The organism is Limnothrix sp. FACHB-406 (genome assembly GCF_014698235.1).
Lineage (GTDB): Bacteria > Cyanobacteriota > Cyanobacteriia > CACIAM-69d > CACIAM-69d > CACIAM-69d.
Genome location: NZ_JACJSP010000002.1, coordinates 1 through 57,671 on the forward strand (window position 1 = coordinate 1; position 57,671 = coordinate 57,671).

Genomic DNA, 57,671 nt, shown 5'->3' on the forward strand with positions numbered 1-57,671 from the left:
TTGTACAGCCACTCATCCAAGGAAGCAGCTTCCCAGATGGGGTAGAAGTGCAAACCGATGGCGTTCGACGAGGGGATCACAGCACCAGAGATGATGTTGTTCCCGTACAGCAACGAACCAGCCACGGGTTCGCGAATGCCGTCGATGTCAACCGGGGGAGCGCCGATGAAAGCGATAACGTAGCAGATGGTGGCAGCCAGCAGGGTGGGGATCATCAGGACACCGAACCAGCCCACGTACAGGCGGTTGTTGGTGCTGGTTACCCACTCGCAGAACTGATCCCACACGGAAGCGCCTTGGCGCTGTTGCAGGGTTGCAGTCATGGTTGGATGAATTGCTTTGTAGAAGAATGATTTGGCGGGTTTTGTTTCCCACGTGAATATAGATTAACTGCTGTGTTTAGTTTTGTAAAGAGGTTTTGACGATGATTTACACAAATTCCATTTTCCTTAACGTTTGAGGTCAAGGGCCATGGCCGATCGCACAGAGGCGGATTGCCGTACCCGTCAGCCTTTGGGGTCTCTGGTAACCTACAGCGCTGCCTACACGCTGGTTCCCACCTATGAATGTTTCAACCGCTGTCAGTACTGTAATTTTCGGGTGGAGCCGGGGGCCGATCGCTGGCTGGGCCTGGCAGAAGCAACAGTTAAGCTTCGATCACTCACCAATCCATTGCGGGATTGTTACAAACCACAATCGGGGCAATTCCCGATCGCCCCGACCAGCCCCCCCAGCTCCGGGCCGATTGAGATTCTGATTCTGAGTGGGGAGGTGCATCCCCGCAGTCCCCGACGATCGGCCTGGATTCGGCGCATTGAGTCCCTCTGTCGGTTGGCACTGCTGGAAGGGTTTTTGCCCCATGCCAATGTGGGGCCGCTCAATCGCGAAGAGATGGCTTATCTGAAAGCGGTGAATGTTTCGATGGGCTTAATGATTGAGCAGGTGAGTCCTGCCCTAGCCCAAACCGTCCATCGCCACGCCCCCAGCAAGGATCCATCCCGACGGTTGGCGCAACTGGCCCAAGCGGGAGAGTTACAGATTCCCTTCACCACGGGTCTATTAATTGGGATTGGCGAAACCGAGGCCGATCGCCTGGACAGCTTGCGAGCGATCGGGCAGATTCATCGCCAGTACGGCCACATTCAAGAAGTGATCGTGCAACCCCACAGCCCCGGTCGGGATCAAGTCTGGGAAGGGGAAGCCTGTTCGGCGGCCCTGTTGCTGGAAACGGTGGCGATCGCCCGGGAACTGTTGCCACCGGAAATTGCGATTCAAGTGCCGCCCAATCTATTGAAAACAGCGGAATTGCTGCAACGGGCGATCGAACTGGGGGCAAGCGACCTGGGGGGAATTTGCCCGATCGATGAGGTGAACCCCACCTATGAACACCCGAGCCTGGCCCAACTCACCGATTGGGTGGCCGCAGCGGGCGGGCAACTGCGCCCCCGGTTACCGATTTACCCCGCCTTTGACGACTGGTTAAGCGATCCAATGCGATCGCTCGTGCAAAGCTGGCGCGATTTCCTCGGTTCCTCTCCAGATTCGCGAGATTTCCCCGAGCGATTTGACCCGAAACCAGGGCCTACAATGCAGAAGTTAATCAGCCGGCCCTAAGTCCGGTGTTCACGCCCGTTCCCATCGTCTGGTCTTGCTGCTATGTGTGCTTTGGAAATTCGTCCCGTCAATACGCCGGCTGATTTGGAACAGTTTTTAGATGTGCCCGATCGGGTCTATCACCAGGATCCCTATTGGGTTGCCCCCCTACGCAGCAGCATCGCTCGGCAATTGTCACCGGAGAATTCATTCCGCACCTATGGCCAATTACAAGCTTTTGTGGCCTTGAATCCTGAACCGGTGGGGCGGATTGTGGCCACGGTGAATCAACGATTGGTGGAAAAGGAAGGGGAAGCGATCGGGCTGTTTGGCTATTTTGAAACCATCAATGATTTCAGTGTGGCCCAAGGGTTGTTTACGGCTGCTGAAACTTGGTTAAAAGCACAGGGCATGACCAAAGTTCGCGGCCCCATTGATCTGTCTACCCACAATAATTGCTTGATGCTGATTGATGGGTTTGATTCCCCACCCATGGTGATGATGCCCTACAACCCTTCTTACTATCCTGAATTGGTGGAGCAAGGAGGATTCAGCAAAGCAAAAGATGCCTATGCCTATGAATATCCGCTCGATCGCCCCTTACCCACTGAATTTGAAAAAGCCTATAAAATTGCCACCAAATCCGGCGTGAGCTTCCGCTCTATTGAAACCAAGGGTGAAGCCTTTGAGCGAGATGCCAGGATTTTATATCGTCTATTCACCGAAGCTTTTTCAGGAAATTGGAGTTCCACCCCACGCACCGAAGAAGAGTTTTTGGAAGAAGCGCGATCGCTCCAACAATTGGTTGATCCCGATGTGGTTTTGATTGCAGAAGTGGACGGCAAGGCGGTGGGATTTTTTATGGGCTTGCCAGACTACAACATCCCGCTCAAGGAAGTGAAAGGCAAGCTGAATTGGTGGGGAACGTTGAAGTTTCTTTGGTATCGGCGGCAAATCGATCGGGGACGGGTGGTTGCCATTTGTTCTTTGCCGGAATATCAACGCAAATTGGTTCCCTTGGCCTTGATTTATTTGGGGTTGCGAGCTTGTCAGCAAAAGGGCAAACCCTACCGCACCTCTGAGTTAGGTTGGGTTTACGAGGACAATTCCCGATCGCGCCGTTTGATCGAAGCGGCCGGCGGTAAAATCTACAAAACCTATCGCATTTATGAAAAGTTCCTATCTCTAGCCTAGGCAATCTCTGAGCAGTAACTTAGGGTACTTGCCAAGCACCAGTCATCATCGGGGCAAGGGGCTTAAGCCCCTTGTCGTCATCGATCAATGAGGCCTGCAGATATTGATCAGTAAGCCCCACAGGCATCGATCAATGAGGCCCGCAGGCATTGATCAGTAAGCCCCACAGGCATCGATCAATGAGGCCCCCAAGATAGCGGTTTTAGCTGTTCAGACATCCCTATTCAAGCTGGATTCAATCCGGGATTAAAACCCCTGAAAAACTTCACTCGCAATGCCCCAGAAAAGGCGCGATAATAGCATCATTGGCACTATTTCGCGCCTCTTCGCATGGCTGCCCAGTAAGTTCATGGGCCCTGAGCGATCGGCAATAGGCGATTCAGTTAATCGGCCATTTACTAGGCCCTTGATAGGCGATCGGTTTAGGCACTGCAACCATGGTTTTCTCCGCCCCCGCGCCGGATGCTGCACCCAGCAACGGCCCCGCCCAGCCCAGTTCTCACCAGGCAAGTCCTCAACTGTGGCTCTATGACACCACGTTGCGGGATGGGGCCCAGTCGGAAGGTCTCTCATTTTCCATTGAGGACAAGCTACGGATTGCCCGCAAGCTCGATCGCCTGCGAATTCCTTTCATTGAAGGGGGTTGGCCCGGGGCCAATCCCAAGGATGTGCAGTTTTTTTGGCAACTTCAGGAAGAACCGCTGGAATTTTCCGAGGTGGTGGCCTTTTGCTCAACCCGCCGACCGGGCATGAACGCCGAGGAAGATCCGCTCCTGAAGCCGATTTTGGCCGCTGGGACACGTTGGGTAGCCATTTTTGGGAAATCTTGGGACTTGCATGTGACCGAGGGCCTCAAAACCACCCTCGATGAAAACATCGCCATGATCCGCGACTCGATCGCCTTCCTAATCAGCCAAGGGCGACAGGTGATCTACGACGCGGAACATTGGTTTGACGGCTATTTGGCAAATCCCGACTACGCGATCGCCACCCTCAAGGCAGCCCACGAGGCCGGGGCCGCTTGGTTGGCCCTCTGTGACACCAATGGCGGCACACTGCCCCACGAGGTGGCTCGGATTGTGGCTGAGGTGCGGGAATGGCTGCCCGCGGCCCAATTGGGAATCCACACCCACAACGATTCCGGGACGGCGGTGGCCAACGCGATCGCCGCTGTCCAAGGGGGCGCAAGGATGGTGCAAGGCACGATCAATGGCTATGGCGAGCGCTGTGGCAATGCCAACCTCTGCACCCTGATTCCTAATTTGCAGTTGAAACTGGGGCTGAACTGCATTCCCGCCGCCCAGTTGGCGGAGTTGACGGCCACCAGTCGCTTTGTCAGTGAAGTGGCGAACTTGGCTCCGGACGATCGCGCGCCCTATGTGGGTTTGTCCGCCTTTGCCCACAAGGGCGGAATCCATGTCAGCGCCGTGGAACGCAATCCCCAAACCTATGAACATGTCTCGCCCGATCGGGTGGGAAACCAACGCCGAATCGTCATTTCCGATCAATCGGGTTTGAGCAACGTGTTGGCCAAGGCCCGCTCCTTTGGCTTAGATCTCGACAAACAAGACCCCGCCTGTCGGCAGATTTTACAAACCCTCAAAACCCTGGAAAATCAGGGCTATCAGTTCGAGGCCGCCGAAGCCAGTTTTGACCTGCTGATGCGAACGGCCCTCGGTCAGCGATCGAGCTTTTTTGTCCTGAAAGATTGCCGCGTTCACTACGACTTTGGTGAACCGAGCGATCGGGAATCCTTGGCCACCGTCAAGGTCACCGTGGGCGATCGCACCCTGTTGGAAGTGGCGGAAGGTAACGGCCCCGTGGCGGCCATGGATGCGGCCCTGCGGCGAGCGCTGGTGCAGTTTTATCCAGTGGTGGCTCAGTTCCACCTCACCGATTACAAGGTGCGAATTTTGGATGGCGGCGCGGGCACATCCGCCAAAACCAGAGTCCTGGTGGAATCCAGCGACGGCCACCAGCGTTGGACAACCGTAGGAGTCTCCGGCAACATTTTGGAAGCTTCCTATCAAGCCGTTGTGGAAGCGATCGAATATGGCCTGATTCTTCACGGTATTCAGACTTTGCAACCACTGCCCCTACCTTTGGAGGTCTAAAAAGTCACATCTTTGGCAACCCTATGCCACGGAGGTGTTGCGCCAAAGTGCCATTCTCGAAGCAGGATTTTAGGGCTAAGAAATAGAATTCCCGATCGCAAAAGCAAGGGTTCGATCATGAACCTTTGCTCATCTTTAGTGCCCCAGATTCCAGCAATCCTACGGATTTTCCCTGAACTTGCGCCCCCCTGAGACCACGTGGGGCCAACCGGAATCGGGGCTAATTTTCCGCCCTGGCCGCCCGCTGGGTCTGAGTCGCGGCCGCTCCCATGCCCACCCATCGGCTGGGCAATCTCCCTGGCAGTTTGCTCCCCAAGATATTTACCATTAATTCAAAAACGAGTTAACCCGAAAGAAAGTTATCTAAATTGGATCCCAGAGGAAAAAATTTAACAATAATTGAAGTTGCGACCCCTCTATTTGTGATAACTCTGAAGGAAAGATGGAAAAGGATCTTGAGGCAGTTCTGTGCTGAAATCAGCTTCGTCTGAAGGTGAGCAGGTGCGACGCGGCTTTCGGCAGCTCGTGGTGACCATTTTGTTGGTATCAGGGTTGCTTTACACGGGCGTGGCGAGTGTCCTGCTGAACACCATCACCAGCCTCGAACAAAGAACCATCGAAGAACATACCAACCGCTTTACTCGGTTACTTTACCGGCGATCGGCCCAGCTTTTGCCATCGGCCTGTGACTATGGCTATTGGGATGCAACCCATCAGTTTCTAAGGCAGCCCAATGAAGACTTTATTCGCAATAATTTTAGTCCAACCAATTATCAAAGTTTTGATTTAACCATCATGGGGGTGGTGGGTCGTGATGGCAAAATTCGCTATGCCCGAGAGCGACAAGTTTCGAATCAGTCCGGCAGCACCGCCAATGATCGCTACCATGAACCCTCCACAACCCTGACGTATTTTTTGCAATCCTTGCCGAAAGGATTTCAATCAAACCCAGACCAAAAGCGGCTGGCGGGTGTGGTAGCCATTGACAATGATTTATTAAGCATTGCCATTTGCAGCATTCCCAATCCTCAAAAACCAGATCAAGTGGATGGTTGGTTTGTGATGGGTCAGCGGCTGGATGCTCGGTTGCTTCAAGATTTAAGCCAATTGGTTCCGGGGGCTTTGGAAATTAAGGTCAGCCGCCATTCCAACAATTTGCCCCTCTATGGAGCCTTTGATTTTACGGGTCAAGCCAGACGAAATCAGCGCACCGAAGTAACTGATTCATCGCGCAATTTGGTGGGTTATCGCTACTTAGTGGATGTGTATGGCAAACCTAGTGCGATCGCCCGGGTCACCATTACGCGCACCCTACACCAACATAGTTTGTATGGACTCTTAAGCATTGGCGGCATTTTGGTGCTGCTCAGTTTGGGATTCATTAGCCTGGCTTGGCAGGCCCTGCAACAGGCTTTGCAGAACTTGGATGAGCGCGATCGAGCGGAGGCCGCCCTAATTGAATCGGCCACTCAAAATCTCGATCGGGAAACCTATCGCGCTCGCATCATGGAACTGGAGTTAATTCTTCAGGATTTGCGGGCTTCTCAGGCTCAGTTGATCCACAGCGCCAAGATGGAAAGCTTGGGCAAAATGGTGGCGGGCATTGCCCATGAAGTGAATAATCCCGTGAGCTTTATTCAGGGTAATTTGCGACACCTTAAAAAATATCAACAGGATCTTTGCGACCTAATACGGCTGTATCAAAAATATTATCCCGTTGCCTACGATGAAATTTTAGATCGTAGCCGAGAAGTGGATTTGGCTTTCATCTTAGAAGATAGCGATCGGGTCATTCAGTCCATCGATCGCGGAGCCGATCGGATCTATCGGATTGTGAATGCCCTACGCAATTTTTCGCGATTGGATGAATCGGATTTGAAATCGGTGGATCTCCATGCGGGCATTGACAGCACGATCGAACTCTTAGACCACGCCTTAGAAGAACGCTCATTCCGACCAGCGATTGCGATCGAGCGAGTCTATGGCGAATTACCCCTCGTTGAGTGTTATGCACGCCAGCTCAATCAAGTTTTTATGCATTTACTCATGAACTCGATCGACTCCCTCGACGAGACCATGAAAAAACACTATCAACGCATTCACGGAAAACCGGCAGACTCAGCCCCGAGCACCCCAACCACCGCTCCCGTCATTTTGGGGGCGGAGCCAGGAACCGAAATTGACCTTAGCAATTCAGAACCCATTGATGGAGGAAGTTATCGTTCACCGGTCTTGAAAACCTCCGCTGACCTACCCGCAAAGGCCCCCCGAAATTCCGGTCAACCAATGAGCCAATCAAAGCTGGAAAATGCGGGTATTGGCAACCTAAATTCTGAAAACGCTAGCACGAGCAATAATGCCAACAACACCAACAACAATCGCCGGAATCGAGGGGCTTCCTTTGCAGAGCAACTGAGATCCAAATTGCAAACCTTTGATGCTAATGGCTCAGGCTTTGAAGCGGCTAAAGCTCCATTACAACCCACCATCACAATTCGCACCAAAGTGGATTTAAACCGCTGGGTTTTGATTTCCATTGCTGACAATGGCTTAGGCATTGACAAACAAGTTCAATCGCGATTATTCGACCCCTTTTTCACAACCAAACCCGTTGGGCAAGGCGCTGGACTAGGGTTATTTATTAGCCATCAAATTATTACGCAGCATGGTGGACAACTTCGCTGCATCTCTGAGCCGGATCAAGGTAGTGAATTTATTATTTTGTTGCCCCTGAAGCAGATTCGCGAAACCAAACCCCAGGAGGAGTTGGCGATGAAGTTGCGATTTAACCAGCTTCAGCGGGGCTTGAGTCATAGTCATGATCGATCGCCCCATTTGGCTTCGGCTCCGGTAGTTTCTGGCACCGAGGAAGAAGCGTCCAAAGGTTAACCACGCCACGGGAACTCCGTCCCTATGTAGTCCGCCCCCGGGGGCAAGTTGGTACAAGGTGGCTCAATTCGGCCGAGCGTAATCGGCCTAGCACGATCGCTCTAGCGCAATCGTTGGGCGATCGGGTCAAAACACAAACGACCAGCCCCCCAGGCCACCACCAGCGCACCAACGGAGACAGCCAGCGCCGCCGCCACCATCACCAAGAGCTGCACCGACACAGCCATCAACGGATCCATGCCTGCCAGCAGGGCCCCACTCACCAGGCCTGGCAAAGTGAATAGTCCCGCGCTGGTGAAACCGTTCAAGGTGGGCACAAGGGCCGATCGCAGGGCGGCGCGACGATGGGGGGCGATCGCCTGTTGGGCCGTGGCCCCCAAACTCAATCGCTGTTCAATATCGTTGCGGTGCGATCGGGCCGCCATCATCACCTGTTCCCCCGCGATCGCCGCCCCATTGGCCGCCGCCCCCAACACCACAGCCCCCACGGGAACCCAAACCCGAGGCTCAAACCACTGCCCCGGCCGCAGCACCAACAGCACCACCGGCACACTGGCCAACAGTCCGGCCCCCAACAGCCCGCCCAACAGCCAGGGCAAGAGTTGGGGCCATCGTTGCCCCATCTGTTGGTGGGCGGAAACCACCGCCAGCCCCCACAATCCCCCCAGGGCGATCGCCAGGCTGCCCGGAGACGGAGCCGCCCAAACCAAGGCCAACAAACTGCCCACCGCCGTGAGTTGCAACAGGGCCCGCCCGATCGCCCGGCCCCAAGCCCGCGTCAGCCCCAAGCCTTGACTGGCACAGAGGCCCACTGTCCCCAACGCCAATCCTCCCAGCCACAACAAATCCACTGGTTCCATGAAAGAACCCAACTCAAAAAGACCTTAACGCCATCCTAAATCACGCATTAATTACGTATTTCTCCACAATTTCTCCACAATCCCTCCGCCATTACTACGTTGCCACCCTGTTGGGGCTGCGTAGTTGATCTGAAATTAATCTGAAATTAATCTGAAATTGATGTGCAATTAATACACCATCAATGCGTCATCAATGCGTCATCTAACGATCCTGATGCACCATTGCTACAAAATAAATCTGCAATTATCATGTCGTTAACCTAGGATTAATTGAGCCTCCAAGTTAGATTTTCTTGAATAATTGATCACAGTTATTGATTGCAATGATTAATTGTAATGTTTTATTTCATTTCAAAAAGTTTTGAACATTTCTTCTATTGAAAACTACATGAATAATTTTATGGATCTTGAGAACAATCTTGAAATTTAGTTGAAAAACCTCAAGAAAGTCACACTGACTACCCATTTCTTGAACAAGATTTTTGTCATGATTTCAGAATTTTTCATTCCTTAAGTGATCCGGATTGAATTTGGAAGAGCCAGATTTAATTACAGAATTAGAATCCAGAAACTTTTTAGATTAATTTCCTCGTAAATTGACTATCTTAGAATTACTCAAGTAGAGAACATTGATGCAAGATGGCTCCATCAGCCATTGGGCTTAGTGATCGTTGCTATTGCCCAAAGAGGCGACCACAGGGCATTTCTCATCTTTTTGGCGATTCTCTTTTGATGTTTTTGTCAATGCCCTTGGCCCTATTGAGTGTTGGCTACCAGGAAAGAAGGCATTTTTCGGCGGCTTTGGGTTGGGTGAGTGATTTCAAAATAATTCTCATTCCCTGGCCCCATTGAGAAAACCTCTAGTCAGGACGAGTTAGCGCACTGTTTCACTTTGACCCCGCATCTGCCGGAATCAAGTTCTGGATTAGTTGGCTGCCATTAAGCTTTCACTGCCGGGATGATCCCAGTCGTCAACGCCTCAAACAACGGTCAAATGTGTCATGACAATCTGAATAGTGTGGCTGAATTTGGTGATTGAGGTTGAACCGTTTATCCGTTACAGGCTGCCTGAATTTACGCAAATCTACGTCGAATTTGGGAGTTTCTGCCATCCCCTAGAACGCTGTCTGCCAGCGTACCGATCATGAGTGGCTCGTTTGCGCAATCACTGCAATGGACCTTGACGGCGGAGGGCTGTCAACAGGTGCGATCGCTGCTCTGGCAGTCAACGTTGGATTGTCTCCAGGAATTAGGGAATTTGCCGGAATCCGGGGCGATCGCCACAGAGGGGGACGCAACGATCGGGAAGCGACAGCAGCCCGCTTTTGCCCTGGTAACGGGGCCGGGGCTGGCTTGGTTGTTGACCATGGAGCGATCGAGCGAGGGCGAGACCCCAACCGGGATCGCAACGGAAGCGCCGGAATCATCGATGCGACGGGGGCGGGGCCGAGGCCACAAGGCCAATGGCCGCGGGCCGATCGAGGATCCAGCGGCCACCACTCACCAAACCCTACGCCAGGGTTTAGATCAAACCACGCTCCATCCGGGGATCTATCACCTGCGGCTGACGGACGATCGGCGGGCCATTCAGGCGCTAATGAAAGAACGGGGACTGTTGAAAGTGCCCCAGGGCTGGCATAAGGCCAATGCATCGCTGCAATCGGCGGTGTTGGTGCGGTGGCTGGCCACTTGGACGCAGACCCTGGCGGCTCCTTTGTTGACCCAGGCCCCGGCCCCTCGGCCCTCCCCAACCCGATTGGAGGGCGATCGCCACCTGATTGATTTGCTGGTGGGGATTGTTCAGGAACAGGAATTGCCCGTGGTGATTGACCGCGCCTTGCAAACTCTCTGCCAAGGCTTGCGGGTCGATCGAGCGTTGATCTACCAATTTCAGGCGCGGTTACAGTCCATTCGGCTCTGGCGACAGGCGGATCAGGCGGCGGGGCTGCCCTCCCCTTGGGACGATCCGAACTGGCAAATGACTCGCGATTGCGTGACCTACGAAGCGCGTTTGGACAACCAGGTGGGTTCGGTGCTCTATGAGGGGGCCGATCGCTGCTTTGTGGATGACTTTGAACCCCAATGGCGATCGCAAGAACAGGAAACTTGGATCGTCAACGATGGGGGGCGCGATCGGGCGGCGCGGGCCCAACTGGCCGTGCCAATTTTGGCTCCCATGCGCGGATCGGTGGGGTTATGGGGATTTTTGGTGCTCCATCAGTGCGATCGGGCCCGGCTTTGGACTCCCGAAGAAGTGAGCCTGGCCCAACAGATTGCCCAGGGCTTGGCCGTGGCCGTGCGGGCGGCTCACCTGGATGCCACCTTGCAGCAGCAGCAACAAACCCTCGGTCAGCAAATCAGCACCCAAACCAGGGTTTTGCAGGAAGCGCTGCTGGCCGCCAAATCGGCGGCCCGGGCCAAGAGTGAATTTTTAGCCACCATCAGCCACGAGCTGCGCACCCCCTTAACCTGCGTGATTGGCCTGTCGGCTACCCTGTTGCGCTGGTCTTTCGGGCAACTGAACCAAAAACAGCGTGACTATTTGCAAACCATCCACGACAGCGGCGAGCATTTGCTGAAGCTAATTGAAGACTTGCTGGAAATGTCGCAGGTGGAAGCCGGGCGCACCGTCTTGAACGTCAGCGATTTTTCAATTACCCAACTGGTGTACTCGGTGGTGAATGGCGAGCGGCCCCACGCCATTGAGCGCGGCATTGAACTGCTGTTGGAAGTGCAAATTTTGACCAAAGACGATCGCTTTTCGGCCGATTGTCATCGCGTGCGGCAAATTCTTAGCAATTTATTGGGCAATGCAATCAAGTTCACGCCCGAAGGTGGCCAAGCGATCGTCCGAGTTTGGCGCGAACAAGACCTGTTGATGTTGCAGGTAGAAGACACGGGCATCGGCATCCCTGAAGATTGGATCCCGCAACTCTTTGAGATGTTTCACCAGTTCGATCCGTCCTACGGGCGAGTCTATGACGGCTTGGGTTTGGGCTTGGCCCTGACCAAGCAGTTAGTGGATCTGCACAAGGGCTGGATTGAGGTGGATTCTTTGCCCGATCGGGGATCGACTTTCACGGTGGGAATTCCCTCCCAAGCCCCCGCCGCCGAGCAACCCACCGCTCCCAACGGAGAAGAACCGGTGGATTGGCGACCGTCGGGATCGGTGATTCTGATCGATGCCCAAGAGGAGCGGGCGATCGCCGTTTGTGAGCTGCTGATGGCGGCCGGCTACCAAGTGGTTTGGACTCCAGACGGGGCGATCGCCCTCTCCCAGCTAGACGTGTTGCAACCCCAGGTGGTGATCGTCAGTTTGCGGCTTCCGGGCATGGATGGCTGGGAAGTGGTGGCCGGATTGCGCCGCCAAGCGCCCCGAGTGCAAGTGCTGCTGTTGGGCGATCGCGCCGAGGCCTCACCGATTTTGGTCGATCATCCCAACCTGACAGTAGATGTGGTGCTGGGGGAAAAATTTGACCCGGAACGGCTTTTGCACGAGGTGAACACCCTGTCCCAAGCTGCCGCCCGCGCCATGCGCATGAACAGCCAAGCCACGGGCGTGATGACCCGTGCCCGATCGCCCCTCGCCGATCGCTCAAACGAGCGATAACCGACGATTGAGCGCGGCCCAACCGATCGGGGATTATCGTTGCTTCGGGATGGGTGGCGGTCAATCGACAAACCGTAGGGTATTTGGGAGAACGTTTTCGGGGTGACGGCTTGGTTGGCTTGTCTCCCACGCACCGCAGCCGCACCGCCATTGACGACCATTCCCACGAAGTCGTTGGGCCGCGATATTGCAGCGGTGCGTAGGGCATGAAGGAATTGTCGGGAATCAAGGGAGCGTTGCCTTACGCACCCTTGTATGAGTGGAAAAGCGCTCAGGATTCGTAGATGTCGCGGCGGTGGCCAATGCGATCGATTGTGATTACTCGAATGATGCGATCAACTTCATAAATAATGCGATAGTCGCCGACTCGGAGTTTATAGAAACCTGCGTAGGTTTGCGGAGAGGGGCAGGGGCTGAATTTGGGCAAAGTTATCAGCTAGCCATTGAATTTTGCTGACTACTCGTTTCTGAATTGTTTTGGGCAACTGTTCAAGGTCGATGACGGCTTGTGGGTCGTATTCAACCGAATAACTCATGGTTGGTCGAGTCCTAAACGGGCCATGACTTGTTCGGTGCTGAGGGGTGTTGTTTGACCCGATTGCCGCCGATCGCGCTGTTGCAAGAGTGCTTCGGCCAGGCCGGACTTGAGCGGTAAATTGGCTTCGGAGTCCGTGAGCATTTCTGCGAGGACTTCTTGGATGGTTTCCCGCAGCAAGCTTTTAAATAAATCCGTGAATTCTTCGATCGTTAAGTCTTTAATTTGCATGATTTTGCCTCCTCTAGGGCGATTGTAGCTGTTACCCCATGTCTAACAATTCCTTTGCTGAGATTGGTTGGGCTACAACATCATCTACGGGCGATCGAAATCGAAGAGGCGACGGAGCTAGCGCCGCCAGGCCCGCCACAGACGCACCCACCAAGATGAGCCGGATCGTTGTGGGCGGTGGTTAGGAGATGGCTCGCCGATTTGGGGAGCGCGGGGAATTTCGACGGAAATCACTTGCGTCAAGCCAGCCAGTAATTCTTCGCAGGTTGCGACTTCGTGATCGAGACCCAACTCGCGAAATAAATCCCGAGCAGATTCGTAGGCGGTTTTTGCTTCCCAGATTTTGCCAAGTTTGGCCCAGGCATCGCCCAAGCCCCACAGGGAGTTGGCTTCTCCTTGGCGATTACCGATCTCGCGTTTGATCGCTAGGGATTGCTTGTGAAAGTCGATCGCCCGCTGGTATTGCCCGAGGGAATAGTAGGCATTGCCCAGACCGCCCAGAGAGTTGGCCGTGAATTGACGATGTCCAACTTCGCGACAAATGACTAAAGCTTGCTCGTAAAAGTTAATCGCTCGCTGGTGCTGTCCGAGGGAATCGTAGGCATTGCCCAAATTGCATAGAGAGCCACCTTCTCCTGACCGATCACCGATCTCACGTTTGATGGTCAGGGATTGCTCGTGAAAGTCGATCGCCTGCTGGAATTGCCCGAGGGAATCGTAGGCATTGCCCAGACCGCACAGGGAGTTAGCTTCTCCTTGCCGATCGCCGATCTCGCGTTTGATGGCTAGGGATTGCTCGTGAAAGTCAATCGCCCGCTGGTATTGCCCGAGGGAATAGTAGGCATTGCCCAGGTTACCTAGGAAGGTGGCTTCTCCTTGGCGATCACCGATCTCGCGGACGATTGCCAGGGCTTGCTCTTGATAATCAATCGCTCGCTGGAATTGCCCGAGAGCACGGTAGGTATTGCCAATATTGGCCAGCGAGGCAGCTTCTCCTTGGCGATCACCGATCTTGCGAGCGATCACAAGGGATTGGTCGTAACAGTCGATTGCCTGTTGGAATTGACCCAGGGAATCGTAGGCATTGCCCAGACTGCCTAAGGAGTTGCCTTCTCCTCGCTGATCGCCAATCTCGCGGGCAATTGCCAGGGATTGGTCGTAACAGTCGATTGCCTGTTGGAATTGACCAAGGTAATAGTAGGCATTGCCCAGACCAACTAGGGAGTTGGCTTCTCCTCGCTGATCGCCGATCTCGCGGATAATTGCCAGGGATTGCTTGTAAACATTGAACGCCTGCTGGACTTGCCCGAGGGAATCGTAGGCATTGCCCAGATTGCCCAGGGAATTGGCTTCTCCTTGGCGATCACCCGTCAGCCTTGCCAGTTCGCCCTCATGATGCCAATCTTCGATGTAGTTGTTGATATCGGCTTTGGTTTGCCATTTACCCAAGCCCACATACCGCTGATCGTGATAGGCGATCGCGAATCGGTGGGCCTCAATCAAGTCCGGTTGTTGGCGCTGCACAAATTGCTGGACGATCGGTTGCCAACGATAGACAAATTGGCGCGGCGCATCGGGATCGGTCAGCGGCAAACAGTCTTGGATCAGGAACGATCGCCCCGCCAACTCCGGCAACAGGTTTGGGTAATCCTCCGTTTCAAACGCAAACGCCACCCGCAGCGCACAGAGCCGCCCCAACCAGTCCCGCAACTCCGGCGACAACCGCTCAAAACTCCACTGCAAAACCGTTTCCAGCGTCGCTTGCGGATCGTCTCGGTGTTGATCGGCGATCGCAAAGAAATCCGCCGGTAACTTCGACAAATGCGGATCTGCATCGCATTGCGTCACCAAAAAACCCGCCGCCAACCCCAAAATCAACGGGTAGCCATGCACCTGCGCCGAAAAAGCCCGCAACTCCGCCTCAGCGCCCCGAATTCCCCGATCCCGCAGGAAATTGGCTCCCTGCTCAATCGAAAAGCCCTCCGCCAAGTCGATCCGCCGTGTCCCCATCCCCGCCGGTAAGTCGCGACTGGTGAACAACACCCAACCCGCCGCCCCCCGGCACGATCGCCACTGTTCCCAAAACTCCCGATAGTCGGCGGGCAGCTCCCGCCCCTCCAGCACCGTTTCCAGGTTGTCCAGCACCCACAAACAGGGACTTTGCTGCAATTTCAGCAGCAACAGCCGCAACAATTCCGACTCCTCCAGCCGTTCCGCCTGCTCCTGGTTTGCCGCGCCAAACTGGACGATCGCCCGCCGCGCCACCTCCGCAAACCCCTGACCCCGCCCCAAATCCGTCCAGAGTCGCCCCGCCCAGGGTTCCGCTTTCTGGGGGCGATCGAACCATTGGGACGCGAGGGTGCTTTTGCCCGCCCCACCGGGCCCCACAATCACCGCCCAGCGATCGCCCTGCGACCGCCGCCACCCATCGAGCCGCGCCAACTCCGCCGTCCGCTCAATTTCACCGGTTGATCGCCCCGGCCGCAAATCCGACTGGTCGATCGGCCGATCAGGGCGAGTCCCCATGTAGACATCGCCATGAACGTCCCGCAGAACTTTGATGTCGGCATTGTCCCCCGCTTGGAGGTCAATCTCTTGGCGATCGTCCTGAGTAGCCAATGGGTCGGGTCTCCTGGCGGTCAATTACGCTTCAATCAAGGGGCGATCAAGGGCGATCGGCTCACCTGTGATGATCGAGTACAACACATCAGGATCGAGGTCGGCATCATTGGGCCAAGCGATCGAGCCGATGTCGGAATTCACACACACTTGCTCAAAAAAGTGGCGATCGGCTAAGGGTGCAAACACACCCTGAAAGGAAATTAATTGGGCTACATCAACTGTGCCAATCACTCCATCTTCAAAACCAATTTCTAAACAGAACTGATCTAGAACACGCACCGAAACAATATCAATAAGCATGGGTGGCTGACCTACTCTAGCGGATCAATCTTTTGCAAAGGCTTCTCTGAGCGAGCGTACAACCAATTTTCTTGTAGTTCTGCCTGGTGAGCTGCTGCCCATTCGACCACAAGACCTAGTACCCGAGGCGATAAATTCCCTTTAAGAACCGACAGCGTTTCGATCGAAACCAAGGCTCGCTGATTTCCATATCGCACATGAAAATGGGGCGGGCTGTGATCGTTATAAAACATTGTCACGGCGATACCAAAGAAGCGGCTGATTTCTGGCATTGAATCATTGTCTCCAGCTTATTAACGTCGATGGTTAAGATCGATTTTTCGAGATGCGTTTAACCATTCGATCGCTACAATCTCCCCATCTTCGCCATAGCTGACAATAAGACCGCCCGGTTCAGCAGTTGCTTCGATTGGTGATGAATCGTTCAAAATCCATACCAGCACATCTGCCTCGGGGTCATAGCGAATTTGCATCATTTCTGTCCTGTTTGGCGACATCTTGCGGGTCAGATGCCTGCGCATTGAGAGATCAATGCTCTATAGCGCAGGCTTCTAGCCTCCCGATTTCAACGGTTTAAAAACTAACGTTGCCGCCATTGGTATGAATATCGCGAACCACTTTCACGGTACTGTTTGCGCCGGTTTGAATGTTGACTCCAGCGCGATCGGCCTGTTGTTGGGTTTGGGATTGGGCTTGTTGCACTAGGGGGTGCAATTCTTGGGCCATCGCCCGGACTTCCTCCGCAAAGGGCGGATCGTTCACCAATTCCGCATCGAGAATCACCACCGCTTGAACATCGATCGCCCCCGTCGGTGTTTCCGGTAGGGCGGGCAGTTCCGGGCGGCGGGCCAGGCGATCTCGGATTTTGCGCCAGAGGGTTTGCAGCTTGGGCAGGGCCGCTTCGGTCAGTTTTCCGGCTCCGGCGGCGATGAAGCCATCCACGACCATTTCCAGCAACTGAGCGGCGGTTAATTCAATCAGCATAGATTTGTGAGCAGGGCGATCGACCCTTTTAATCTAGCCCTTGCAACCGGATCAAGGCGATCGCCACGACCGAGAGCCAGAGTGCTATCGTAGGCATCGGTTGAGCGTTTCACCGGGCGATCGCAACAGCCCGCCAATTCCCCATGACCGACTGGCTCGAACACAGCGTTCAAGTAGAAGTTCCGGTTCCGATCGAGCATGTGTGGAGCCTTTGGTCTGACCTAGAACAAATGCCCCGCTGGATGAAATGGATTGATTCGGTGCATATTTCCGATGCGGATCCGGAAATTTCCATTTGGCAGTTTGCTTCGGGAAATTTCCGGTTTGATTGGAAGTCGCGAATTGTGCGGCTGGTGGATAACCAAATTATTCAGTGGGAATCGATCGACGGGTTGCCCAACCGGGGAGCCGTGCGGTTTTACGATCGCAAGGGCAGCAGCATCGTGCGCATGAGCATCGCCTATGACATTCCGGGGATCGTTGGGCAGTTGATGGATCGGCTGTTTTTGGGGCGGATTGTGGAATCGACGCTACAAGCAGATTTGGAGCGCTTCCGGGTCTATGCCGAACAGTCCTTGCAACAAACGGGCCCCACTTAAAGCCGTTGTTGGGGCGATCGGGACTGGCGCAACCGGCGTTTGGGGGGCACTGAGCATGGAGCAATCAACGGCTCTAGGTGGCCATGCCCGATCGCACGGTGTTGTTCTGGCGGCTGAGATAGGCCTTCAGGCGCAACAAACTGGTCACATGGCCTAACCGCAAGGGCAAAATCGAGATCCCTTCAACGCGCGATTGCAGCCATCCATCGCCCCAATGCCATTCGTGGTGGCCATCGATCGCCCCGGCCAGAATGAGCGAGAGGCCCCGATCGTTTGCCCACTGAACATGATGCTGAATTTCCAGGGGCCCTAGCCAACTGGTGTAGGTCGTGCCGGTGACCAGGCGATCGGGCAAATTTGCCGAAAACCGCTGGGGGCCAATCCAATGGGGCCATTCGCTAGGGCGCAGAATGCTATCGCCAATTAGGGTTGCGGAAGCTTCGAGTTCAATGCGCAACTGGGCTTGTTGAAATGTGCCGAACATAGGCTTTGGGGTTCCGTAGGTTGTGCCGTGATTTGGACAGATCCAATGGATACAATGAATTAATAACGCAGGTTAAGAAATGTAAGGGTTTTGTCATGGGCGATCGTCTAATCCGAGCCACTGCCGCCGATGGGGGTATCCGCGCGGTGGGAGCCATCACCACCCGTTTGACCGACGAAGCCCGCGCCAGGCACAACCTATCCTACGTAGCCACCGCTGCATTGGGTCGCACCATGACGGCCGGCTTGCTGCTGGCTGCCAACATGAAGCGCACGGAAGCTCGCGTCAATTTGCGCTTTCGGGGTGATGGGCCCTTGGGCGTGGTGATGGCGGATGCGGGCTGTGATGGCACGGCTCGGGGCTATGTGGGTAATCCTAGTGTGGAGTTGCCACCCAATGCCAAGGGCAAGCTCGATGTGGGCGGGGCGATCGGGAAAGGCTACCTCTACGCTGTGCGTGATTTTGGCTATGGCTATCCCTATTCCAGCACCACGGAAATTGTGTCCGGGGAAGTGGCTGAGGATGTGACGCATTACTTGGCGAATTCTGAACAAACGCCTTCGGCTCTTTCCTTGGGGGTGTTTGTGGAGCCAGACGGAGTGACGGCGGCCGGGGGATTGCTGATTCAGGTCATGCCGCAGGCCTCGATCGAGGATTCGGCCCTGGCGCTGTTGGAAAGCCGCATTGAAGCTCTTCAAGGGTTCACCCCACTCTTGCGGAGCGGCAAGTCTTTGCCCGAGATCCTGCAAGATCTGTTGGGGGATATGGGGTTGGAAATTTTCCCGGAAGTGCAAATGTTGCGATTCCACTGTGGTTGCACCAATGAGCGTGTGCTGCGGGCCCTGAAGACGTTGGGCGAAGATGAACTTCGGGACATGATTGTCAAGGACGGCGGCGCAGAGGCCACCTGCCATTTCTGTAATTCGGTCTATCAAACGGATGTTTCAGGCTTGGAGCAACTGATCCAAGAATTACGGGCCGAGGCGGCGAATTCCTAGATCAACGCCATCGGGGCAACTTTTTTCCGCAGGGGGCTTGCATCTCTCGGAAAATTTGCTAAACTTGGTTTCGCCGCACAACGGCGCGGGGGTTTAGCTCAGTTGGTAGAGCGCCTGCTTTGCAAGCAGGATGTCAGCGGTTCGAGTCCGCTAACCTCCACTTAGATCCCAACAAATTAAAACAACTTAAACCTTGGAAGCCATGGCAGTATTCTTAGCGTGGTCTTCGGGGCTAGCTAGTAGCGCGACAGGCATAATGCATTAGGTCAAAGTTGCAGGGCTAGTCGTGGTAACAAGGGGCTTAAGCCCCTTGCTGCCTAACGATCAGGTGACGGTAACAGTCATATAGTCTGACCCAGTGAATTAAGGCAGCCGCGCTACTAGAGTTTGGTTGATGGCTCTCGCCCTTGATTGCGCTGGGCTGGCTCTAGTGGGCTGTGGCGATCGGTTGGGGACATGAAACCAGCCCGCAAACCACCGCCATCGATCGGGGCCAAGAGCCAAATTGACCGGCCCCGATCGGGCTAATTGTCCATTGGAACGGTGTTGCTGAGAGGGTTGGGTCTCAATGCGCCGGTCTGGATGTTATTTGCGATTATTTGCGATCGATCCAAACCTTCAGCGCTTCGAGTTGCAAACCATCACCCCGCAGACCGCAGAACTCGCCACCACTCAGCACATTGGAGTTGCCATAGCGGGCAAAGTGTCCTTGGTAGAAGAGTTGATAGCGATCGGCTTCGGGGCCCGTCAGCTCGATCGTGAATCCTTCTAGGCGGCGACTTTCGCGGCGGGATCCGACATATTCCCCTTCACCCACCCAAGCCGTGTCACCGGTGCTTTGCAGGTGACCCATGTAGCGGATGCCCAAACCGGGAATCGGTTGCTTAAAGCGAATTTGCATCCCTTCGATGGCGCGAGATTCGCCGATGGTTCCAGCAAATTCCCGATCGCTGAAGGTGCGATCGCCAATGCCGCCGATGTGTACCATCACTTCCAATGCCACCGTGCCAACTGTCGAAGCCGTGGCCCCAAAAATTACATCATTGGCTTGTAAAGGTGCGACCGTTTGGGTGTTGGGGGCTTCGCGGGGAGCGGGGGCCGCTTGACCACCCACTTGCAGCTTGCCTCGGGACGCGGCCACGGCCAGCGATCGACCAAAGGAGCGGGCCACGGTGTCTTCCAGTTGCACCCAGCGATCGTCATCTAGGCGATCGGCTTCTTCCAACAGGGTCAAAAGGGCACAAAGGGGATGATTGCCCTTCACCAAGGAGATGGCCACCTGGGGCAAATTCGTGGGCACAGCGGTGGCCACTAGGCCGCGCACCTGTCGCGCTTGGGTTTGGCAATCTTCGAGGGCCCCTTGGGCATCGCTGCTGCCGCTGTAGCGAATGGACAGCAGGCGATCGAGCATGGCCAGCGCCTGTTGTTGAACCGCTTCCGGCGATCCAATGGGCATCAAGGAGCGAATAAAGGCTTCCAGTTCCCGCACAGAAACCAAGTTGGCCGGAATGGCTCCCCCTGTTAAACCCGCTTCCTTGGCTAGGGCGATCGCGCGATCGCGTAGGGTTTCAAACACTTGTTGATAGCGGGCAGCTTCCTGGAGCAGACCGGCACTGGGTGGCGTACCCAAATTGGTTAACTCACCGGCCGCCAGGGAAAGCCGGGTCCCCAAGCTGTTGTAGCTACTGGCGAGGGCGCTCAACTCTTGCAGCAGGGTGTCGAGGGCGAGCATAGGAAATTCAGTTTGAAGGGATTGAGTTAGTTGAATGGACTCCTGGGCAATGGTTTGGGGTATGCACAATTGGGGCGTGACTGACGATTCGGCATCTGTGATTCATCGTCTGTGATTCAGCATCCGTGATTCAGCATTCGCGAATCTTCGATCCCCAACCCGATCGATCTGATGCGATCAATCAGGCCAATTGTGCTGGATTAACCAAGCCTAGTGGAGCCAACGATAACCATACCACCGGCTCTAATCGGCCAATGAATTAATGAATTTATGAGTTTGTGTATAGGTTTTTGGAAATTGAGTTTGTGGCACTGGGTTGATGGGCGGTAATGGGCCCACGGGCGATCGGTTTGCAGTAGAGACGATCGCACCGTGGCGTTTCAACCCCTTGGGTTAATTGATAGCCGCTGGTTTCATACAATTGCACGGCCGTTGCAAGGACGCTGGCGGTTTCCAACCAAGCAATCTGGAAGCCACGCCTAGCCGCAGCTTGCTCCAGTTGTTGCAACAGCCAGCGCCCCAAACCCTGACCACGGGCCAATGGAAGCAGATACATTTTGCGGATCTCAACCGCGCGATCGCCTCGGTCGATCGGATAGTAGGCTCCAGTGCCTACGAGCTGCGACCCTTGATAGATCACCCAAAATTCTCCCCCGGTCGCAAGATAACAATCTTCCACGGCCAGGACATCTCGATCGGCCCCTGTCGGTTCCCAAGGCAGACCATACTCCGTCAGCACAGTACGGATCACAGTTGCGGCAGCCGCCCGATCGCGAGGTTGCCAATCCTGAATCCGAAACCCCTTAAACACTGCTTCCATGGCATCTAACAGGCAGGATTCCAACCCAAGCGGTTTCCACTAAGCCGCCAAGGGATTAAAAGTCGGCTCCAGGGTCTGTTGTTCCCAAGCGGCCAATGCCGCCGCTTGCGATTCGTAGATGGGAAACACCCGATCGAGCTGAGCAATTTCAAACACCATCCGCACCGGATCCGAGGGCGCACAGAAGAGCAGCGCTCCACCCTGCTGTCGAGCCAATTTGAAACCAGCAATGAATGCCGAAAGACCGGAACTGTCGATTGAACTCACCTGAGATAAATCCAGCAACCAAACCGGGGCGGAAGTGTCCGTAGCGCTAACTTCCTGGGCCAGTTGCTCAAATTGTTGACGCAGATCGGCGCTGCTGTGGGTGTCGCAGCGACCTTGGAGTTCGAGTACATGAGGGCTGTACATCATGGGCACCATAAACCTTCCTAGAGAGCGAGCATTAACAACCGGCTCGGGGCCGGCCCCGTATTTCGAGCCACGGGTCTATTCTGCTAATTGGAGGAGAGTGGAGGTGCGGCGGCGATCGCCCTAATAGGGTAATCGCGATCGCAAGTTACACGGGGCTAACTGGACTACCAAATGGGGCGCACCCCCGATCGTTGCCCGTTACCAAGGCTATTTTGTCAAGAGAGCGGCCCGGCACACCCTGGACAAGGTTCGGAGATTACGACCTGAGACGGGCGGTGATGGTTCCAGCCGCTGCTCCTCGATCGGGCTGTTGGCTCAGGGAGTCAAGGGGCTGAAACGTTGCGATCGACCCAGTTTTCTGTTGATGAACCCCAGCGTGGCCCCCTGAGCCAGGTTGCGCCCGCCGCTGGGCGATCGGCTAAAGGCGGCAATCACGAAACTGTGCCGGTCAAATCACTCGGATGAAAGTACTCATAAATTTGTTGGGCCAAGCGGGGGCCAACGCCGGGGACTTCCTGTAACTGGGTGGGTGTAGCCTCGCGGATGTAGTCGATCGAGCGGAAGTGGGCTAACAGTTGCTTTTGGCGATGGTGTCCCAAGCCGGGAATCTCTTCGAGGCGTGATCGCCGCATTCGTTCCGTGCGTTTTTGGCGGTGGAAACTGACCGCAAATCGGTGAGCCTCGTCCCGCAAACGGCGCACCAACTGCACTCCCGGCTGCTCTGGATCCGTGCGTAGGGGCTGGGATTCTTCGGGCAAAAAGATTTCCTCGCGTTTTTTAGCCAGGCTCACCACCCGCAGCTCATCCAACAAATCCAGATCCCGCAACACGGCAACCACCGCCGACAGTTGCCCCTTGCCTCCATCAATCACAACCAAATCTGGCCAATCTTGGGTTTGACGCTCACGTCCACCCAAAACGCTCAGCGCCGCATTGGGTGCGCTACGGGGTTGGTAATCGCGGAATCGCCGCCGAATGGTTTCCGCCAAGCTGGCGAAGTCATCGGAGTGGCCGGGGCCAATTTCAGGGTTCCGAATTTTGTAATGACGGTAATGTTGCTTGGCAGGCAAGCCATCCACAAACACCACCCGCGAGGCCACCGCATCGGATCCCTGGATGTGGGAAATGTCATAGCACTCAATCCAACGGGGCAGATCGGGCAAGTCCAAGAGATCTGCCAGATCCTGGAGGGCGGCTTGGTTTCGATCGCTGCTGCGTTGGGTACGGGCTAGCTCGTAGTCCGCGTTGCGGGCCACCAGAGCAATCAAGTCCGCTTTCAGTTGCCGTTGAGGGGCCTCGATCGCCACCTTGCGGCCCCGGCGTTCACTCAGCCAGTCCGCTAGCCAAGGCCCGTCGGGCAATTCGTACTGCACCAAGATCTCCGCCGGAATTTCAACGGATTCCACGGTGCTGTAGTGCTCTTCGAGGGCCTGTTGCAAAATTCGCCCCAAAACGCTGGGGGCAATGGCTGGGGCCATAACTGGTGGAATAGCGGCTTCGGTTTCGGCAGCAACTTCGGTCGCGGCTGGGGCGATCGCTTCGGTGACAACGGGCGATCGGGATTCGGGTGTTATGGGGGCCGTGGTGGTCGGTGCAGGAATTTCCGCCACAAAACCCAACCGCCCCACCAGCCGCCCGGCCCGAATTTGGAACAGTTGAATGCAAGCATGGCGATCGCTCGTGGCCAGGGCGATCGCATCGCGAGAAACCCGATCGTTTGGCAGCTCCACCTTGCGATCGGTCCCCAACTGTTCCAAGCCTCGCAGTCGATCGCGCAACTGAGCAGCCAGCTCAAAATTCAGTTCCTCTGCTGCGGCAATCATCTGCTGCTGGAGTTGCTCCATCAACTCGCCCGATCGTCCCTGAAACACCATGGCCACCTTCTGCACCGTTTGGCGGTAATGCGCTGGTGTAATCAAACCCTGACAAACACCCGGGCAGCGGCCAATGTCGTAGTTCAAGCAGGGGCGATCTCGAAACAAAGGCTTTGGCCGTTGCCGCAAGGGAAACAAACGCTTCACCAGCCGCAAAGTTTCCCGCAAGGCCCGCGCATCGGTGTAGGGGCCGTAGTAGCGATCGCCGGGTTGGCTCAGCTTGCGTTTGCGGGTAATGAACAGCCGAGGATAATCCTCCGACCAAGTAATGCAGAGATAGGGATATTTCTTGTCATCCTTCAGCAGCGTGTTGAAGTGGGGTTGATGCTGCCGAATCAGGTTGGCCTCCAAGGCCAGGGCTTCCGATTCCGTATCGGTAACGATGAATTCAATCTCCGCCACCTGCCGCACCATCAGTTCCAGGCGCGGACTGTGCAGTTGCTCCCCGATCGGCTTGTTGGACTGACCCTGAAACGGCCGGAAGTAAGAGCGAACCCGCGATCGGAGGCTTTTGGACTTGCCTATATAAAGGATGCGATCGCGATCATCCTTCATGAAATAAACCCCCGGCTCCCGAGGCAACTCGGCCAAGCGGGTCACCAAACGGGGGTGATCGTGAATGAGCAACCGTTGATTAACGCCCATGCTGACCCGAATTTCATCAAAATCATCCCACCCCTGTACAATGCCCCATAACCTGAGCCACGATCTCCACCACCTCTCCCAATTTTCCCGTGAATCTTGGGGAACCCATTGGAGAGCCTAGTCGTCAAGGGCTTCAGCTAGACAGTATCAGTCAACCTAAGGTAAACTTGCGCTGGCTGTACGAGTCTTTTTGGCAGTCTCAGATCAACAGAAAGCTCATAAGCTGCCTGTCACTGGATGCAACGCTGAATTGTCGATCGTTTGGTACAAGCACAGACATACAGCTACAGCAAATTTCAGAGGAGTGGAATAAGTGACTCAGTTCGGCAACAACCTACCCAACTTTTTGATTGGGTCTGGCGTAGATACCCTGATCGGTCTGGGGGATGCTGACTCGCTCGTCAGTAGCACCGCCGGCCGTAACGCAATTTTTGGTAACCAAGGCGCTGACTCGCTGATCAGCCAAGGTGGCGCTGACACCATCTACGGTGGTCAAGGCGCTGACATTATCCGCAGCCGCGGCGGCTCGCTGCTGTATGGCGATCGCGGCAACGACACGATCGTGGGTGAGTCTGTCTCCACTGGTATCATCGGCGGTTCGACTGCTGGCGGTGGCGACACCATGTACGGTGGCGAAGGCGATGACTCGCTGGTTGCTAACTCCGTTGGTCCTTCGGCTCTGTTCGGTAACCAAGGCAACGACGCACTGGTAGCTGGCAATCGGGCCGACACCCTGTACGGTGGTCAAGGCAACGACACCCTGACCTCGACCGTTGGTGGCCTGCTGTACGGCGATCGCGGCAATGACAATATCGCTCTGAGCGGCGGCTCCGGCGTTGCTGGTGCAACGGTTTACGGTGGCGACGGCGACGATGCAATCACCGGTGGTGGCCGTACCCTGCTGTTCGGTAACCAAGGCAACGATACGATCACGGCTGGTGCCGCTGACTCCGTATACGGTGGCTCGGGTGCTGACGTGTTGACCGCCAGCGGCTCGGGTGCCTTCATCTCTGGCGACCTTGGTAACGATATCCTCCGCAACACCGGTGCTAACAACACCCTGGCTGGTGGCGAAGGCGACGATACGATCACCTTTGACGGTGGTGCTGCCTTCTCGACCGCTTCCGGTGGCGGTGGCAAGAATTTCCTGCAAATCCTGCCCACCATCACGGGTTCGGGTAACGTGCTGATTGCCGGCAGCCTGGGTGACACCCTGGTCGGCGCTGGTGCGAACACGATCCAAGGTGGCGCTGGCGATGACTCGCTGGTCTCCCAAGGGTCGAACGTCACCCTGGTGGGCGGCGCTGGTCGCGACACCTTCAACGTGTTGGCAGGTGGTGCAATCTCCGGTTTCAACCCTGGTGAAGGCGACACGATCATCTCGGGTACCGCTCCCTTTACGATCATTGCTGGCAGCACTGGCTTGTTCCTGACCGGTACCCCGAACCGCGATACCCTGACCGGTGGCGCTGGTAACGATACCCTAGAAGGTCTGGGCAACGCTGATGTGCTAACCGGTGGCGCAGGCGCTGATGTGTTCCTGTTCCGGGGCGTTCAGATCCGCGATGTTGCTTCGGTTGCCTTTACTAACAATGCAATTCCTGTTGCTGGGACGATTGGCGAAGGAACCAACCCGCTGACTCCCCAGACGGTGACATACTTTGTTAGAAACCCCGGTATTGGTGCTCCTGAAGCTCCGGGCACTGCTGCCATTAGCACTGCTGGTGCTTCGTTTACCTTCTCCAGCGGTGCTGGTACGATCGGGATTGTCAGTGGCGTTGGTACTGCCGGTACCGCCCCGATTTCTATTCCCACAAGTAGCCTACCGACCTACGGCGCAACTCTAACAATTGCCTATGGCACAGCCGGTGGCTTTGGTACAGGGGTCACTCCTCAGTTCGGCTCTCAAGCCCCGACGGGTACTAATTTAGTTCCCATTCAAGGTTACGGCTACTCGCTGTCTGGTTTCGATACGATTACTGACTTTGAGGCTGGGGTTGACCAAATTCGCTTGGAAGGTCGCCTCTTCTCGAATGGAACCAGCGCTCCGAGCGCGAATGATCCTGGTCAGTTCCTGACGGTCGCATCAGTTTCCGGAACTAGTGTGACCAACATTGCTGGCAAAGATGCTCTGTTGTTCTACGCTCAAGACACCGGCATTCTGTACGGTCGCGCAGCTACCTCTACCTCAAATGCAAACCGAGCAGGTAGCTTTGGCACCCAGTTCTTCTATGACCCAACACCCCGGGTTACAGCAGGTACTCTTGCTAGTACCAGCTGGAATGGTACTAGCAGCATACTGCTGCAGAGTGGGGGATCTCCGACAGTTGCAAACACCATCGGTACGGTGCAGTACATCATCCTACCGCAATCGCCCCAAGTGCCCACTGCGTTTGCGGGTACTAGCACCAATCTCCTGCCGATTCCGTTCGCGCAAGTGCTCAAGGGCGGTGCACCTGTCACCGACCTGACCTACGGTCGCGATATCGTGATCTTCTAAGGTTTGGCAGATTGACTCTCAAGGCAGGGTTTCGACTCTGCCTTTCCTCCCCAGCTCGGATTCCGGGTCTGGGGAGTTTTTCTTTGGGTGTGTAGGGACGATCGCCCGCTTAAACCGTGTCAGAAGGTAGGCAGCAGTCGTTGGGGAAAATGTTAGAAATTGATCAGGGTTCTGAAATATTTGCAAATTTAGTCAAGCTAGCTATATTTTTGACGCGGTGCTTTCCGTAAGTCATTACTATGTCAAATTCAGGATATTAATCAATGGCTGATCAGGGTTAGGTTGTGGTGAAATCCTAATCTCTGATTTAAAAAATGCCAATTTGTCTATGTAAAAAATGATGCTTTTGATTGCGTCCCATTGGTTCTACTCACGGAAATCGGATCGGTTATAAAGGATCTGTAATCAGGACTAAGATGGGTTAATTAGGCTCTTAAAGTCATTAAACCTAGAACGAAATTAATGCCTTTAAGAGAATTCTTGACCGTAAAAACGGGGTCGCCTTGTATTTGTTAATTGAGTTGAGATCTTGCTTGTGTTGAGCATGATCCGACTGGGATGTCAGCGTGGGGTTTATTGATTCGAGTATTGATTTTTAAGGGGCAAACAAGAACGCGGTCATGGTTGATGCGACTGGTGGAGTTGGATTGCTTGCCGTTTTTGATTAGTCAGGAGTGTGAGGCCTGTGGTGGATGGAGATCGATCGAGCCGATATCGATCGCGCTGGTGGTCAGTTCTGGGATGTTTGGCCACAGTCATGGGTTGGGGATGGGTTGAATCATCGGTCTTGGCACAACCATCGGTGAAGTTACCGTCGGTGACTGGAGCGGCCCGTTGGCAACCCGCACCGCCACCGATCGATCAAATGCTGAAAGCACCGGCCACGCCGATCGTGATGGTTTCCCCTAACCGGCGCTACACGATCGAGCTGTTACCGGTGGGGATGGCGGCCCTTGTTGATCTGGCTGCTCCGGCTTTACCCTTGGCCGGTTTGCGCATTAATCCCCAAACGAACGGCCCCTCGCTGGGGACTTACTATCGCGGCATAATAATTACTGAGCTAAGTACAAGACAACGACAGGCGGTATCCTTACCGGCTAACAGTCGCCTCAGTAATCTGCGCTGGTCACGGGACGGCCGATCGCTGGCCCTAACTCAAACAACCGATCGCGGACTGGAATTGTGGGTCATTGATTTGGAAACGGCTAGCCCCCGAATGTTGACGGGGCCAATTTTGAATGGGGCTTATGGGTCGCCCTGCGATTGGTTGCCGGGGACAGAGGGCTTGGTTTGTAAGGTCATTCCCACCGATCGGGGTGCGCCTCCACCCATGCCCGTGCCGCCCGAGGGGCCGATCATTGAGGATCACGACGGACAACGATCGCCCAATCGCACCTACACCAATCTGCTCAACAGCCCCCATGATGAGGCCCTCCTGAGGCATTACCTAAGCGCCACGATCGAGCAGATTGATCTACAGGGTCGTCGCTCATTACTGCTCCCACCGGATTTGTACGACCACGTTACACCCTCGCCCAACGGTCAACATCTGCTGGTCGAAACGGTGGAAACGCCTTTTTCCTATAAGGTACCGATTGATCGTTTTCCCCGTCGCATTGCCTTGCATCACCTCAATCAAGGGCGAAACCAAGGAAACCAAGGGCGATCTCAGATCTTGACCCGCTTGCCCTTGGCGGATAACTTACCGCTCGGTTTTGATGCTGTGCGACCGGGTAAACGGTTATTTGGGTGGCGAACCGATCGCCCCGCCACGCTCTATTGGGTTGAAGCCCTGGACGGGGGCAATCCAGGACAGGCCGCAACCGATCGGGATGCTCTCTACGTCCAGGAAGCCACTGCCTTGGATCAGCCACCTCAGCGGCTTTGGCAGTCCTCATTTCGGTTTCGCTATGCCTGGTGGGGCAATGGCAACCTGGCCCTGATTGAGGAATTTTGGTTCGATGAACGGCGGGTGCGGTTGTGGCAAGTGGCTCCCGATCGCCCCGGCGCGGCCCCCGTGCTGCGGGGCGATCGCAACTATCAGGATCGATACCGTGACCCCGGCGACCCCTTGATGGCTCAAGGGCCCTATGGTCTTGAGGTGTTGCGGCTGGCGACCGATCAACAATCCCTTTACCTCGTGGGTCAAGGGGCCTCGCCTCAGGGCATCCATCCGTTTTTAGACCGCTGGAACTTGGTAACCAATCAAACGGAACGGCTGTGGCAGGCCACTGATCCTTACTATGAATATCCGATCGACCTGCTCAGTCAGGGTCAACTGCTCACCCAACGGCAATCCCAGCGCGAGGCTCCCAATTACTTTTTGCGGAACTTAGCCAGTTCCGAAAGCCCAGCCCAGCCCTTGACCCAATTTGCCGATCCCATCCCCGCCTTGGCTGACATTCAGCAAGAGATTGTCTACTACCAGCGGGCTGATGGTGTTCCCCTCTCCGCCACGCTCTATCTGCCTCCCGGTTACGAACGCGATCGGGATGGGCCCTTGCCCATGGTGTTTTGGGTTTATCCCGAAGAATATGCCGATCGAAACACCGCCGGGCAGGTCACCACCTCCGCCAACTTCTTCAGTCGCCCTGAAGCCGATTCACCCCTGTTTCTGTTGGCCTTGGGCTATGGGGTGTTGCTCGATCCTAGCCTCCCGATCGTGGGTGAAAACGGCGCAGAACCCAATGACACCTACATTGAGCAACTGATCGCGGGAGCCGAAGCGGCGGTGAACTATGTGGTCGATCGCGGCATTGCCGACCCCAAGCGATTGTTAGTGGGGGGCCATTCCTACGGAGCCTTCACCGTGGCTAACCTGCTGGCTCATACCAATCTCTTCAGGGCCGGGATTGCCCGTAGCGGAGCCTATAACCGTACCCTCACCCCCTTTGGGTTTCAGGGCGAACAACGCACCTACTGGCAAGCCCAAGAAACCTATACCCGTCTGTCTCCCTTCACCTTTGCCGATCGCATTAATGAACCCCTGCTCCTGATTCATGGTCAGCGGGATTCCAACCCTGGTACTTATCCCATTCAAAGTGAACGGATGTATGATGCCATGCGCGGATTAGGGGGAACAGCGCGGCTGGTGCTGCTGCCCTACGAAGACCACGCCTACGAGTCCCAGGAAGCGATCGGTCATGTGTTGTGGGAGATGGCCCGTTGGTGTGATTTGTATATTGGCACTTCCACAGTGCAGCGGTTGCGGATGGATTTTCAGCAGGCCCATGCCCATCCCTAGAGCTGTGAGTTTGTCCCGACTGGGCTGGGCAATCCTGACTCGGCAGTTCTGAATCCCTCTCAACCAGCTAGCTGACCCCCAAGGCTAGAGCACTTGATGGGTGTAGGCATGTTGCTTCACGTTGTCTTCGGGGCGCACCATGCTGTTGGCGTTCAGAACACGCTTTCGATCGACTGAGTGATTCAAATCCGTGCGCTGTTGCCCGATCGGGATGTGTTGTTGGGCGCTGGGTCGGCTGCGGTAGGTGCGAGCCGCCGCGATCGCCCGTGGTTCAAAATCAGCACACCAATGGGATTCGGGCGGGAACCCTTCCGGCAACTGTCCCGCCGCACTGGCAGCCAAAGCCGCTTCGATCGGCAGGGCGATCGCCCACTGATAAGAGGTGGGAATGCCTTGCAAAATCGTTTCTAGGGCTGCTGAAGGAATCGGCTCAATGAGGCTGACTGACTGCAACTCGCCCTCTTCTTTGAGAAAGCAAGTGGCCAAGCCCAAAACCAAATAATCTTGATTGCTTAAGTCGGTGACGTGGGAGGGAAGGCTCATAGAGCAATCAATCAACTTCATGAGTTTTGGTCAGTAACCCAGCTTAAGGCCACGATCATCGCGATCGAATCGGTCTTGCATCGCCTCAACTCGTTCTCTCGTCAACATTTCAGCCCCTAGATTCCCCGCGCATTCGGCCTCTTAGCTTTGGATTTACTTTGGATTTGCACTAAATTTGCTGCGAACCAGTCAGCGTGACATCGTTCTAGGCGATCAATTCGATTTGCCAGCACAAGACCGTTCCAGGCGATCGCCCCGAATCCAAACCTTCATCGGCATGATGCAGATTTTGCAACTTATACAGAGGCAAGCAACAGAGGCAGATATTACCCAATGGCTTCTACACTCTAAATCAGCCCAAAGTTAGACTTCATAAGTCATTGAGCGACTTTTTTCCTCAGACTTCCTTGGGGTCATGTTAAGTTATTTGCCAACCGGCGGGCCGCATTCTCTCCTCCTGCACCGACGGGCCAGCAACGAGGAAAAGCTGTGAGTCAATCAGATTCGGGATTTACAGATTTACCACCAGCCCCTAGCCAGGGTGGTGAGGGATCGACAGCGACTCCGGCTGATCCATTGCCAACGCTGCCGCCAACGGTTGCCACACCACAACGGGCAGCCTTTCCTTGGCCTTGGTGGTTGCGTTTGCCCTCCCGATCGACCCGCCACCCCTCCGATGGCCGTCCCCGCTCCTTTGGTAAATATTGGGGAATCCTGATTGGGATCAGTTTTTTAGGTGGCAGCACTGCCCTTGGCTGGGCCGGCTGGCGTTCCGTCAAAGCCTTTGAAGATACTCTGCCTTCTGCCCAAGATGTCTTCACGTTTTCCCGAGATGGCACGGTCACGATCATTGCTGCCGATGGCACGATTTTGCAGCAACAGGGGCCCGCAACCCGGGAAAAAACGCCCCTGAAGCGAATTCCCAAAAAGCTGCTCCAGGCGTTTATGGCCGCTGAAGATCGGCGGTTTTATGAGCATGACGGGGTTGATGCGATCGGGATTTTGCGCGCTTCCTGGACCAACCTGCTCGCGGGAGAGGTGGTGGAAGGTGGCAGCACCATCACCCAACAGCTAGCACGGATTGTTTTCCTGAACCAAGAGCGCAGCGCCACCCGCAAACTGCGAGAAGCGCTGTTGGCGGCCAAAATGGAGCGATCGCTCACCAAAGACCAAATCGCCGAAAGCTACCTGAATTTGGTCTATCTCGGCTCCGGAGCCTATGGGGTTTCCGATGCGGCTTGGGTTTACTTTGGCAAAAGCCTCGATCGCCTCACCCTGGCGGAAATGGCAACCCTGGCCTGTTTGGCTCCCGCCCCGAGCTATTTTTCGCCCCTGGTTAACCCGGAAATTACCAAAGAGCGCCGGAACATTGTGCTCGATCGAATGGTGGTGGCCGGCTTCCTGAGCGCGGCTGAAGCGGACGCAGCTCAAAGCGAGCCAATTACCCTCAACCAAAAAATTCCGCGCCGCCTGATCGTCACGGCCCCGCACTTCACGTCCTATATCCTGCAAGAGCTGCCCAAACACCTGCCTTCGGAAGTGATTGAGCGCGGCGGTCTGACCGTTGAAACCACCCTCCGCCCCGACTGGCAAACAGTCGCCACCCGCGCGGTGCAAGAGGCTGTCCAAAAACGCGGTCGATATCAACGATTTTCCCAAGGGGCTTTGGTGGCGATCGATCCGCGCACCGGGGAAATTCGAGCCATGGTGGGCAGCGGAGACACCAATTTCACCGCCAGCCAATTCAACCGCGTCACCCAAGCCAAACGGCAGCCCGGCTCCACCTTCAAAACCTTCGTCTACAGCGCCGCCATCCAAGCGGGGATGTCTCCCTATGCGGGTTATGCGGACGAACCCTATCGCATTGGGGGATACGAACCCAAAAACTTTAGCGGTAAGTTCTCCGGTTGGCAGTCAGCCACTGCGGCTTTGACCAAATCCGTGAACATCATCGCCCTGAAGGTGATGCTGGATGTGGGGCGGGAAAACGTGATTGACCTGGCCCGCAAGATGGGCATTCAGTCAGAGTTAAAGCCCACCTACTCCTTGGCCCTGGGGGCTTCGGAGGTGAATTTGCTGGAACTGACGGCGGCCTATGGCACATTGGCCGCTAAGGGTAAACATTTCCCCACCTACGGCATTCGGCGGATTCGCGATCGCCGAGGTCAGGTGATCTATGAAAACAAAACGACCCCCGTCGTAGCCTTGAACACCAACGATGCGGCGATCATCAACTGGATGTTGCAGCAGGTGGTGAATGACGGAACTGGGGCCCCCGCAGCCCTGGAAGGTCGCCCGGTGGCGGGTAAAACCGGCACGTCGGATAAGGCGCGGGATCTTTGGTTCATTGGCTTCATTCCGCAATTGGTGACCGGTGTTTGGTTGGGGAATGACAATAACCAACCCACCTATGGAGCCAGTGCGGCGGCGGCGGCCACTTGGAACGACTTCATGAAAGAGGCCGTGAAGGGGTTCAAGGTGGAAACCTTTGACAAGCTGCCGAACCTGTCTGGCCGTCGCTTCCGACCCAAGAAACGGGCTGATCGGGGTTCCCGGGAAGGCCAGGCCGCTTCCGAGGACGATCTGAAGCGTCGTCAACGGGAGGAGCGCGAAGAGGAACCCCGGAGCGGCAGTTCATCGGAGCGTTCCCCGCAACCCCGGAGCGGTGAATCGCGATCGGGTCGTGGCGAAGAGAGCCGTGGTGAAGGTGAGCGCCGTTCCCCGCGTTCCAGTGCCCCAAGTCCGGCGGTAGCCCCAGCCCGCTCCAGAACTTCGGAACCGGCGACCCCGGTTCGTTCAGCACCCGTTGCCCCACCGCCGCCGCCCGTTGCCCCGCCGCCCCCGGCTGCACCGCCGCCGCCCCCGGTTGCACCCCCACCACCCGTCGCACCCCCCACCACCAGCGACGGCGGTGGTAGCCCTTAGGGTATTGTTGTGTTTGGATAGTGGTTTGTAACTTTTTGTAATCCTTATGGACACCGCCCTGTTGTTTGGCCATTCCTTGCCGACGTTGTTTGGCTCGTTGGTGACCTCCCAGTTGCTGGCACTGCCCGGCGTGAGCCAGGGTTTTCCTTGGGCGTTTGTGGCGGTCTATGTTGTGGGGTTCATTGCGGCGGTGTCGATCGGGTCGATCGCCTGGTACAACTCCAAGCGTCCGGCGGGCTGGGAAGGCAGAGACCGGCCCGACTTTGTGCCCGACCTGAAACCAACGGACAAGGAAGAGACCACCAATTCACAAGATTCATCTACGGCTGAGTAATCTTCCCGATCGGGGCGGGCTGCTGCCGCGTGGCTGTGCGGGGCCGCCCCTGGAGGCCTAGCCAGGCGGATAGAGGCACTTTGACAATGCCTTTGAGAGTCTTTCGCGAATTCATTCAAAAATCCCCGCGTCTTTAGACCGGGGAGTGTCAATGAGACGCACTTTTAAAGCAGTTTGATATGGAATCTTCAACGGCAAACCCAGCTTCGACGATCGGCGCAACCATTTGGTTAACGGGGTTGAGTGGCGCGGGCAAAACCACGATCGGGCAGGCCGTGGCCGAGGCCCTCAAAGCCCGGGGGCAGCGCGTGGAAATTCTGGATGGCGACCTGGTGCGGCAACACCTGAGCAAGGGCCTGGGGTTCAGCAAAGAAGACCGCGATGAAAATATCCGGCGCATTGGCTTCGTGGCTCATCTGCTGACTCGGAATGGGGTGTTTGTGGTCGCTTCCGCCATCTCGCCCTATCGCGCCATTCGCCAAGAGGTGCGATCGATGATTGGGCAGTTTGTGGAAGTTTATGTCAATGCCCCCCTGGCGGTTTGCGAATCGCGGGACGTGAAGGGCCTCTATGCCAAGGCGCGGGCGGGCTTGATTCGAGGCTTCACGGGCATTGATGATCCCTACGAAGCGCCGGAGCAACCGGAGGTGGAATGCCGCACCGATCGGGATTCCCTAGAGGATTGCACGGCACAGGTGTTGGCCGCGCTCGATCGTTTGGGTTATTTACCCAGCCAGGACTAGGCAGCCAGAATTAGGCGCGATACATTACCCCTTCCGACACCAGCACCGAGCTGCCCCCCACGCGCACCTCGGTGATATTCCCTTGGGCGATTCGTACCGTCACAGTTAATTCGCTGGGCCGCTGAATCGCCGCCCCCTGGGCAATGGCCCAAGACGGTTCGCCGTCGGGAAACGATCGCCCCTGAACCAAATAGCCCCCCAAGGCTGCTGCCGCCGAGCCGGTGGCGGGATCCTCCGCAATGCCCAAGGCCGGAGCAAACATTCGTACCGTCAGGGGGCGATCGCCCGTTAACCCCGTCACCAAATACAACTGGGGGGCTGCCGTGGATCCAAAGGTTTCTTCCCAGGGGCCGATCTGCAAGCGGGCCCGGTTCAGGGCCGCCAAGTCGCGCAGGGGAATCACCGTGAAGGGCAAGCCACAGGAAGCCGTGGCCGGTTCCCAGCCCGGCACGGTCAAATCCGCCACCGTTAGCCCGATCGCCCGAGCCATGGCCGCGCGATCTCCCTGCCAGGGTTCCACCACCGGCAATTGAGCCACGGTTAACTCACTGGCGATCGGTTGTCCCGCCCGCGATCGCACTGTCACCGGCACGGGCCCCACCCCTTCCTCAAAAATCAAACGAGTGTCATCACCCGTGAGGCTAATTTCGCCAATTTTGGCCAAAACATAGCCTGTGCCCACCGTGGGGTGGCCAGCAAAGGGAATTTCGCCCCCTGGCGTAAAAATGCGCAGCCGTCGAGTACCCTGGGGCGTTTCCGGCGGCAAAACAAACACCGTTTCCGACAGGTTCAGCTCTCGGGCGATCGCCTGCATTCGTTCCTCGCTCAGGCCGCTGGCCTGCGGGAACACCGCCAGGGGATTGCCCCCAAAGGCTTGGGTTGTAAATACATCGGCCGTGTAAAAGCGATCGCCGATCGGGGAAAGGGTCAAGGTCAAAGTCTCCAGCTTGCCAACACCACCGCCTGAGCCGGTGGAAATTATTGATTTGAAATTAACCGTTTGCAATTAACCGTTTGCAATCAAACTTCTGTGATTATGTGATTATTGGTGATTAACCGTCTGCAATCATCCGTTCATTAGCCCGATCGAACTAAAACGTTGCCGCGTGATTTTGCAGCGCCATTGTGCCCAATCAACCCATTGAGCCTACGATCCCTGACTGTCCAAATTGCCCGATCGCTAATCAAGAGCAATGTTGGCCAGAATACCTAGGTTCGATCGCCCTGTCCGTTAGGCTGCTGGGATGTGATGGTTTTGATGGAGTTTGCTTGGCCCATGACTGCCGCATCGCCCACCCCTTCCTTGCCCGATCGACTGCGGGAACTGGCCCGCCTCTTTCTTACCTTGGGTGTGACCGGGTTTGGCGGCCCCCAAGCCCACATGGCGTTGATGAATGAAGCCGTGGTGGTGCAGCGGGGTTGGCTAACGGCGGAAGAATTCACCGAAGGCATTGCCGTTTGCGAAATGTTGCCCGGCCCCGCCTCCACCCAACTCGGCATCTACATCGGCTATTGCCGTGCCGGTTGGCTCGGGGCCCTGTTGGCAGGCCTCTGCTTCATTGCCCCCGCTTGGGTGATGGTGGTGGCCCTTGCTTGGGCCTACTTTCGCTATGGGGCATTACCGGCCGTTTCCGCCCTGTTTTTGGGCATTTCCCCGGCCGTGGTGGCCATTGTCTTGACCTTTTGTTGGAAATTGGGGCGCAAGGTTTTGCTGGGCGGCGATCGCCCTTGGATCCGCTGGGCGATCGCCCTGGGCACTTTTGGGCTGCTGCGGTTCAGCACTGGGGGAATCTTGTGGGCCTTTGTCTTGGCGGGACTAGCCGGGTTGGTGTTTTTTGGGCCGCGCCGCTCCGCCTTAGGGGCGATCGGCCCTTGGGGCATCTTGCTGCCCACCTTTGTTGCCGCCTTGCCGCCGGAATCCCTGACCGTTGCCAGCTTTTGGGGTTGGGAACGCATCCACACCTACGGCCCCGAACTGATCAGCACGTTCTTGCGGGCGGGAACCCTGGTCTTTGGTGGTGGGCTAACGATCGTGCCCTTGCTGGAATTGGAAGTGGTGCAGCGGTTGGGCTGGCTGACCCGTCCCGAGTTCTTGCACGGCGTGGCGATCGGGCAGGTCACCCCCGGCCCTGTCCTGCTCACCGTCGCCTTTGTGGGCTACAAAGTGGCCGGTGTTCTCGGGGCCCTCGCCGCCACCGTCGCGGTTTTTCTGCCTTCCTTTGGCTTTGTGGGGTTGGCCGCGCCCCTGTTGCGGCGATCGCGCCATAATCCTTGGGTACGCGCCTTCTTGCAAGGGATCACACCCGCCGTGCTCGGGGCCATTTTGGCGGTTACTCTGCCTTTGGTGCAGGCCGCTCTCCAAATCGATCGGGGGGTGGCTTGGCTGTCGGCGGCCACCGGGGCACTCTTGATTTTGGGAATGGTGGGCCTGTTGCGGTGGCGGTTGGCGGCTTGGCAGGTGTTGGCCTGCGGGGCAATCGCAGGGGTGTTGTTGGGATTGGTTCCCGGCGCGATCGGCTAAGTCTGCCCCCTGATCCAGTTCGCAGAAACCTGAACGCCAGGCCAAAGACAGCGTATCCTGAGAGCCGATCCCTGCTGCTGCGACCTTTAGGCTCTTGTTCTATGAACCCGCGCTACTCGCTGATTGTGCCCATTTTCAACGAAGAGGAAACGATCGCAGAGTTATATCGGCGCGTGGTGGCCGTGGGTGAGCAATTGGATGGGCCCTTTGAGCTGGTGTTAATTAATGACGGCAGCCGCGATCGATCCCTAGCCATGATCCGCGAGCTGCAAGCCCAAGATTCTCGGGTTTGCTATCTCTCCTTAGCCCGCAATTTTGGTCACCAAATCGCTGTCACGGCCGGCTTGAACTTCTGCCGAGGCCAAGTGGTGGTGATTCTGGATGCGGACTTGCAAGACCCCCCGGAACTGATTTTTGAAATGCTCGAACAATGGCGATCGGGCTATCAAGTGGTCTATGCCCAGCGGGTTTCCCGTCAGAAAGAAACCTGGTTCAAACGGTTCACCGCCTATGGGTTCTATCGCTTGCTCAAGCAACTGGCGGATATTGAAATTCCCACCGATACGGGGGATTTTTGCCTGCTCGATCGCGCCGTGGTGGACTTGCTCAACACCATGCCCGAACGCAATCGCTATATCCGCGGCCTGCGATCGTGGGTGGGCTTTCGACAAACCGCCGTGCAGTTTCACCGCGATCCACGCTTTGCCGGAGAAGTGAAATATACCTTCCGCAAATCGGCGCGGCTGGCGATCGATGGGTTAGTGTCCTTCTCCAAAGCGCCCCTGCGGCTGTCGGTTTACCTGGGATTGCTCTCCGCTGCGATCGCCCTGGTCATGGCCGCCATGGTTTTCTACTGGCGCATTTCCCAACCCCAATCCCCCGTTACAGGCTTTGCCGCGATCGCGATCGCCATCTTCTTCCTCGGAGCTGTCCAGCTCGTCAGCATTGGCATTTTGGGGGAATATGTGGGGCGAATTTATGAAGAAGTCAAAGGCCGCCCTCTCTATACCCTGTCAGAAGTCATCGGGTTCGATCGCCCCGCAAAATCCAGTTAAATCCCAGTTCAATCAACCCTAGGAACCGCACCACCACCCGATCGCCTTGATGACTCAGCTTTTTTCATCAGAGGGCACTTTTACTTTTAAAAATCATCCTTTTCAAGATTATCAATTTCAAAGTTATCAATCAGCACACATTTCCCAAGATAATTCTCAGATACTCTCTAGCGGTTCGACAGGGTAAACACCGTGAAACCTCGCTACTCGATTGTGATTCCAATTTTTAATGAAGCAGCAACAATCTTGGAATTATGGCAACAACTCCGCGCCACCCTTGATCAACTAGCAGATTCCGCTGAAATTATTTTTGTAGATGACGGTAGTGTTGATCACTCTGCCAAAATTGTGCAGGATTTGATCGATCGCGATCCTGAAGTTCGCCTCTTGCAGCTCTCTCGCAACTTTGGTCATCAATGCGCCCTTGCTGCTGGCATTGATCACGCTCAAGGGGATGCGGTGATCTTAATGGATGGTGATTTACAAGATTCACCCAGCGCCATTTTATCCTTCGTGGAACAGTGGCAAGCGGGCTATGATGTGGTTTATGCCATTCGTCGTAAACGCAAAGAATTCATCCTTAAACGCCTTGCCTTTCGATTGTTTTATCGGCTCTTAAATTATCTGTCTGGGTTAACCTTGCCCCTTGATGCTGGAATTTTCTCGCTCATGGATCGCAAAGTGGCGGCGGCTCTGCGATCCATGCCCGAGCGTAATCGCTACCTCAGCGGTTTGCGGGCCTATGCTGGGTTTCGGCAAACGGGAGTGGTGGTGGAACGGGGGCCCCGCTTCAGTGGCGAACCTCGGGTTACTATCAGCAAATTGTTTAAATTGGCCTTTGATGGCATCTTCTCATTTTCCGTCATTCCCTTACGAATTACGGTCTATGTGGGTCTGCTTTGTGCGCTGATTGCCTTTGCCTTGGGGTTGATTGGTCTCTATTTCAAATTTGTTTTGGGCCATAGCTTTCTAGATTGGGCCTATGGTTTGACCACAACCTTTTTCATGGGAGGAATTCAATTGGTTTTCCTAGGAATCTTAGGAGAATATATTGGTCGAATCTATGACGAAGTAAAACAGCGGCCCTATTACTTAGTCAGTAATCGGCTGGGATTTCGAGATTCAGCTTAAGTTCCCCAATTCACTTCCCCAGAACCTGCGATGAATCGTGGCTAGGAATCATGGCTAGGAATTGATCCTCAATCAATTCCTAGGTCTCCCACCAATCATGATTTGCCGGTTGCATCTGGGTGCTATTGCGCGATCGAGGGAGAACTAGATTTCGTAGTGCCATGTTCGATCGGGGCACAACACAATTCGATGGAGCGATCGGGTGACTAATCCTTGGCGCTCTAACTGCCCAAAGGCGCGGGTGATGGTGACTCGGGTGGCTCCCAGGAGATCGGCAAAATCCTGATGGGTCAGCCGCAAGTCAATCTCGCGACCATTTTGGGTGTTGCGGCCGAAATGTTGCCCCAGCCAGTCCAACAATTTCAGAAGCATCATTTCAACGCGCCGATAGCTGCGGATGGCTAGCAGTTCCTCGGTGCGTTGGCTGCGGCGTAACAGGTCTGAAGGGTTGGGGGCCCATTGACCGATCGGCACAGACCGCACCTTCACATCTGTCAGACACTCGGCGTGGTGGTGAGCCACGTTGGAGAGGGGCGCGCCCACCCAGTCGCCGGGCCCCCACAGCCCCAAAGTGACCAAGGATTCGTCATCTAACCAAGCCAAGGTGCGCACCACGCCGGATTCGATTTGCCACAGGCGATCGGGCGCGAGGGGCAAGGGCGATCGCCGCAAAAACAGGCGGGTTCCTTTGGACAGAAGAGGATGATGGAGGGAAGCAACAGCGGTCATGGCTAATCTGACGGCTTAATAAGCCGGTTTTCCGATCGACTAACCGTAGTTTAGCCGATTGGGGCCGAATAGCCATCAATGGTCGTCAACCAATGGCCATCAACTGTTGATTAGCCCTGTTGGCCGGTTGCGATCAAACGCCTCGCTACACTGGAAACAGTCACCGCCCGATCGCTGGGGGACTCTCCCATGACCCTTGCCACAACGCCACCACCAGCCACCATTACAGATCCACCGCTGGATCAATGGTTGCCCGCCACCTGGGACAAATTCCTGGCGATCGCCCATGACCCCGCCGCCCCACCTGATCGCCGCAGCTACTACCACAACGGCCGGATGCGCTTTGAGATGACACCTTTAGGCCATGACCACGCTCGCCAAAACCTGCCGCCCACCGACATTGTGGCATTCTACGCCTTGGTACGGCAGATGCGAGTGGTGCGCTACTTGAACGTGAGCTTGCGAAAAACCGGCGCTCAAGAATGCCAGCCCGATTTATCGGTTTATGTGGGCGATCGCCCCGAGTGGCCACCCAAGGGCAACGAGCCGATCGACCTCGATCGGTTTGGGCCGCCGGACTTGGTGGTGGAAGTGGGAGCCAGTAGCTTCAACGACGATCTCGGCCCCAAGCGCTTGCTCTACGAACAATTGGGCGTGCGGGAATATTGGGTGATCAACGCCAATGAGCGACAGGTGATCGCTTTCGCGATCGCCGATCGGGGCAGTCGGGCGATCGAGGAATCCCAGGTGTTGCCGGGGCTGTCGATGGAGATCGTCGCGGAGGCCTTGGAGCGCACCGATCGCAACGATGACGCAGACACAATCCGCTGGCTGATGGAGCAATTCCAGGCGATCAATTCCTAGGATTAAGTAGCGAAATTAATTGGCAATTGCTTCTAGGTCGCAAAGTCCGATCGCCAGATGTGTACTGCTCGCTTAGCCAGTTGTTTCTGGCGATTTGCCAGCGCATTCGGAGTCCATTCTTCAGCCAAAATTCCTTGAGTTAGGCGATAGGCACTCGTTGGATAAACATCCCGCTTGGTGGTGTAAGGCTGGTTCCCAATTTGGCGATTCAGAGGCGGCTCCAGGGGAGTTAAATTACCCAGTCGGTACACCATATCAGTGATTTGAGAATCGGTAAAATCATCGAGCCAATCCTGCTCCGGTGATTCAGGCAAAATATGTTCGATCGAGAAACTTTCTTCATCGATTGGTGGATCAGCCACGTCATTTTCAAGTTTCCACAGAATATAGCAAGCTAATTTTTTCTTTTGCCCTCTCGTAGAAACCGTCAGCAGCTCGAAGTCCTGTGCAAATTTCTCATCAGAAACATAAACTGATCTCAATTGTTCAAAGACTTGTTTAGGAGTTGTAATTTCTGAGTTTTGAATCGCGATCGCAACCTGGTTATAAACCTTCTCTAGCTCACTGGGATTCAGACCACAAACAACCGTATATCGAAAAGACAACACGCTAATCAGCTTCAGCAGTCGTGTGAAGTCTTCATCAGAAAACTTGCCGTGAGCAGCAAATAAAATCGGATAAGCCTGTTTCACACGAAATAACTCTAACTCTCGGATATAGATCCGATTAACAGGTGTTTCGCGCCAAAAATCATCCTGAGCATTGCCAAGAGCAACAAATAGGCTGCTGTAGCTTTCAAGTTGGTCTATTAGGTCAAACACTTGGTGACCATTTTTGACAGATTCTCGAACAATTTTGAAAAGTCGTTCTCGTCTAACCCATGGCTGCTCAAGACTGAGATAGTACCGCAGGAACTCAGGAAATTTCTCCATTCGAACGGTATTAATAATCATCTGCCATTGGCGCTGTAGTGCCTTCAAGTCACCCGGACTTCGTATTAGCGAGAATAGATAATTTTTAAGTAAATCTGTTGAACTGAGCTCCAGTCCCCGCGCATTTAAAGTCTCAAATACTGTATAGGCATTGAGTTCATCTTCTACGCTGATTTGAATAAATAGTAGCCGACGAGCAATAATATCTGTGAGGAATTCAGCAAGATTTTCCCCACTTTTCACTATTTCTGGATGTTGATCAATCTGTTTTGAAAAATATTCAAAGGCTTGCCAAATGAGTTGATTTGATTTGGGAAGAGAGCGAATATTTCTTGGTTGCTTCAAATTAATTAGATAATCTTGGTAAAATCCATCATTATTGTCATTCAAACGAATCTTGCTTGAATAACGTAATGAAATAGAATCTTTATCACTCAAATAGGTTCGTTTCAAAATTTCTTGTCTCTCCTGATTTTCCTCTGGTTTGTTGCCCTGACTTGCTAGAGTTTTAATTTTATTAATGACTACAATTGCGATAATACTCAGAGTCGCTAATCGCTGTTGACCATCAATAATAGTAAATTCTTTATCAGACTCTCTAGAATTTTGTAGGACGATTGCTCCCATGTAATGGCTAGTCTTGGGATTCTGGTGTAAGCCCAAAATATCCTGCCAAAGATCTTCCCAATTCTCTTCAGTCCAAGAGTAATCACGCTGGAATAGCGGAACTTGATAACGTTTACCATTGCCCAGTAGGTCGCCAAAACTGGCGGTGCGGGTATCAAGCAGGTGGATCGGAGCCATAGATTAGGTTGAGCGCTATTTCTTGTGCCTACTGCTGAAATTATAGGGCTTTACAAACTTGGCAAAATCATCGCCTGTTGTACCCAGCCTGTGCGATCGCTAGCCGGGATAGTCGAGCGATCGATTCCTAGGGATAGTTAACGACAATTTCACCGGTCTCGGAGTCGGGGTTGAGCGGGGCGATCGCTCCGTCGCCATACCAGCGCAGGGCCAAGTCGCCGAGCTGATCCAAGACCTGCACCAGTTCCAGCCCCCGATCGGTCAGCCCATAACTAACTTGGGGCGGCACGGTCGCTTCGTAGTGGCGATAAATTAGCCCCTCGCGCTCCAGCCGCCGCAGCCGCTCCGTGAGCACTTTGGTGGAAATGCCCTTCACTTGCCGCTTCAAAGCTCCAAAACGGATCGGCCCCTTCGTCGTCATCACCCACAGCAGGTATAGCGTCCAGGGGCCAGACAAAATATCCATCAACAGGCTGACGGGGCAGCACTTCACTTCTTTGGAGGGGCGAGGCATGGGCAAGCAGTTCCAGACTCAATTTTGGGCGTAAAAAGGAAGCTAGTTACTTTTAGGTTCCTACTTTACTTTAGTTGGCATTGACTTCTAGGATCGACGCTACGGGCCGAGGCCGCTCGTTTCCAGTCCGTATTGAGGTTTTTATGACGACGATCTCAGTGGTCTACTTTTCGGGATCTGGGCACACCCATCTGATGGCGGAATCGGTGGCGCGGGGAGCCAGCCAAGTGGACGGTGTGACGGCCGAGTTGCTGCGGATTACCGGCGCGCAGATTACCGAGGGGCGTTGGAAAGATCCGGAGATGCTAGATGCTTTGACCCGATCGGATGCGATCGTGTTTGGGTCGCCCACCTACATGGGCGGCGTGGCGGCCCAGTTCAAGGCGTTTGTGGATGCGGCCAGCTCAGCTTGGTTTGCCCAACAGTGGAAGGACAAGATCGCTGGCGGGTTCACCCACTCCGGCTCCCCCAGCGGTGACAAGCAGGGCACGCTGCTATACATGGCGATTAATGCAGCCCAGCACGGGATGATCTGGGTGGGGGCGGCTGAAATGCCCAGTCAATACGTGGGCAGTGATGAGGGGGTGAATCGCCTCGGGTCGTTTTTGGGGGTGATGGGTCAAAGCGATCTGAATCCCAATGGTGGTGAAGCGATCGTTCACCCAGGCGATCGCTTAACGGCTGAGAAATATGGTCAGCGGATTGCCACGATCGCCCAGCGCCATCGCGGCAGCTAGGGCAAGCTATCTAATTCATCAAAAGGGAATGAATCGGGGCGATCGACTGGGACAAAGCGATCGCCCTGTTCATTTTTGGTGAATTGGGGGCGATCGCACTTAACAGGTTTAATGTTCTGCTAACCCAAGGATCGCATCAATAATCGCTATGATGGCAATAGCTTGACTAGCGATCGCGTAGCATTTCTAATTCTATCGAGAAGAACTATGCGCTTTATCAATCCTAAAACTGATTATGCTTTCAAAAAAATCTTTGGCTCCGAGCAGAGTCAGGATATTTTAATTAGCTTTCTGAATGCGGTTTTATATGAGGGAAATTCCACCATTCGCGAGCTGGAGATTCTCAATCCTCATCTTGGGCCACGAATCCGTGGCTTCAAAGATACTTATCTCGACATTAAAGCAACGATCGCCGACAGTCACGGCCAAACCGAGACGGTGATCATTGAAATGCAGGTCTTAAATGTCGAAGGTTTCCAAAAACGCATTCTCTACAATGCTGCCAAAACTTACAGTAATCAATTGGCGATCGGGGATGGTTATACGGATCTGCAACCGGTGATTGCGCTCACGATCGTTGATTTTGAGATGTTTCCTGAGCTAGATCAACTCATTTCGCGCTTCGTTCTCAAAGAGAGAACCTATCTGACTGATTATTCGTCAATCTATGATATTGAGCTGGTGTTCATTGAATTACCCAAATTCCAAAAGGAACTTCCAGATCTAGAAACCTTGATGGATAAGTGGTTGTATTTTTTGAAAGCTGCCCGAAAGCTAGAGTCTGTGCCACCCAGTATGGAGGCGATTCCAGAGATTCAAAAAGCTTTTGCGATCGCAAACCAAGCCAACCTGAATGCTCAAGAGCTTGATGAGCTGGAGCATCAGGAAATTTTCATTCAGGATCAGCGTAATTCAATTAGAAAAGCTCTCAGCCAGGGCATCGAGCAGGGCATCGAGCAGGGCATTGAGCAAGGAAAACTGGCGGCGCAACGGGCGATCGCCCGACAGTTGTTGGGTGTGTTGGATGATGAAGCGATTAGTCGCACAACGGGTCTTGATCTGGAGGCGATCGCCCAACTCAGGATTGATAACTCGCTAAACTCCTAAAACTCATGTCTACCAGAGCTTTATGGTCGCAATAGTGGTGTGTTAGATTTCATCGGTCGCAGGAAAGTACCTTTTGAAGATGTCCTCCAAGTTGTCATAGAATCCCCACCCCATCCTATCTGTGCTTTTAACAATGCGCAGGGCACGCGCCTCATACTCATTAATCAAGTTTTCGCTCGCTGCAAGTTCTGCAGCTCGCTCGAAGAGATCCTCGAAGGATATATAGTACTCTTCATTGATGTCTCCGTAGGCAGCGGTAAACTCCACCCCAGTTTCGACACAGTAATAGATAAAATCGATCACCTGCTTCGGGCTGATGGCCTCGGCTTCGACACGTTGCAACATACGAAGGACAATTGATGGACTGCCGTTTCCGAACCCACGTTTGGGAAAAAACTCAGCTCGGACTTCCGCCTTATAGTCATCAAATTCAGATATTGGTGTAGTGGGGTCAAACTTGGCAATTAGGAAACGCTCAACAGGAGGATTGCGCTTTGCCAAATCAAGCAAAATTTGCACGAGTTCTTCTTTTGAGCAAGCTTTGAGATAAGTTTGAATAGTTTGTGCTTGCATACAATATGAGCCTAGACAAGGCAGCTAATTATGTCTTCAACCGCGAGTATAGGATAACTGTCCTTGGATGGGTATCGTCAAGCAACTGCGGTTTCAGCTCAGGATGATGGGGGTTATTTAGTAGTGCCTGTGGAGTAATGATGCTAACCTGGCAGCAGTAATCTATGACTTCAGTTCATGCCTGCTTGCCCTCAATGCCAATCCAGCCACACGGTCAAAAATGGTCGCATCCACAACGGCAAGCAACGCTTCAAATGCAAAGCCTGTGGCCGACAGTTCATTGAGCACCCTACTCAGAAACGAGTCACACCCGAGCAGATTGCGCTCATTGATCGTCTGCTCCTAGAGCGCCTTTCCCAAGCAGCCATTGCGCGGGTCGCGCAGGTTTCTGAATCTTGGATCGAATCTTATGTGGCGGTTGCAGGTGGTCGCACTTTGCGGGCCAAGAAACCAGATTGATCAATTACCTAGCAACAATTGAGTCATGCATTTGAGTCATGCATTGCGTTAGCGGATCTGTCGTTTGGTTTGGCGAACCCTGTCTTTTTCCCGTCACGAAGCAGCAAGCTAGCAATTGATTGATCACCACAATGCCCCTTGTTGATCGCTTGATGACTCATCATTACTTCACAGGCACTACTAAATTTTTCGTTTCCCTGAGTGGCAGGCTCTGGCCCCTTGATGTTGTGGTTAATTGGCGGAACCAGCGATAGCCGTACCCTTGCCCAAGCCCTCGATCGCGCTGGTTTGCCCTGGATTGCCACGGTGGTGAACCCGGCGGCCGCGCGGCTCTATGACGGCTTAAACGGTGTGGTGCGATCGGGCGCGTTTGCTCCCGCTGACCTCATGCCCTGGCTAGCCGATCGCGCCATCTGGGGCATCATCGACGCATCCCACCCCTTCGCCACGGAAATTTCCCAGCAAGCGATCGCCGCCGCCGCCCTTCGATCAATTCCCTATCTGCGATTTGAGCGGCCCGCCATTCCCCTGGAGCCGCCGGCCCTGAAATTGCCCAATCTAGCCGCCGCATTGTGCGATCGATTCCTGCGCGATCGGCTGGTGTTGTTCACTTTGGGGGTGAAGGCCTTGCCGCAGATTTTGCCCTGGCGCGATCGGGTGGCGGCTTTGTGGGTGCGGGTGTTGCCGGAGTCCGTGGCCCAGGCGATCGCCCTCGGGTTCGATCGCTCAGAGGTGATTGGCCAGCGCCTGCCGGTGGATCCGGCCCAAGAGCGAGCTGACTGGCAAAATCGGGCGATCGAAGTGGTTGTTACTAAAGCAGCCGGGGCAGCGGGAGGGCTGGATCTCAAACAAGCGTTGGCAAGGGAATTAGGCGTGCAGTTGCTGGTGATCGATCGCCCTTCGATTGTCTATCCTGCGCAAACCGATCAAATTGATGAGGTGGTGGCGTTTGCCCATTGGGCGATCGGTTCGCTGTAGGCGGTTGGTAACCAGTTCGCCTATCCACTGTGGTCAGCATCTGCACTTTCTCTTCAGCATCTTTTTAAGGGAATCTTAAATAAGTGCTTATTTTCAAAAATTGAATAAGTGATACGATTCGAACATCTGCCCTCAACGAACCCCATGAAGCTTTTCTGGATTTTCGGTTCATTGCTGCTTCCGTTGGCACTCGCCCCGATCGCCCAAGCGGAAGCCCCTCGATCGGATGAAATGCAGCTATCCCAGGCTGACCCCACAGCTCCCTTGGTTAATGTTTGTTATGTCGTGAACCTTCAGCAAGGACAGCTTGCTGTTCGTAACAGCCCCGGTGGTCAATCCCGCGCTGGCTTGGATAACTACAACATGGTTGAGGTTTACCGTCAGCAAGGCAATTGGTCTTGTGTTCGAGTTTTGGAAGGGCCTAACTCCCGCGTCGCAGGAATCGAAGGCTGGGTTAATAGCAGTTATTTGGAGTGTGATCAGCGCAATTGCTATCGAGCTTGTGGTTCCCTCATTGAAACCCGCAATCGTGTAAATGCGCGTGCTCGCCCTGGTATTTGCAGCCGCTAATCAAGCCGTAGGTTGAATTTTGTAAAACCCAACCTACGGCTCTTTATCAAGGCTATTAAGTTTAATCCTTTGCGAGAGATGAAATACTGAGAAATGGAGACAGACTAAGTTCCAGTTCAGCCTGCAGTTTGGCAAGCTTCTTCTTTTGCTCGGTAAGCATTTGATCCATCTTGTCTAACTCTATTTGACTGGACGCATCTTTTTTAAGCCTGAACTCTTCAGCTAAGAAGTTCCTGCGTTCTTGCATGCGAGCGATTTTGTCGGTTTCAGAAAAAAGGAGCTTCAATTGTGTAGAAATTTCTTCATCAAATAGCCATTTTGAATTTTGAGCTGCCTGCCAAAACAATAACCTCTCTTCTTCCGTTGAGCATTTTTCAAATATTGCAAAGCTCAAAGACTTACTTACTGTTTGAAAGATCTCTAATCTTTTCTCAAATAAATCTAATTTTAGCTTTCTTCTTGCGGTCTTTAATTGACCACATGCAATTAGAACTCCTAGGAGTGCGATAAGCGGTGTAGAAAGAGCAGATGAAAGCTTAATTAAATCAAATTGTTGCGAAGCATAGGTAGAGAGCAGCAGATCCATGATTTCAGTAGCTGTGTTTAGCATGGTTTCGTTACTTGATCATTATAGTAGCTAGTAGAATGAACATTGCCCACCGCTCTCTAGGAGAGGCGCTATTCATTTCAAAAGCAATCATTACCTTTTCCCTGAATACAATCGCATCGCTTGGGTTATGGATTGTGGATGGGCAACTTGGATCCTACGGGCTATTACTGCCACGATGGAAACTAAAATTTATAGTTAATATTGTTTTGAAAGAGCGCCTTATCTGTGGCTGCTTAGGTTTGGGGTCTTTCGCTCTATTGCTTCAAACATCATGGAAAACATCAGAATTAAGCGATTTCGGGCGATTTTTGAATCTCGCCTAGAAACCTTAAGCCATTTGCTGGATATTGCCGATTCTCACTTTGTCACCGATCGGGCTGCCCTCTTTCAGCTTCGGCTTGCGCCCGACATGCTGCCCTTTGGCACACAAATCGCCTTTACCTGTAACCAGCCGCGTAACTTTGCCCTTTGGTGCGCTGACCAACCCGCTAGCAACTTGAACCCCGAAGTGACCACCTTGGAAACTGCTCGAGATTACATCACCTCCACCCGAGAGTTGCTGAGCCAGATTAACGCCGGAGATGCCAAACTCTCAGAAATTCATCGCATTGACCTAGGAGAAGGCCTATCGCTGGAGTTGCCAGGATTAGCCTATGTGGATGATTTTTTGATGCCGAACTTCTACTTTCACCTAACTACAACCTATGGCATTTTGCGGATGGCTGGTGCTGCAATTGGGAAGCGAGATTTTATGATGCACCTCATGCCCTTTGTGAAACGGGATCCCAGTTGCTAGCGATCGACCAATCTATTGGATGCTAACGGTGAGACTGAGCGAGCCGGGGCGGCTTGGTGGCCGGGTGGCAATTGCCCGATCGCCCCTTTCGCCGGACAATGGGGACTTTGAGAGCAATCCAAACCCAGGAGGCGGGCGTGACTCAAGAATTCGACTACGACTTGTTGATCCTCGGAGCCGGAGTCGGCGGCCATGGTGCAGCACTGCACGCCGTCGCCTGTGGCCTGAAAACGGCGATCGTGGAAGCAGCCGAAATGGGCGGCACCTGCGTTAACCGGGGTTGCATTCCTTCCAAGGCTTTGCTGGCGGCTTCCGGCCGGGTGCGCGATCTTCGCAATGCCGCCCACCTCAAAGCCATGGGGATTCAAGTGGGCGGCGTGCAGTTCGATCGCCAGGCGATCGCCGACCACGCCACTAATCTCGTGGGCAAAATCCAAGGCGACCTGACCAACAGCCTGAAGCGGATTGGCGTAGACATCATCCAGGGTTGGGGCAAGCTGCTGGCTCCCCAAAAGGTGGAAGTGAACACCGCCGACGGCAACCGCACGATCACCAAAACGATCAGCGCCCGCAATATTTTGATTTCCACCGGGTCGGTGCCCTTTGTGCCGCCGGGAATCGAGCTGGATGGCAAAACGGTGTTCACCAGCGATGAAGCGGTGCGGCTGGAATCCGTGCCCCAATGGGTGGCGATCATCGGCAGCGGCTACATCGGGTTGGAATTCTCCGATGTGTACACGGCCCTGGGCGCGGAAGTGACGATGATCGAAGCCCTCGATCAACTGATGCCCGGTTTTGATCCGGACATCGCCAAGGTGGCCAAGCGGACGCTGATCGATCAGCGCGACATCGAAACCTATACCGGCGTGTTTGCCACCAAGATCACCCCCGGCGCGCCAGTGACGATCGAACTGACCGACGCGAAAACCAAGGAAGTGGTGGACGTGTTGGAGGTGGATGCTTGCTTGGTGGCTACGGGTCGCCGCCCCGCCACAGCCAATATTGGTCTGGAGAATGTGGGTGTGGAAACCAACCGCCCCGGCTTCATTCCCGTCAATGGCAAGATGCAGGTGCTAAAGGATGGCGAACCCGTACCGCACCTCTGGGCGATCGGGGATGCGACGGGGCAAATGATGCTGGCCCACGCGGCTTCGGCCCAGGGCGTGGTCGTCGTGGAAAACATCTGCGGGCGCGATCGGGAAGTCGATTACCGCAGCATTCCCGCCGCCGCCTTCACCCATCCCGAAATTAGCTTCGTCGGTTTGACGGAACCCCAAGCCAAGGAACTGGGCGAGGCGGAAGGCTTCAGCGTGGGTACGACTCGCACCTATTTCAAGGGCAACTCCAAGGCGATCGCCGAGGGCGAAGGCGACGGCCTGGCCAAGGTGATTTTCCGCAAGGACACGGGCGAAGTGTTGGGCGCGCATATCTTTGGCATCCACGCTTCGGACTTGATCCAAGAGGTGGCCACGGCGATCGCCCAGCGCGACTCCGTGAAGAACCTGGCCTTTGTGGTTCACGCGCACCCGACCCTCTCGGAAGTGATCGACGAAGCCTACAAGCGGGCCGAGCGGGAACTAGCTGAGGTCTAGAGCGAGCCATGCATAATCCTGAACTGGGGGAAGTCGTCTACGATCGCGACGGTCTCCGCAGCGTCCACAACCACGAATTCATGGACGATCTCGCCTTCCAACGGGCCTACGCGCGCGGCGTGCAGGCCGTGGGCTGGGATTACCAATGGCATTGGCGCGTCCATGTGGGTCTGTGGGCGGCGGCCACGGCGGCCCAACTGCCGGGGGACTTTGTGGAATGCGGTGTGAATCACGGCTTCCTCAGTTCGGCGATTATGAATTACCTGGATTGGAACCGGGGCGATCGCACCTTCTATCTGCTCGACACGTTCCAGGGGCTAGATCCCAAATATGTGTCTGATCGCGAACGGGCCGGCGGCATCCTCGACAAAAACCGCGAGCTGCTCGACAACGGCTTCTACGTTAGTGGTGTGGAGTCCGTGCGCCGCAACTTCAGTGAATGGCCCAAAGCCAAAATCATTGAGGGATCGATTCCAGAAACCTTGCCGCAGATTGATTCCGGGGCGATCGCCTTTGTCCACATTGACCTGAACTGCTCACCGCCGGAAGTGGCGGCCCTGGAGTTTCTGTGGCCGCGACTCGTGCCGGGAGCGGTGATTTTGTTGGATGACTACGCCTACAACGGCTATCGCCCGCAAAAATTGGGCATGGATGACTTTGCCCGCCAAAAGCAGGTGGCGATCGCCTCGTTACCCACGGGCCAAGGGTTGCTGATTCGCCCGCCCGATCGACCCCCAGCACCGGGGACAGCGGCCGTTGCACCAGCGGCAACCATGGTGATTTTTTAGCCTAGGCTCCCGGTTGGCGGTGGCTGGGAATTAGGATCAGCGACCAGTAGGGCACGGCGGCCGGGTCTACCTGGTCGATCGCCTGGATTTGTTGCTGCGGTAGGGTTGCCCGTTCGATGTAGATTGATCGCCCCGTTAGCCCCAACTCATCGAGCACCGATCGCACCTTCCCAAAATGCCGCCCCAGTTTGATAATCACCGCCGCATCGGTTTGGGCTAGGCGATCGCGCAGGGTCGGGCGATCGAGCGTGGCCGGCAAAATCGTCAGCACGTCTTGGCGATAGGTTAGGGGCACTTGGGCCACGTCCGCCGCCGCCAGGGTGGAGGAAATCCCCGGTACTAGCTCTGTGGGGAAGCGATCGCCCAGTCGATTTAGCAGATACATGAACGAACCGTAGAGCATCGGTTCCCCCTCGCAGAGCACCGCCACATCGCGCCCCGCCGCCAGGTGAGCCGCAATCTCCGCCGCGCCGCGATCGTAGCCCGCCGCCGCCGACTCCTGGGGGCTGAAGGGCAGGACGATCGGGACTTCGATTTGCGTCGGTTGCAAGAACGCCGCCACGATCGCCCGCGCCACCGAGCCGCCATCGGCCGCCGCCGGATAGGCCACCACCGGCACGGTCGTTAAAATCCGGTGCGCCTTCAGGGTCAGCAATTCCGGGTCGCCCGGCCCCACGCCCAGGCCGTAGAGCTTGCCCGTCACGCTTCCAGCTCCTTCGCCAGGGCATTCACCGCCGCCGCCGCGATCGCACTGCCGCCCCGCCGCCCATGCAGCGTGATGAACGGCACACCGCGCGAATTGGCCGCCAATTCCGCCTTCGACTCCGCCGCTCCCACAAATCCCACCGGGAAGCCCAAAATCAGCGCCGGTTTTGACCAACCCGCATCCAGCAATTCCAGCAGGTGAAACAAAGCCGTGGGCGCATTCCCGATCGCCACCACGGCCCCCGCCAAGTGGGGCCGCCACAGTTCCACCGCCGCCGCCGATCGGGTGTTGCCAATTTCCTGGGCCAACGGCCGCACTGCTGGATCGCCCAGGGTGCAGATCACCGGATTCGTGGCCGGCAATCGATCGCGGATGATGCCCTGCACCACCATTTGCGCATCGCAAAGGATCGGCGCGCCGGCCGCCAGGGCCGATCGGCCGATCGTCGCTGCACCGGCCGTGGCCTGCAAATCCGTCACCAAATCTGTCATCCCGCAAGCATGGATCAGCCGCACCGCCACCGGCTGCAAATCCGTGGGCAATTGTGCCAAATCCACCTCCGCCCGAATCGTGGCGAAGGACTGTTCATAAATGGCTTGACCATCGCGCAGGTATTGCAAGGCAGGGCGATCTCAACAGCGCAAAAACAGGTTAAGACTGACCCAAGGGGATGGTTTCCTGAGCCGATGGATGGGGTTGAATGGGCCCAAGACTCAGCCAGTCAGCTTGTTCAGAATATCAGGCGAATTCGATCGCGGATCCGGCAACTGCTGAATTCTGGGTCAGCAGTCCTTGGGCAACTCCATGGGCAATGGCCTACGGCCACCGATTCAAGACCAGTCCAAAAGAGGATGGATTCGGATGATTGAAGCGGTTCTCGGCAATCCTTTTTACATGTATTAATTAATACCTAAAATAGGACATTGATTCCGTAATTCCCTTGGCAGTGAGAAGATCAGCAAAAGCAATAAAACCCAATGCGGACTGAGATTAATCCATGCCTTTGGGTTGACTGTGGGGTTCGATCGGGCAAGTCCAATCTGCCCCCCACTGGAGACTTCTGATTAGACTGAAGCAGTTGCTAAAAATTATTGAAGAAAAGATGCAACGAACGGTAAATGCTCCCCATGTTGGAGTAGGGATCCTGTGGCTGCTCATCTCAATTGGCTGAATATGCGCGATGTGGCTTGGTTGCTGGGGTGCTCGGGACTCGTGTTTCTGATGCAGCCTGGTTTTATGTGTTTGGAATCGGGCATGACCCGATCGAAAAACAGCATTAATGTGGCGGCCAAAAACCTATCAGATTTTGGCATTTCGGCACTGCTCTACTGGTTGTTTGGATTCGGGGTGATGTTTGGCCCCTCTTGGTGGGGTTGGATGGGCCATGACTACTTTGCCCTATCGGTGGAATCGCAGCCTCAACTGGCGGCTTTTTTAATTTTTCAATTAATGTTTTGTGGCACTTCCACCACCATTATTTCCGGTGCGGTGGCGGAACGAATGCGGTTTTCGTCTTATCTAATCGTTTGTTTCCTTTGTTCAGGATTGATCTATCCCCTGTTTGGCCATTGGGCTTGGAAGGGAATGGAAATTGTGGGCGCAAGTCCTGCCGGCCAGGGGGTGGGCTGGTTGCGATCGCTCGGGTTCTATGACTTTGCGGGTTCCACAGTGGTGCATAGCGTGGGGGGCTGGATTGCCCTGGCCACGCTGTTGGTGGTGGGGCCGCGCTGGGGGCGCTATGACGAAGCCACCCGGCAGCACAAAATCAGCGGGTCGAATCTGCCCTTTTCCATGCTTGGGGCCATGATGCTGTGGCTGGGCTGGTTGGGGTTCAATGGCGGCAGCACCCTGGCCCTCAATGAACATGTCCCGGCGGTGCTGGTGCATACGGTGATTGGGGGTGTGGCGGGGATGCTGGGCGGCGGGGCCCTGGGTTGGTACTATCGCCACCGGCCGGATGTGGAATGCCTGATCAACAGTTCCCTGGCGGGTATGGTGGCTGTGACGGCCTGCTGCAATGTGATTACGACCCCGATCGCCCTGGTAGTGGGGTTCACGGGGGCGGCCGTGGCGTTGGCGGTGGAATGGTGGCTCGATCGCCGCCAAATCGATGACGCGGTGGGAGCTGTGCCCATCCATGCGGGGGCCGGGGCCTGGGGCACGCTCTGTGTGGGGTTATTTGGGGATTTGAGCCAAATGCCGGGCGGTTTGGAGCGCCCCCAACAAATTGCCGTGCAACTGTTGGGCATTGGAGTTTGCGCCCTCTGGTCTTTTGGGTTGTCTTACGGGTTGCTGCGCTGGGTCGATCGCCTGCATCCCCTGCGGGTTTCCCTTGCGGAAGAACAGATGGGCCTGAACGTGGCGGAGCACCAGGTAAAAACGGAGGTCTATGACCTATTTGAGGTGATGGATCACCATGCTCGCCAGGGAGATTTGCACTTGCGAGTGCCGGTGGATCCGTTCACGGAGGTGGGCTACATTGCCGAGCGCTACAACCAGGTGATGGATGCCTTGCAGGAAAAGTCCCAGGCGCTGGAGTCCCTGAATGCGAGCCTGGAAGCCCAGGTGCAGCAGCGGACGGCGGAGTTGGAAACCGCCAACCAGGAACTCCAGCGCCTGAACCGCCTGAAGGATGATTTGCTGGCAAATACGTCCCATGAACTGCGCACGCCCCTCAACGGCATCATTGGCTTGGCGGAGGCGATGCTGGATGACGATCGGGGAGGATTGAGCGATCGGGAACGGTCAAACCTGGACACGATCGCCGCCAGTGGCCATCGGTTGGCCAATTTGGTGAACGATCTGCTGGACTTTTCCAAACTGCAACACCAGACGATTGACCTGGCCCTGCGCCCTTGCACCTTGGCTGTGGTGGTGGAACAGGTGTTGCAACTGCACTACGACCAAGCGGAACGTAAGGGCTTGGCGCTGGTGAATGCCATTGATTTGGCTCTGCCGCCCGTGTTGGCGGACTTCAACCGGCTGCAACAGATTTTGCACAACCTGGTTAGCAATGCGCTCAAGTTCACCCAAAGCGGTGAGGTGATTGTTCATGCTCGCCGTTGGCAGCCGGACGCGGAACTGTTGCATCAGTTGCATCAGCCGCCTTCTGTCGATCCTGCCAACTCCCTAGATCCTCAATTGGGGGATCAGCAATTGGGTCAACAATTGGATCAATTAACGGGGGTGGTGATGCCCTCAAGCGCGATCGGGCAGGGTGCTCTGTTCGATCGCCCCGGATTGGATCCGGCAGAATCTGAGCAGTTTGAGCGGGAGCATCCTTCCGAGTCATCCCCGGAAACGGCTGCCCAAAAGTGGCTGGCCATTTCCGTCAGTGATACGGGCATTGGTATTCCCACAGAGGCGATCGAGCGCATTTTTGAATCCTTTGAACAGGCCGATCGCTCCACGGCCCGGGAATATGGCGGCACGGGGTTGGGGTTGGCCATTGTGCGGCAACTGGTGGAACTGCATGGGGGCAAAATTTGGGTGGAGTCCCGTCCCGAAGTGGGATCCATCTTTACGCTGACCTTGCCGGTGGCCCTGGAAGCGCCAGCCCTCACCTACGAAATGCCCAGCTTCCGGCGATCGCCCATGATGTTGCGCAAGCCTGCCCCCACCAATCCCAAACCGGCTCCCGAAGCCCCGATCGCACCGGAACCGATTACCCTGGCTCCGGCCACCGTGGAGGGCGATCGTCTCCTAGAAGCCCTTAGCCAGCGGGACACGGAACAGCTCTTGGCCAAGGCCAGCGCCGCCCGCACCCAACCCAATCAACGGTTCAAAATCCTGATGGTGGATGATGAGCCGGTGAATCTTCAGGTGCTGGAAAATTTCCTGTCCCAGGAGGAGTATGAAATCGTGACCGCCGACAACGGCCCTGCTGCCCTGGCCGTGTTGGAACAAGGGTTTCAGCCCGATGTGGTGTTGGTGGATGTGATGATGCCGAAAATGACCGGCTATGAGCTGACCCAGCAGTTGCGATCGCGCTATCCCGCCCACAAGCTGCCGATTTTGATGCTCACGGCCAAAAACCAGGTGGAAGACTTGGTGCAAGGTCTCGACTCCGGAGCCAATGACTACCTCACGAAACCCGTTTCCAAGAAGGAATTGCTGGCTCGTCTGAAAACCCATCTGCAACTGTCCCACATCAATATTGCCTACGGGCGGTTTGTGCCCCACGAGTTCCTGCGTCTGCTGAATAAACAGAGCATTTTGGAGGTGGAACTGGGCGACCAAGTGGAACGGCAGATGTCGGTTTTGTTTTCCGACATTCGATCGTTCACCACGATCACGGAAAACCTGTTACCGGCCGAGAGCTTCCGGTTCATTAACCGCTATTTGGCCCATATGGAACCGGCGATTCAGCAAAATGGCGGCTTCATTGACAAATTCATTGGCGATGCGGTGATGGCGCTGTTTCCGGAATCGGCCGATGACGCGGTGGCCTCCGCGATCGAAATGCGGCGAAATTTGGAAGTCTTTAACCGCGAACGACAACAGGCGGGCGAAGTGCCGATCGAAATTGGCATTGGCATCAACACTGGCCAAATGCGATTGGGAACAGTGGGCGGTAAAAATCGGATGGATGGGACTGCCATCAGTGACGCGGTTAACTTGGCGGCTCGGTTGGAAACCCTGACCAAGCGCTACCAAAGCAGCATCCTGATTTCCCACCACACGATCGCCCAGATGGAGGATCCAACGCGCTATCACCTGCGGTTTATCGATCGGTTACAGGTGACAGGCAAATCTCGGCCCGTGGCGGTGTTTGAGGCGATCGATGGCGATCCGTCCCCCATCCGCGACCAAAAACTCTCCACCATGGCCCATTTTGAGGAAGGCACTTGGCTCTATCACCGTCAAGAGTTCAAGTCGGCGGCCGTTTGTTTTGAAGAATGTTTGCGGCAATTCCCGGGCGATCGGGTGGCTCAAATCTATTTAGAGCGATCGGTTCATGCGGCCCTGCCCACTACGGATTAGGGAATCGCTCGATCGAGAATCATTAGACCTCTTGCATCAATCAAAACCCTGACCCTAAATCCCTCTCACAAGTCGGGAGAGGGACTTGGCAACCAACAACGAAATCGCCGTTATTCCCGATTTCTGGCTCCCCTTCGCCCTCCTTGGGAGAAGGGGTTGGGGGATGAGGGCTGTTAACTGATTCGCGCAAGAGGTCTATTCGCTCGATCGAGCGATTGCCCCGATCGTCGTGCCGGGAAGCTGAGCGGCCTGTCGGCAGCTCCTGGAACCAAGCGAAAACGGTTGATTGTTCACGCCCCGATCGTCGTAACAAGGGGCTGAAGCCCCTTGCTCCTCACGATTTTGTCACGGTGGAATCAGGGTTGTGGGCGATTTAATAGCGGGCCCTAGCGTGCGCCGCGATAAATTCGCTCCGACTGCTCCGGCGGCAACCAG

Annotated in this window: 50 protein-coding genes, 1 tRNA gene and 1 pseudogene (1 of these 52 running past the window's edge); 27 read left to right on the forward strand and 25 right to left on the reverse strand. The window is 55.2% G+C overall.

Features of this window, described 5'->3' with window-relative positions:
- Positions 1 to 323 (reverse strand): annotated as a pseudogene (locus H6G53_RS01905) (photosystem II q(b) protein); the annotation flags it as partial.
- 148 nt (positions 324 to 471) lie between these two features.
- Between H6G53_RS01905 and cofG the strand changes: the two are divergent.
- From cofG to H6G53_RS01925, 4 genes are all read left to right on the forward strand, one after another.
- On the forward strand, positions 472 to 1,614 hold the full coding sequence (cofG, locus tag H6G53_RS01910; RefSeq protein WP_190530769.1) for a 7,8-didemethyl-8-hydroxy-5-deazariboflavin synthase subunit CofG: 1,143 nt from the start codon (positions 472 to 474) through the stop codon (positions 1,612 to 1,614).
- A 42-nt stretch (positions 1,615 to 1,656) separates the two neighbouring features.
- Positions 1,657 to 2,787, forward strand: coding sequence for a GNAT family N-acetyltransferase (locus H6G53_RS01915; protein WP_099532635.1), 1,131 nt, complete (start codon positions 1,657 to 1,659; stop codon positions 2,785 to 2,787).
- A gap of 437 nt (positions 2,788 to 3,224) precedes the next feature.
- Positions 3,225 to 4,901 (forward strand): citramalate synthase, encoded by a 1,677-nt coding sequence (cimA, locus tag H6G53_RS01920; RefSeq protein ID WP_190530770.1) that lies wholly within the window; start codon positions 3,225 to 3,227, stop codon positions 4,899 to 4,901.
- A gap of 468 nt (positions 4,902 to 5,369) precedes the next feature.
- Positions 5,370 to 7,790: a CHASE4 domain-containing protein gene (locus H6G53_RS01925; RefSeq protein WP_190530771.1), complete on the forward strand. Its 2,421-nt coding sequence runs from the start codon at positions 5,370 to 5,372 to the stop codon at positions 7,788 to 7,790.
- A gap of 101 nt (positions 7,791 to 7,891) precedes the next feature.
- On the opposite strand, the gene H6G53_RS01930 is transcribed toward H6G53_RS01925, so the two are convergent.
- The gene (locus tag H6G53_RS01930) at positions 7,892 to 8,650 is read right to left on the reverse strand and encodes an ABC transporter permease (RefSeq protein WP_190530772.1); all 759 of its coding nucleotides are present in this window, start codon (positions 8,648 to 8,650) and stop codon (positions 7,892 to 7,894) included.
- Between the two features lie 1,144 nt (positions 8,651 to 9,794).
- On the opposite strand from H6G53_RS01930, the gene H6G53_RS01935 reads away from it, so the two are divergent.
- The gene (locus H6G53_RS01935; RefSeq protein ID WP_190530773.1) at positions 9,795 to 12,260 is read left to right on the forward strand and encodes an ATP-binding protein; all 2,466 of its coding nucleotides are present in this window, start codon (positions 9,795 to 9,797) and stop codon (positions 12,258 to 12,260) included.
- 53 nt (positions 12,261 to 12,313) lie between these two features.
- Positions 12,314 to 12,463 carry a hypothetical protein gene (locus H6G53_RS01940; protein WP_190530774.1) on the forward strand — a complete coding sequence of 50 codons (150 nt, stop codon included), beginning with the start codon at positions 12,314 to 12,316 and terminating at the stop codon, positions 12,461 to 12,463.
- Between the two features lie 68 nt (positions 12,464 to 12,531).
- Here H6G53_RS01940 and H6G53_RS19110 read toward each other — a convergent pair whose 3' ends face one another.
- From H6G53_RS19110 to H6G53_RS01975, 8 genes are all read right to left on the reverse strand, one after another.
- Positions 12,532 to 12,687 (reverse strand): type II toxin-antitoxin system RelE/ParE family toxin, encoded by a 156-nt coding sequence (locus H6G53_RS19110; protein WP_347343076.1) that lies wholly within the window; start codon positions 12,685 to 12,687, stop codon positions 12,532 to 12,534.
- The gene (locus H6G53_RS18630) at positions 12,635 to 12,796 is read right to left on the reverse strand and encodes a type II toxin-antitoxin system RelE/ParE family toxin (protein ID WP_242030675.1); all 162 of its coding nucleotides are present in this window, start codon (positions 12,794 to 12,796) and stop codon (positions 12,635 to 12,637) included. The genes H6G53_RS19110 and H6G53_RS18630 overlap by 53 nt, the downstream gene beginning before the upstream one ends.
- Entirely contained in the window at positions 12,793 to 13,026 is a 234-nt protein-coding gene (locus H6G53_RS01950; protein WP_190530775.1) for a hypothetical protein, read from the reverse strand. Before H6G53_RS01950 ends, H6G53_RS18630 begins: the two co-directional genes overlap by 4 nt.
- Before the next feature lie 117 nt (positions 13,027 to 13,143).
- Positions 13,144 to 15,645: a tetratricopeptide repeat protein gene (locus tag H6G53_RS01955; RefSeq protein WP_199309098.1), complete on the reverse strand. Its 2,502-nt coding sequence runs from the start codon at positions 15,643 to 15,645 to the stop codon at positions 13,144 to 13,146.
- A gap of 24 nt (positions 15,646 to 15,669) precedes the next feature.
- The gene (locus tag H6G53_RS01960; RefSeq protein ID WP_190530776.1) at positions 15,670 to 15,948 is read right to left on the reverse strand and encodes a DUF2442 domain-containing protein; all 279 of its coding nucleotides are present in this window, start codon (positions 15,946 to 15,948) and stop codon (positions 15,670 to 15,672) included.
- 11 nt (positions 15,949 to 15,959) lie between these two features.
- Positions 15,960 to 16,220: a DUF4160 domain-containing protein gene (locus H6G53_RS01965; protein ID WP_190530777.1), complete on the reverse strand. Its 261-nt coding sequence runs from the start codon at positions 16,218 to 16,220 to the stop codon at positions 15,960 to 15,962.
- A gap of 21 nt (positions 16,221 to 16,241) precedes the next feature.
- A complete protein-coding gene (locus H6G53_RS01970; RefSeq protein ID WP_190530778.1) occupies positions 16,242 to 16,421 on the reverse strand; it encodes a DUF2283 domain-containing protein in 180 nt (59 codons plus the stop codon).
- A 100-nt stretch (positions 16,422 to 16,521) separates the two neighbouring features.
- Positions 16,522 to 16,932, reverse strand: a complete 411-nt coding sequence (locus tag H6G53_RS01975) for a hypothetical protein (protein ID WP_190530779.1) — start codon at positions 16,930 to 16,932, stop codon at positions 16,522 to 16,524.
- A 143-nt stretch (positions 16,933 to 17,075) separates the two neighbouring features.
- Between H6G53_RS01975 and H6G53_RS01980 the strand changes: the two genes are divergently transcribed.
- The gene (locus tag H6G53_RS01980; protein ID WP_099533463.1) at positions 17,076 to 17,531 is read left to right on the forward strand and encodes an SRPBCC family protein; all 456 of its coding nucleotides are present in this window, start codon (positions 17,076 to 17,078) and stop codon (positions 17,529 to 17,531) included.
- A gap of 73 nt (positions 17,532 to 17,604) precedes the next feature.
- Here H6G53_RS01980 and H6G53_RS01985 read toward each other — a convergent pair whose 3' ends face one another.
- Positions 17,605 to 18,015 (reverse strand): hypothetical protein, encoded by a 411-nt coding sequence (locus H6G53_RS01985; RefSeq protein WP_190530780.1) that lies wholly within the window; start codon positions 18,013 to 18,015, stop codon positions 17,605 to 17,607.
- Positions 18,016 to 18,110: 95 nt separating this feature from the next.
- Here H6G53_RS01985 and hslO point away from each other — a divergent pair, with 95 nt between their 5' ends.
- The gene (gene hslO / locus H6G53_RS01990) at positions 18,111 to 19,013 is read left to right on the forward strand and encodes an Hsp33 family molecular chaperone HslO (RefSeq protein WP_099533461.1); all 903 of its coding nucleotides are present in this window, start codon (positions 18,111 to 18,113) and stop codon (positions 19,011 to 19,013) included.
- A gap of 87 nt (positions 19,014 to 19,100) precedes the next feature.
- Positions 19,101 to 19,173, forward strand: a tRNA-Ala gene (locus H6G53_RS01995).
- Between the two features lie 435 nt (positions 19,174 to 19,608).
- Here H6G53_RS01995 and H6G53_RS02000 read toward each other — a convergent pair.
- The 4 genes from H6G53_RS02000 to uvrC form a co-directional block, all read right to left on the reverse strand.
- On the reverse strand, positions 19,609 to 20,745 hold the full coding sequence (locus tag H6G53_RS02000) for a hypothetical protein (RefSeq protein WP_099533460.1): 1,137 nt from the start codon (positions 20,743 to 20,745) through the stop codon (positions 19,609 to 19,611).
- A gap of 268 nt (positions 20,746 to 21,013) precedes the next feature.
- Positions 21,014 to 21,565 carry a GNAT family N-acetyltransferase gene (locus H6G53_RS02005; protein WP_190530781.1) on the reverse strand — a complete coding sequence of 184 codons (552 nt, stop codon included), beginning with the start codon at positions 21,563 to 21,565 and terminating at the stop codon, positions 21,014 to 21,016.
- A 39-nt stretch (positions 21,566 to 21,604) separates the two neighbouring features.
- On the reverse strand, positions 21,605 to 21,979 hold the full coding sequence (locus tag H6G53_RS02010; protein ID WP_190353592.1) for an STAS domain-containing protein: 375 nt from the start codon (positions 21,977 to 21,979) through the stop codon (positions 21,605 to 21,607).
- Positions 21,980 to 22,410: 431 nt separating this feature from the next.
- The gene (gene uvrC, locus H6G53_RS02015) at positions 22,411 to 24,498 is read right to left on the reverse strand and encodes an excinuclease ABC subunit UvrC (RefSeq protein ID WP_190530782.1); all 2,088 of its coding nucleotides are present in this window, start codon (positions 24,496 to 24,498) and stop codon (positions 22,411 to 22,413) included.
- A 313-nt stretch (positions 24,499 to 24,811) separates the two neighbouring features.
- Between uvrC and H6G53_RS02020 the strand changes: the two genes are divergently transcribed.
- A complete protein-coding gene (locus tag H6G53_RS02020; RefSeq protein WP_190530783.1) occupies positions 24,812 to 26,998 on the forward strand; it encodes a calcium-binding protein in 2,187 nt (728 codons plus the stop codon).
- Positions 26,999 to 27,683: 685 nt separating this feature from the next.
- Positions 27,684 to 30,242, forward strand: a complete 2,559-nt coding sequence (locus H6G53_RS19115) for a prolyl oligopeptidase family serine peptidase (protein ID WP_347343077.1) — start codon at positions 27,684 to 27,686, stop codon at positions 30,240 to 30,242.
- 84 nt (positions 30,243 to 30,326) lie between these two features.
- Here the strand turns inward: H6G53_RS19115 and H6G53_RS02030 are convergent, their stop codons facing one another.
- A complete protein-coding gene (locus H6G53_RS02030; protein ID WP_199309099.1) occupies positions 30,327 to 30,785 on the reverse strand; it encodes a hypothetical protein in 459 nt (152 codons plus the stop codon).
- Positions 30,786 to 31,274: 489 nt separating this feature from the next.
- On the opposite strand from H6G53_RS02030, the gene H6G53_RS02035 reads away from it, so the two are divergent.
- From H6G53_RS02035 to cysC, 3 genes are all read left to right on the forward strand, one after another.
- Positions 31,275 to 33,710 carry a transglycosylase domain-containing protein gene (locus H6G53_RS02035; protein ID WP_199291367.1) on the forward strand — a complete coding sequence of 812 codons (2,436 nt, stop codon included), beginning with the start codon at positions 31,275 to 31,277 and terminating at the stop codon, positions 33,708 to 33,710.
- A gap of 46 nt (positions 33,711 to 33,756) precedes the next feature.
- Entirely contained in the window at positions 33,757 to 34,044 is a 288-nt protein-coding gene (gene psb35 / locus H6G53_RS02040; RefSeq protein ID WP_234406981.1) for a photosystem II assembly protein Psb35, read from the forward strand.
- A 179-nt stretch (positions 34,045 to 34,223) separates the two neighbouring features.
- Entirely contained in the window at positions 34,224 to 34,787 is a 564-nt protein-coding gene (gene cysC, locus H6G53_RS02045; RefSeq protein WP_190353589.1) for an adenylyl-sulfate kinase, read from the forward strand.
- A gap of 10 nt (positions 34,788 to 34,797) precedes the next feature.
- Here the strand turns inward: cysC and H6G53_RS02050 are convergent, their stop codons facing one another.
- Positions 34,798 to 35,718, reverse strand: coding sequence for a PhzF family phenazine biosynthesis protein (locus tag H6G53_RS02050; RefSeq protein WP_234406980.1), 921 nt, complete (start codon positions 35,716 to 35,718; stop codon positions 34,798 to 34,800).
- A 345-nt stretch (positions 35,719 to 36,063) separates the two neighbouring features.
- Here H6G53_RS02050 and chrA point away from each other — a divergent pair, with 345 nt between their 5' ends.
- From chrA to H6G53_RS02065, 3 genes are all read left to right on the forward strand, one after another.
- Complete coding sequence (chrA, locus tag H6G53_RS02055; RefSeq protein WP_099533906.1) at positions 36,064 to 37,308, forward strand: chromate efflux transporter; 1,245 nt, start codon at positions 36,064 to 36,066, stop codon at positions 37,306 to 37,308.
- Between the two features lie 101 nt (positions 37,309 to 37,409).
- The gene (locus H6G53_RS02060) at positions 37,410 to 38,363 is read left to right on the forward strand and encodes a glycosyltransferase family 2 protein (RefSeq protein ID WP_099533889.1); all 954 of its coding nucleotides are present in this window, start codon (positions 37,410 to 37,412) and stop codon (positions 38,361 to 38,363) included.
- Positions 38,364 to 38,555: 192 nt separating this feature from the next.
- Positions 38,556 to 39,494 carry a glycosyltransferase family 2 protein gene (locus H6G53_RS02065; RefSeq protein WP_190530785.1) on the forward strand — a complete coding sequence of 313 codons (939 nt, stop codon included), beginning with the start codon at positions 38,556 to 38,558 and terminating at the stop codon, positions 39,492 to 39,494.
- Positions 39,495 to 39,638: 144 nt separating this feature from the next.
- Here the strand turns inward: H6G53_RS02065 and H6G53_RS02070 are convergent, their stop codons facing one another.
- Complete coding sequence (locus tag H6G53_RS02070; protein ID WP_099533885.1) at positions 39,639 to 40,223, reverse strand: Crp/Fnr family transcriptional regulator; 585 nt, start codon at positions 40,221 to 40,223, stop codon at positions 39,639 to 39,641.
- A gap of 189 nt (positions 40,224 to 40,412) precedes the next feature.
- On the opposite strand from H6G53_RS02070, the gene H6G53_RS02075 reads away from it, so the two are divergent.
- A complete protein-coding gene (locus H6G53_RS02075) occupies positions 40,413 to 41,087 on the forward strand; it encodes a Uma2 family endonuclease (protein WP_190530786.1) in 675 nt (224 codons plus the stop codon).
- A 32-nt stretch (positions 41,088 to 41,119) separates the two neighbouring features.
- Here the strand turns inward: H6G53_RS02075 and H6G53_RS02080 are convergent, their stop codons facing one another.
- Positions 41,120 to 42,823 carry a DUF262 domain-containing protein gene (locus H6G53_RS02080; RefSeq protein ID WP_190530787.1) on the reverse strand — a complete coding sequence of 568 codons (1,704 nt, stop codon included), beginning with the start codon at positions 42,821 to 42,823 and terminating at the stop codon, positions 41,120 to 41,122.
- Between the two features lie 127 nt (positions 42,824 to 42,950).
- Positions 42,951 to 43,337 (reverse strand): helix-turn-helix domain-containing protein, encoded by a 387-nt coding sequence (locus tag H6G53_RS02085; RefSeq protein WP_190530788.1) that lies wholly within the window; start codon positions 43,335 to 43,337, stop codon positions 42,951 to 42,953.
- Between the two features lie 143 nt (positions 43,338 to 43,480).
- Between H6G53_RS02085 and H6G53_RS02090 the strand changes: the two genes are divergently transcribed.
- Positions 43,481 to 44,074, forward strand: coding sequence for a flavodoxin family protein (locus H6G53_RS02090; RefSeq protein WP_190353582.1), 594 nt, complete (start codon positions 43,481 to 43,483; stop codon positions 44,072 to 44,074).
- 207 nt (positions 44,075 to 44,281) lie between these two features.
- The gene (locus H6G53_RS02095; RefSeq protein WP_190530789.1) at positions 44,282 to 45,181 is read left to right on the forward strand and encodes an Rpn family recombination-promoting nuclease/putative transposase; all 900 of its coding nucleotides are present in this window, start codon (positions 44,282 to 44,284) and stop codon (positions 45,179 to 45,181) included.
- A 42-nt stretch (positions 45,182 to 45,223) separates the two neighbouring features.
- Here H6G53_RS02095 and H6G53_RS02100 read toward each other — a convergent pair whose 3' ends face one another.
- Positions 45,224 to 45,754, reverse strand: a complete 531-nt coding sequence (locus tag H6G53_RS02100; RefSeq protein WP_190530790.1) for a DUF6155 family protein — start codon at positions 45,752 to 45,754, stop codon at positions 45,224 to 45,226.
- 177 nt (positions 45,755 to 45,931) lie between these two features.
- On the opposite strand from H6G53_RS02100, the gene H6G53_RS19120 reads away from it, so the two are divergent.
- The 3 genes from H6G53_RS19120 to H6G53_RS02115 all read left to right on the forward strand — a co-directional run bounded on the left by H6G53_RS19120 (position 45,932) and on the right by H6G53_RS02115 (position 47,761).
- Positions 45,932 to 46,213: an IS1 family transposase gene (locus H6G53_RS19120; protein WP_099533871.1), complete on the forward strand. Its 282-nt coding sequence runs from the start codon at positions 45,932 to 45,934 to the stop codon at positions 46,211 to 46,213.
- 201 nt (positions 46,214 to 46,414) lie between these two features.
- Complete coding sequence (cobK, locus tag H6G53_RS02110) at positions 46,415 to 47,191, forward strand: precorrin-6A reductase (RefSeq protein WP_199309100.1); 777 nt, start codon at positions 46,415 to 46,417, stop codon at positions 47,189 to 47,191.
- 144 nt (positions 47,192 to 47,335) lie between these two features.
- Positions 47,336 to 47,761: an SH3 domain-containing protein gene (locus tag H6G53_RS02115; RefSeq protein WP_190530791.1), complete on the forward strand. Its 426-nt coding sequence runs from the start codon at positions 47,336 to 47,338 to the stop codon at positions 47,759 to 47,761.
- 61 nt (positions 47,762 to 47,822) lie between these two features.
- Here H6G53_RS02115 and H6G53_RS02120 read toward each other — a convergent pair whose 3' ends face one another.
- On the reverse strand, positions 47,823 to 48,371 hold the full coding sequence (locus H6G53_RS02120; RefSeq protein WP_190530792.1) for a hypothetical protein: 549 nt from the start codon (positions 48,369 to 48,371) through the stop codon (positions 47,823 to 47,825).
- Positions 48,372 to 48,642: 271 nt separating this feature from the next.
- Between H6G53_RS02120 and H6G53_RS02125 the strand changes: the two genes are divergently transcribed.
- The 3 genes from H6G53_RS02125 (at position 48,643) to H6G53_RS02135 (ending at position 51,547) form a co-directional block, all read left to right on the forward strand.
- Positions 48,643 to 49,167 carry a DUF1993 domain-containing protein gene (locus H6G53_RS02125; protein ID WP_190530793.1) on the forward strand — a complete coding sequence of 175 codons (525 nt, stop codon included), beginning with the start codon at positions 48,643 to 48,645 and terminating at the stop codon, positions 49,165 to 49,167.
- Positions 49,168 to 49,304: 137 nt separating this feature from the next.
- Positions 49,305 to 50,759: a dihydrolipoyl dehydrogenase gene (gene lpdA, locus H6G53_RS02130; protein WP_347278272.1), complete on the forward strand. Its 1,455-nt coding sequence runs from the start codon at positions 49,305 to 49,307 to the stop codon at positions 50,757 to 50,759.
- An 8-nt stretch (positions 50,760 to 50,767) separates the two neighbouring features.
- Positions 50,768 to 51,547, forward strand: a complete 780-nt coding sequence (locus H6G53_RS02135) for a TylF/MycF/NovP-related O-methyltransferase (protein ID WP_190530794.1) — start codon at positions 50,768 to 50,770, stop codon at positions 51,545 to 51,547.
- 1 nt (position 51,548) lies between these two features.
- On the opposite strand, the gene cobI is transcribed toward H6G53_RS02135, so the two are convergent.
- Both cobI and H6G53_RS02145 read right to left on the reverse strand, forming a co-directional pair.
- Positions 51,549 to 52,250, reverse strand: coding sequence for a precorrin-2 C(20)-methyltransferase (cobI, locus tag H6G53_RS02140; protein ID WP_190530795.1), 702 nt, complete (start codon positions 52,248 to 52,250; stop codon positions 51,549 to 51,551).
- Positions 52,247 to 52,873: a precorrin-8X methylmutase gene (locus H6G53_RS02145; protein ID WP_190530796.1), complete on the reverse strand. Its 627-nt coding sequence runs from the start codon at positions 52,871 to 52,873 to the stop codon at positions 52,247 to 52,249. Before H6G53_RS02145 ends, cobI begins: the two co-directional genes overlap by 4 nt.
- A gap of 526 nt (positions 52,874 to 53,399) precedes the next feature.
- Here H6G53_RS02145 and amt point away from each other — a divergent pair.
- Positions 53,400 to 57,236 (forward strand): ammonium transporter, encoded by a 3,837-nt coding sequence (gene amt / locus H6G53_RS02150; protein ID WP_190530797.1) that lies wholly within the window; start codon positions 53,400 to 53,402, stop codon positions 57,234 to 57,236.
- Positions 57,237 to 57,622: 386 nt separating this feature from the next.
- On the opposite strand, the gene H6G53_RS02155 is transcribed toward amt, so the two are convergent.
- Positions 57,623 to 57,671: the end of a carbonic anhydrase gene (locus H6G53_RS02155; RefSeq protein WP_099533861.1), read on the reverse strand. Its footprint extends 677 nt past the window's final position; 49 of the gene's 726 nt are visible here — the last part of the coding sequence; its start codon lies beyond the right edge, outside the window; the stop codon is at positions 57,623 to 57,625.

Excerpts from the sequence above, each read along its gene's own strand:
- cofG (WP_190530769.1), top strand. The coding sequence starts at position 472 with ATGGCCGATCGCACAGAGGCGGATTGCCGTACCCGTCAGCCTTTGGGG.
- H6G53_RS01915 (WP_099532635.1), top strand. The coding sequence starts at position 1,657 with ATGTGTGCTTTGGAAATTCGTCCCGTCAATACGCCGGCTGATTTGGAA.
- cimA (WP_190530770.1), top strand. The coding sequence starts at position 3,225 with ATGGTTTTCTCCGCCCCCGCGCCGGATGCTGCACCCAGCAACGGCCCC.
- H6G53_RS01930 (WP_190530772.1), bottom strand. The coding sequence starts at position 8,650 with ATGGAACCAGTGGATTTGTTGTGGCTGGGAGGATTGGCGTTGGGGACA.
- H6G53_RS01935 (WP_190530773.1), top strand. The coding sequence starts at position 9,795 with ATGAGTGGCTCGTTTGCGCAATCACTGCAATGGACCTTGACGGCGGAG.
- H6G53_RS18630 (WP_242030675.1), bottom strand. The coding sequence starts at position 12,796 with ATGAGTTATTCGGTTGAATACGACCCACAAGCCGTCATCGACCTTGAA.
- H6G53_RS01950 (WP_190530775.1), bottom strand. The coding sequence starts at position 13,026 with ATGCAAATTAAAGACTTAACGATCGAAGAATTCACGGATTTATTTAAA.
- H6G53_RS01960 (WP_190530776.1), bottom strand. The coding sequence starts at position 15,948 with ATGCTTATTGATATTGTTTCGGTGCGTGTTCTAGATCAGTTCTGTTTA.
- H6G53_RS01965 (WP_190530777.1), bottom strand. The coding sequence starts at position 16,220 with ATGCCAGAAATCAGCCGCTTCTTTGGTATCGCCGTGACAATGTTTTAT.
- H6G53_RS01970 (WP_190530778.1), bottom strand. The coding sequence starts at position 16,421 with ATGCAAATTCGCTATGACCCCGAGGCAGATGTGCTGGTATGGATTTTG.
- H6G53_RS01975 (WP_190530779.1), bottom strand. The coding sequence starts at position 16,932 with ATGCTGATTGAATTAACCGCCGCTCAGTTGCTGGAAATGGTCGTGGAT.
- H6G53_RS01980 (WP_099533463.1), top strand. The coding sequence starts at position 17,076 with ATGACCGACTGGCTCGAACACAGCGTTCAAGTAGAAGTTCCGGTTCCG.
- H6G53_RS01985 (WP_190530780.1), bottom strand. The coding sequence starts at position 18,015 with ATGTTCGGCACATTTCAACAAGCCCAGTTGCGCATTGAACTCGAAGCT.
- hslO (WP_099533461.1), top strand. The coding sequence starts at position 18,111 with ATGGGCGATCGTCTAATCCGAGCCACTGCCGCCGATGGGGGTATCCGC.
- H6G53_RS02000 (WP_099533460.1), bottom strand. The coding sequence starts at position 20,745 with ATGCTCGCCCTCGACACCCTGCTGCAAGAGTTGAGCGCCCTCGCCAGT.
- H6G53_RS02005 (WP_190530781.1), bottom strand. The coding sequence starts at position 21,565 with ATGGAAGCAGTGTTTAAGGGGTTTCGGATTCAGGATTGGCAACCTCGC.
- H6G53_RS02010 (WP_190353592.1), bottom strand. The coding sequence starts at position 21,979 with ATGATGTACAGCCCTCATGTACTCGAACTCCAAGGTCGCTGCGACACC.
- uvrC (WP_190530782.1), bottom strand. The coding sequence starts at position 24,498 with ATGGGCGTTAATCAACGGTTGCTCATTCACGATCACCCCCGTTTGGTG.
- H6G53_RS02030 (WP_199309099.1), bottom strand. The coding sequence starts at position 30,785 with ATGAGCCTTCCCTCCCACGTCACCGACTTAAGCAATCAAGATTATTTG.
- psb35 (WP_234406981.1), top strand. The coding sequence starts at position 33,757 with ATGGACACCGCCCTGTTGTTTGGCCATTCCTTGCCGACGTTGTTTGGC.
- cysC (WP_190353589.1), top strand. The coding sequence starts at position 34,224 with ATGGAATCTTCAACGGCAAACCCAGCTTCGACGATCGGCGCAACCATT.
- chrA (WP_099533906.1), top strand. The coding sequence starts at position 36,064 with ATGACTGCCGCATCGCCCACCCCTTCCTTGCCCGATCGACTGCGGGAA.
- H6G53_RS02060 (WP_099533889.1), top strand. The coding sequence starts at position 37,410 with ATGAACCCGCGCTACTCGCTGATTGTGCCCATTTTCAACGAAGAGGAA.
- H6G53_RS02070 (WP_099533885.1), bottom strand. The coding sequence starts at position 40,223 with ATGACCGCTGTTGCTTCCCTCCATCATCCTCTTCTGTCCAAAGGAACC.
- H6G53_RS02075 (WP_190530786.1), top strand. The coding sequence starts at position 40,413 with ATGACCCTTGCCACAACGCCACCACCAGCCACCATTACAGATCCACCG.
- H6G53_RS02080 (WP_190530787.1), bottom strand. The coding sequence starts at position 42,823 with ATGGCTCCGATCCACCTGCTTGATACCCGCACCGCCAGTTTTGGCGAC.
- H6G53_RS02085 (WP_190530788.1), bottom strand. The coding sequence starts at position 43,337 with ATGCCTCGCCCCTCCAAAGAAGTGAAGTGCTGCCCCGTCAGCCTGTTG.
- H6G53_RS02090 (WP_190353582.1), top strand. The coding sequence starts at position 43,481 with ATGACGACGATCTCAGTGGTCTACTTTTCGGGATCTGGGCACACCCAT.
- H6G53_RS02095 (WP_190530789.1), top strand. The coding sequence starts at position 44,282 with ATGCGCTTTATCAATCCTAAAACTGATTATGCTTTCAAAAAAATCTTT.
- H6G53_RS02100 (WP_190530790.1), bottom strand. The coding sequence starts at position 45,754 with ATGCAAGCACAAACTATTCAAACTTATCTCAAAGCTTGCTCAAAAGAA.
- H6G53_RS19120 (WP_099533871.1), top strand. The coding sequence starts at position 45,932 with ATGCCTGCTTGCCCTCAATGCCAATCCAGCCACACGGTCAAAAATGGT.
- H6G53_RS02115 (WP_190530791.1), top strand. The coding sequence starts at position 47,336 with ATGAAGCTTTTCTGGATTTTCGGTTCATTGCTGCTTCCGTTGGCACTC.
- H6G53_RS02120 (WP_190530792.1), bottom strand. The coding sequence starts at position 48,371 with ATGCTAAACACAGCTACTGAAATCATGGATCTGCTGCTCTCTACCTAT.
- H6G53_RS02125 (WP_190530793.1), top strand. The coding sequence starts at position 48,643 with ATGGAAAACATCAGAATTAAGCGATTTCGGGCGATTTTTGAATCTCGC.
- H6G53_RS02135 (WP_190530794.1), top strand. The coding sequence starts at position 50,768 with ATGCATAATCCTGAACTGGGGGAAGTCGTCTACGATCGCGACGGTCTC.